At 62.1% G+C, this 45,718-nt stretch carries 50 protein-coding genes and 1 pseudogene (1 of these 51 cut by a window edge); 24 read left to right on the top strand and 27 right to left on the bottom strand.

The annotated features are described in order from the left end of the window. Positions 1–1,862 precede the first annotated feature (1,862 nt). The 8 genes and pseudogenes from BRAGE_RS0133925 to BRAGE_RS57240 all read right to left on the bottom strand — a co-directional run. Positions 1,863–2,330 carry a low affinity iron permease family protein gene (locus BRAGE_RS0133925; RefSeq protein ID WP_347336550.1) on the bottom strand — a complete coding sequence of 156 codons (468 nt, stop codon included), beginning with the start codon at positions 2,328–2,330 and terminating at the stop codon, positions 1,863–1,865. 569 nt (positions 2,331–2,899) lie between these two features. After that, positions 2,900–3,076 (bottom strand): hypothetical protein, encoded by a 177-nt coding sequence (locus BRAGE_RS56160; protein ID WP_167336538.1) that lies wholly within the window; start codon positions 3,074–3,076, stop codon positions 2,900–2,902. A 284-nt stretch (positions 3,077–3,360) separates the two neighbouring features. Continuing rightward, a complete protein-coding gene (locus BRAGE_RS0133910) occupies positions 3,361–3,600 on the bottom strand; it encodes a hypothetical protein (RefSeq protein ID WP_027565142.1) in 240 nt (79 codons plus the stop codon). Between the two features lie 473 nt (positions 3,601–4,073). Then, entirely contained in the window at positions 4,074–4,289 is a 216-nt protein-coding gene (locus BRAGE_RS0133900) for a hypothetical protein (protein WP_027565143.1), read from the bottom strand. 174 nt (positions 4,290–4,463) lie between these two features. Then, positions 4,464–4,688, bottom strand: a complete 225-nt coding sequence (locus BRAGE_RS50545; RefSeq protein WP_035730370.1) for a hypothetical protein — start codon at positions 4,686–4,688, stop codon at positions 4,464–4,466. Positions 4,689–5,081: 393 nt separating this feature from the next. Further along, entirely contained in the window at positions 5,082–5,261 is a 180-nt protein-coding gene (locus BRAGE_RS50540) for a hypothetical protein (protein ID WP_035730367.1), read from the bottom strand. Positions 5,262–5,324: 63 nt separating this feature from the next. Next, positions 5,325–5,540 (bottom strand): hypothetical protein, encoded by a 216-nt coding sequence (locus BRAGE_RS0133885; RefSeq protein ID WP_027565144.1) that lies wholly within the window; start codon positions 5,538–5,540, stop codon positions 5,325–5,327. Positions 5,541–5,931: 391 nt separating this feature from the next. Next, positions 5,932–6,194: pseudogene (locus BRAGE_RS57240) on the bottom strand (hypothetical protein); the annotation flags it as partial. Between the two features lie 171 nt (positions 6,195–6,365). Between BRAGE_RS57240 and BRAGE_RS0133870 the strand changes: the two are divergent. After that, on the top strand, positions 6,366–6,596 hold the full coding sequence (locus BRAGE_RS0133870) for a hypothetical protein (RefSeq protein ID WP_027565146.1): 231 nt from the start codon (positions 6,366–6,368) through the stop codon (positions 6,594–6,596). A gap of 194 nt (positions 6,597–6,790) precedes the next feature. Here the strand turns inward: BRAGE_RS0133870 and BRAGE_RS0133865 are convergent, their stop codons facing one another. Further along, positions 6,791–7,546 (bottom strand): ThuA domain-containing protein, encoded by a 756-nt coding sequence (locus BRAGE_RS0133865; RefSeq protein ID WP_027565147.1) that lies wholly within the window; start codon positions 7,544–7,546, stop codon positions 6,791–6,793. A gap of 322 nt (positions 7,547–7,868) precedes the next feature. Here BRAGE_RS0133865 and BRAGE_RS50535 point away from each other — a divergent pair, with 322 nt between their 5' ends. Continuing rightward, complete coding sequence (locus BRAGE_RS50535) at positions 7,869–9,845, top strand: adenylate/guanylate cyclase domain-containing protein (RefSeq protein ID WP_051378234.1); 1,977 nt, start codon at positions 7,869–7,871, stop codon at positions 9,843–9,845. Positions 9,846–10,246: 401 nt separating this feature from the next. Here the strand turns inward: BRAGE_RS50535 and BRAGE_RS0133855 are convergent, their stop codons facing one another. After that, positions 10,247–11,101, bottom strand: a complete 855-nt coding sequence (locus BRAGE_RS0133855; protein ID WP_035730363.1) for a hypothetical protein — start codon at positions 11,099–11,101, stop codon at positions 10,247–10,249. Positions 11,102–11,234: 133 nt separating this feature from the next. Here BRAGE_RS0133855 and BRAGE_RS50530 point away from each other — a divergent pair, with 133 nt between their 5' ends. After that, positions 11,235–11,852 (top strand): hypothetical protein, encoded by a 618-nt coding sequence (locus tag BRAGE_RS50530; RefSeq protein WP_231164206.1) that lies wholly within the window; start codon positions 11,235–11,237, stop codon positions 11,850–11,852. After that, a complete protein-coding gene (locus tag BRAGE_RS57230; protein ID WP_231164207.1) occupies positions 11,783–12,001 on the top strand; it encodes a hypothetical protein in 219 nt (72 codons plus the stop codon). The genes BRAGE_RS50530 and BRAGE_RS57230 overlap by 70 nt, the downstream gene beginning before the upstream one ends. Positions 12,002–12,238: 237 nt before the next feature. On the opposite strand, the gene BRAGE_RS0133845 is transcribed toward BRAGE_RS57230, so the two are convergent. The 3 genes from BRAGE_RS0133845 to BRAGE_RS0133835 form a co-directional block, all read right to left on the bottom strand. After that, a complete protein-coding gene (locus BRAGE_RS0133845; protein WP_027565149.1) occupies positions 12,239–12,565 on the bottom strand; it encodes a hypothetical protein in 327 nt (108 codons plus the stop codon). 74 nt (positions 12,566–12,639) lie between these two features. Continuing rightward, a complete protein-coding gene (locus BRAGE_RS0133840) occupies positions 12,640–13,131 on the bottom strand; it encodes an Hsp20/alpha crystallin family protein (protein ID WP_027565150.1) in 492 nt (163 codons plus the stop codon). An 82-nt stretch (positions 13,132–13,213) separates the two neighbouring features. Then, complete coding sequence (locus BRAGE_RS0133835; RefSeq protein ID WP_028146465.1) at positions 13,214–13,672, bottom strand: Hsp20 family protein; 459 nt, start codon at positions 13,670–13,672, stop codon at positions 13,214–13,216. 333 nt (positions 13,673–14,005) lie between these two features. Here BRAGE_RS0133835 and BRAGE_RS50525 point away from each other — a divergent pair, with 333 nt between their 5' ends. From BRAGE_RS50525 to BRAGE_RS53610, 4 genes are all read left to right on the top strand, one after another. After that, a complete protein-coding gene (locus BRAGE_RS50525) occupies positions 14,006–14,233 on the top strand; it encodes a hypothetical protein (protein WP_027565152.1) in 228 nt (75 codons plus the stop codon). Continuing rightward, positions 14,230–14,409 carry a hypothetical protein gene (locus BRAGE_RS0133825; RefSeq protein WP_028146464.1) on the top strand — a complete coding sequence of 60 codons (180 nt, stop codon included), beginning with the start codon at positions 14,230–14,232 and terminating at the stop codon, positions 14,407–14,409. The genes BRAGE_RS50525 and BRAGE_RS0133825 overlap by 4 nt, the downstream gene beginning before the upstream one ends. Before the next feature lie 807 nt (positions 14,410–15,216). Further along, positions 15,217–15,399, top strand: a complete 183-nt coding sequence (locus BRAGE_RS50515; RefSeq protein ID WP_035730357.1) for a hypothetical protein — start codon at positions 15,217–15,219, stop codon at positions 15,397–15,399. Positions 15,400–15,491: 92 nt separating this feature from the next. Then, a complete protein-coding gene (locus BRAGE_RS53610; RefSeq protein ID WP_347336549.1) occupies positions 15,492–15,668 on the top strand; it encodes a hypothetical protein in 177 nt (58 codons plus the stop codon). A 620-nt stretch (positions 15,669–16,288) separates the two neighbouring features. On the opposite strand, the gene BRAGE_RS0133815 is transcribed toward BRAGE_RS53610, so the two are convergent. Next, positions 16,289–16,573: a hypothetical protein gene (locus tag BRAGE_RS0133815; RefSeq protein WP_027565081.1), complete on the bottom strand. Its 285-nt coding sequence runs from the start codon at positions 16,571–16,573 to the stop codon at positions 16,289–16,291. Beyond that, on the bottom strand, positions 16,573–16,935 hold the full coding sequence (locus tag BRAGE_RS50510) for a hypothetical protein (RefSeq protein ID WP_231164208.1): 363 nt from the start codon (positions 16,933–16,935) through the stop codon (positions 16,573–16,575). The genes BRAGE_RS0133815 and BRAGE_RS50510 overlap by 1 nt, the downstream gene beginning before the upstream one ends. 304 nt (positions 16,936–17,239) lie before the next feature. Here BRAGE_RS50510 and BRAGE_RS0133805 point away from each other — a divergent pair, with 304 nt between their 5' ends. Beyond that, a complete protein-coding gene (locus BRAGE_RS0133805) occupies positions 17,240–18,010 on the top strand; it encodes a class I SAM-dependent methyltransferase (protein WP_027565080.1) in 771 nt (256 codons plus the stop codon). 1,715 nt (positions 18,011–19,725) lie between these two features. After that, on the top strand, positions 19,726–20,085 hold the full coding sequence (locus BRAGE_RS0133800; RefSeq protein WP_027565079.1) for a nuclear transport factor 2 family protein: 360 nt from the start codon (positions 19,726–19,728) through the stop codon (positions 20,083–20,085). Positions 20,086–21,216: 1,131 nt separating this feature from the next. Here the strand turns inward: BRAGE_RS0133800 and BRAGE_RS0133795 are convergent. Further along, positions 21,217–21,963 carry an SDR family oxidoreductase gene (locus BRAGE_RS0133795; RefSeq protein ID WP_027565078.1) on the bottom strand — a complete coding sequence of 249 codons (747 nt, stop codon included), beginning with the start codon at positions 21,961–21,963 and terminating at the stop codon, positions 21,217–21,219. A 74-nt stretch (positions 21,964–22,037) separates the two neighbouring features. Here BRAGE_RS0133795 and gcvA point away from each other — a divergent pair, with 74 nt between their 5' ends. Together gcvA and BRAGE_RS0133785 are read left to right on the top strand one after the other, a co-directional pair. Next, positions 22,038–23,030, top strand: coding sequence for a transcriptional regulator GcvA (gcvA, locus tag BRAGE_RS0133790; RefSeq protein ID WP_231164209.1), 993 nt, complete (start codon positions 22,038–22,040; stop codon positions 23,028–23,030). Positions 23,031–23,282: 252 nt separating this feature from the next. Further along, positions 23,283–24,164, top strand: coding sequence for a PhzF family phenazine biosynthesis protein (locus BRAGE_RS0133785; protein ID WP_027565076.1), 882 nt, complete (start codon positions 23,283–23,285; stop codon positions 24,162–24,164). Positions 24,165–24,227: 63 nt separating this feature from the next. On the opposite strand, the gene BRAGE_RS0133780 is transcribed toward BRAGE_RS0133785, so the two are convergent. Continuing rightward, the gene (locus BRAGE_RS0133780; RefSeq protein WP_027565075.1) at positions 24,228–25,265 is read right to left on the bottom strand and encodes a thermonuclease family protein; all 1,038 of its coding nucleotides are present in this window, start codon (positions 25,263–25,265) and stop codon (positions 24,228–24,230) included. A 497-nt stretch (positions 25,266–25,762) separates the two neighbouring features. On the opposite strand from BRAGE_RS0133780, the gene BRAGE_RS0133775 reads away from it, so the two are divergent. Together BRAGE_RS0133775 and BRAGE_RS0133770 are read left to right on the top strand one after the other, a co-directional pair. Continuing rightward, positions 25,763–26,968, top strand: a complete 1,206-nt coding sequence (locus tag BRAGE_RS0133775) for an OpgC domain-containing protein (protein ID WP_027565074.1) — start codon at positions 25,763–25,765, stop codon at positions 26,966–26,968. 35 nt (positions 26,969–27,003) lie between these two features. Continuing rightward, positions 27,004–27,492: a DUF2059 domain-containing protein gene (locus tag BRAGE_RS0133770; RefSeq protein ID WP_027565073.1), complete on the top strand. Its 489-nt coding sequence runs from the start codon at positions 27,004–27,006 to the stop codon at positions 27,490–27,492. A 43-nt stretch (positions 27,493–27,535) separates the two neighbouring features. On the opposite strand, the gene BRAGE_RS0133765 is transcribed toward BRAGE_RS0133770, so the two are convergent. After that, the gene (locus BRAGE_RS0133765) at positions 27,536–28,741 is read right to left on the bottom strand and encodes an ABC transporter substrate-binding protein (protein WP_027565072.1); all 1,206 of its coding nucleotides are present in this window, start codon (positions 28,739–28,741) and stop codon (positions 27,536–27,538) included. Positions 28,742–28,907: 166 nt separating this feature from the next. On the opposite strand from BRAGE_RS0133765, the gene BRAGE_RS0133760 reads away from it, so the two are divergent. From BRAGE_RS0133760 to BRAGE_RS0133750, 3 genes are all read left to right on the top strand, one after another. Continuing rightward, a complete protein-coding gene (locus BRAGE_RS0133760; RefSeq protein WP_035731838.1) occupies positions 28,908–29,675 on the top strand; it encodes a FadR/GntR family transcriptional regulator in 768 nt (255 codons plus the stop codon). A 116-nt stretch (positions 29,676–29,791) separates the two neighbouring features. Then, positions 29,792–31,405: an acyl-CoA synthetase gene (locus BRAGE_RS0133755; protein ID WP_027565070.1), complete on the top strand. Its 1,614-nt coding sequence runs from the start codon at positions 29,792–29,794 to the stop codon at positions 31,403–31,405. A 15-nt stretch (positions 31,406–31,420) separates the two neighbouring features. Continuing rightward, complete coding sequence (locus BRAGE_RS0133750; RefSeq protein ID WP_027565069.1) at positions 31,421–32,428, top strand: zinc-dependent alcohol dehydrogenase family protein; 1,008 nt, start codon at positions 31,421–31,423, stop codon at positions 32,426–32,428. Here BRAGE_RS0133750 and BRAGE_RS0133745 read toward each other — a convergent pair. Continuing rightward, positions 32,425–33,375 carry a helix-turn-helix transcriptional regulator gene (locus BRAGE_RS0133745; protein ID WP_027565068.1) on the bottom strand — a complete coding sequence of 317 codons (951 nt, stop codon included), beginning with the start codon at positions 33,373–33,375 and terminating at the stop codon, positions 32,425–32,427. The two genes, BRAGE_RS0133750 and BRAGE_RS0133745, sit on opposite strands and share 4 nt — an antisense overlap. A 195-nt stretch (positions 33,376–33,570) precedes the next feature. Then, positions 33,571–34,770: an MFS transporter gene (locus BRAGE_RS0133740; RefSeq protein WP_027565067.1), complete on the bottom strand. Its 1,200-nt coding sequence runs from the start codon at positions 34,768–34,770 to the stop codon at positions 33,571–33,573. Between BRAGE_RS0133740 and BRAGE_RS56155 the strand changes: the two genes are divergently transcribed. The 4 genes from BRAGE_RS56155 to BRAGE_RS0133725 all read left to right on the top strand — a co-directional run bounded on the left by BRAGE_RS56155 (position 34,712) and on the right by BRAGE_RS0133725 (position 37,866). Further along, entirely contained in the window at positions 34,712–34,864 is a 153-nt protein-coding gene (locus BRAGE_RS56155) for a hypothetical protein (protein WP_167336470.1), read from the top strand. The two genes, BRAGE_RS0133740 and BRAGE_RS56155, sit on opposite strands and share 59 nt — an antisense overlap. Positions 34,865–34,932: 68 nt before the next feature. Then, entirely contained in the window at positions 34,933–35,736 is an 804-nt protein-coding gene (locus BRAGE_RS0133735; RefSeq protein WP_027565066.1) for an MBL fold metallo-hydrolase, read from the top strand. 157 nt (positions 35,737–35,893) lie between these two features. Further along, positions 35,894–36,910 carry an alpha/beta fold hydrolase gene (locus BRAGE_RS0133730; RefSeq protein ID WP_027565065.1) on the top strand — a complete coding sequence of 339 codons (1,017 nt, stop codon included), beginning with the start codon at positions 35,894–35,896 and terminating at the stop codon, positions 36,908–36,910. 8 nt (positions 36,911–36,918) lie between these two features. After that, on the top strand, positions 36,919–37,866 hold the full coding sequence (locus BRAGE_RS0133725) for a fatty acid desaturase (RefSeq protein ID WP_027565064.1): 948 nt from the start codon (positions 36,919–36,921) through the stop codon (positions 37,864–37,866). Between the two features lie 56 nt (positions 37,867–37,922). Here BRAGE_RS0133725 and BRAGE_RS0133720 read toward each other — a convergent pair whose 3' ends face one another. Both BRAGE_RS0133720 and BRAGE_RS0133715 read right to left on the bottom strand, forming a co-directional pair. Continuing rightward, entirely contained in the window at positions 37,923–38,162 is a 240-nt protein-coding gene (locus tag BRAGE_RS0133720) for a hypothetical protein (RefSeq protein WP_027565063.1), read from the bottom strand. Between the two features lie 136 nt (positions 38,163–38,298). Beyond that, positions 38,299–39,279 carry a helix-turn-helix transcriptional regulator gene (locus BRAGE_RS0133715; protein ID WP_027565062.1) on the bottom strand — a complete coding sequence of 327 codons (981 nt, stop codon included), beginning with the start codon at positions 39,277–39,279 and terminating at the stop codon, positions 38,299–38,301. Between the two features lie 87 nt (positions 39,280–39,366). On the opposite strand from BRAGE_RS0133715, the gene BRAGE_RS0133710 reads away from it, so the two are divergent. Then, complete coding sequence (locus tag BRAGE_RS0133710; RefSeq protein WP_027565061.1) at positions 39,367–40,011, top strand: glutathione S-transferase family protein; 645 nt, start codon at positions 39,367–39,369, stop codon at positions 40,009–40,011. 184 nt (positions 40,012–40,195) lie between these two features. Here BRAGE_RS0133710 and BRAGE_RS0133705 read toward each other — a convergent pair whose 3' ends face one another. The 4 genes from BRAGE_RS0133705 to BRAGE_RS0133690 all read right to left on the bottom strand — a co-directional run bounded on the left by BRAGE_RS0133705 (position 40,196) and on the right by BRAGE_RS0133690 (position 44,150). After that, positions 40,196–40,981, bottom strand: coding sequence for an enoyl-CoA hydratase/isomerase family protein (locus BRAGE_RS0133705; protein ID WP_027565060.1), 786 nt, complete (start codon positions 40,979–40,981; stop codon positions 40,196–40,198). 12 nt (positions 40,982–40,993) lie between these two features. Further along, entirely contained in the window at positions 40,994–42,103 is a 1,110-nt protein-coding gene (locus tag BRAGE_RS0133700) for a cyclic nucleotide-gated ion channel (protein WP_027565059.1), read from the bottom strand. A 123-nt stretch (positions 42,104–42,226) separates the two neighbouring features. Next, on the bottom strand, positions 42,227–42,445 hold the full coding sequence (locus tag BRAGE_RS0133695) for a hypothetical protein (protein ID WP_027565058.1): 219 nt from the start codon (positions 42,443–42,445) through the stop codon (positions 42,227–42,229). Positions 42,446–42,704: 259 nt separating this feature from the next. Next, entirely contained in the window at positions 42,705–44,150 is a 1,446-nt protein-coding gene (locus tag BRAGE_RS0133690) for a TAXI family TRAP transporter solute-binding subunit (RefSeq protein ID WP_027565057.1), read from the bottom strand. Positions 44,151–44,567: 417 nt separating this feature from the next. Here BRAGE_RS0133690 and BRAGE_RS0133685 point away from each other — a divergent pair, with 417 nt between their 5' ends. Together BRAGE_RS0133685 and BRAGE_RS0133680 are read left to right on the top strand one after the other, a co-directional pair. Continuing rightward, positions 44,568–44,915, top strand: coding sequence for a DUF3307 domain-containing protein (locus tag BRAGE_RS0133685; protein WP_051378573.1), 348 nt, complete (start codon positions 44,568–44,570; stop codon positions 44,913–44,915). A 220-nt stretch (positions 44,916–45,135) separates the two neighbouring features. Beyond that, the gene (locus BRAGE_RS0133680) at positions 45,136–45,537 is read left to right on the top strand and encodes a hypothetical protein (protein WP_027565055.1); all 402 of its coding nucleotides are present in this window, start codon (positions 45,136–45,138) and stop codon (positions 45,535–45,537) included. Here the strand turns inward: BRAGE_RS0133680 and BRAGE_RS0133675 are convergent. Then, positions 45,534–45,718, bottom strand: partial view of a YkgJ family cysteine cluster protein gene (locus BRAGE_RS0133675; protein WP_027565054.1) — the 3' portion only. 130 nt of this gene lie beyond the right edge of the window; the window shows 185 of its 315 coding nt (coding positions 131–315); the start codon falls outside the window, past its right edge; it ends in the stop codon at positions 45,534–45,536. The genes BRAGE_RS0133680 and BRAGE_RS0133675 overlap by 4 nt on opposite strands.

Here is a 45,718-nt window from a genome sequence, read left to right as displayed (position 1 = left end):
GCCGTCCCACAACTCCACGGCCAGCCCGGAGCTGGCGAAGTGCCTGGCGCGTTCCTTTGCAGCTTCGTCATTTTGCGACGATAGGTGCGCGCGGTTGATGATGTGGCCTTCGTTGTCGAGGATGAATACCCTGTAATTATGGTGCACGGATGCACGCCAATTGCTCATTTGTCACCCAGAAAGTCGGCGTGCATCGCGAGGCAGCCGCTCGCTTATATTGTTGTAAAAATTCCTATGCAGGGTGAAAAATTTAGAGCTACCCAGATCGGGAAAAAGTGGCAATGGGAACTGCGCTTTGCTGCGTGTTTATCGGCGCAAGCCGCTAGTTACCCAGAGCCACATCCAGCCAAGGAAGAAGAGAAACCGGCCGCCGGGTAGGCCGGTTTTGGAATCGCAGAAACAGGTGGCCTTGGCGGGAGGAAAATCGCACAAAGGTGCCTTCGTCTTGAACGGCGCACAGTCACTATCGTACTTGGCCCGGACCGCAGCCGATGCGCGCTCGTAAGCGCGCATGGGCATCGCCCTTCCAAGCGAGGATGGCCATCGAGCCAGCAACACAGCCCCAAAGCAAAGAAAGAACCATTCAAAGCAGCAGCAAACGCCTCGCCGGATTCATGGTCTCCTCGACTAAGAATGGAGGAATGCGGTTCTTAGATGCCAGGCTAAGCTCGGCGCCCAAATTCGGCCCATCGTCGGACCCAAACCTTTCCGCCACATGATTACGCACGCAAGTACTCTTCCGCGCTAAGTGACCAAGTCGGGCAGTTCATCGGGAAGCCTTCGCGCTCCATTAGACGTACCAAAGTTGCGAGCTGTACCGGCACGACATACTCACCAGGCCTCCAAGACCGCACGCTGCGCGGCGCGGCAGCAATGCCACGGACAAAGCTCGATTGATTGTAACCAAGTGCGATTAGAGCGGCGGCGAGCTGCTTTCTGCAGCGCTGCGGCGGCTCATCCTCGTGCGGAGCCGCACCCTGTCAACTCGGAGGCGGACAATCGTGACGCCGGTATGTATCGGAAAGCGGACGACCGCCCCGGCCAGGCAGGGGACATGCTGCTGAAGGATGTAGGCCGCGGCCGCGACTGGAGGTGCTTGGTCGGTTGCACCAAGCAGAGGTGTGGTTTGAATGGAGTAGCCCTTTCCGCCGACGAGAGCACCTGCCGCTTATAGAGAGGGTCGCGAGCGCTCGGATGGGATCAGGTGAATCTGCCGCAGATTGGGAAGGTGCGGCTGACGACGGGCGAGATAGCGGTGCCGAACGAACGCGCCCGCGTGGGCGTCCCCTTCGACGCCATGGCCTTCCACCAGGGGATCTGATCCTGTGACGGCTTGCTGAAGTGGTGACCGCGATGCAATCCTGTTACTTGGATCGTTTACTGCGCCGGTCGCTTTGCTGCTGGCTTGCACGAGATGATCGCCTCCACCTTCCTCAGCGTCTCTGCAAACTCAGATTGGAGAAATTGTTCATGTTCTCGGTCTTTCGGCTCAGAGAGGAACGCGACCTTCACGAGGAAACGGTTTAATAGCGACGCAATGGCAAAGTTGTCCGAGTGTTGCGAACGGAGTGCCGTGAGTTGCCGACGCATCTCAAGGAGATCGAGGGCGCCGCTGTCTGACTGCCTTTTCAAATGAAACTCGCGAGATGCCTGCAATCAAACGAAGCCGCCGCGTTGAGTATGACGGCTTCGCCATCGGGGGACTCGGACCATGGGCGATGTCCGGCCGTGAGAAGCTAACGCTCCGCAGCTTCGCTGCAATCAAAGTCTGGAATTAAGCTTGATGTCGCGGTGTCGGGTTAATTCCGGAACCGCGACGGTGAGCATTCAACGCGACCGAGTTGTTTAAATTAGACCGCGGCTCACGATGCACGCACCTCTGCTCGTTCCCGCTCGACTTCCTCAGCGTCCTTGTCATCGATATTCATAAGCGAGTTTCTGGCGTCCGCATGAACTTTCAGGAGTTCGTCGAGCTTGGCATGAATAGCTCGCGTGTCGCGATGCTCGGCGCGCTGGATCACGAGGGTTCCCCAGGTCACGAGAGTGGCAAGCGAATGCCACTCTAGGCTCTTGCCGAAGGCCATCCAAAGCGCGGCATAAACGAGAAACACGACGAACGCGGCTGGCCGTGCAGCCAGCACGCCGATATTGGTCAACCAGCTTCGGACTTCCTTCAGGGCCATGGCAATCAACGTGGCGCTGCTTTTGTCGGTTCCACGAACCTCTACAGATCGCGATCCATTGCCGTATGCCGGCGGTTCTTCACTTTGGTCCAATGCTTTCGGCGCCCGAACACGCGGTAGGTTCCTGAGCCAGAGCGAAATTTCCATGGCCGCGCCTGGGAATGGAGCGTGACCTTGAGCGGTTCATTGCCTTCCAACCAGCGAGGAAGGTCATGACGACGAAGACGAAAAAGGAGCTGGCGGTTTTGACCCTGAGTACATTGGCAGCTCTGCCGGCATTCGGCGCTGTTGGCCTTTTTATGTTGGGCGTAATTGCTTGGTAATGTCGGTTGGCTGGAGGCCACGCGGGCCCATGCCATCAGAAAAAAACCGGCAACGGGTGCGAGCGGAAGCTGAACCATCATGCCGTCAGCAAACGCCAATGCCGTTGTAGGGGTCGTATTGGTCGCGGCGCTCCTTTATCTGATTTTGCGCACTAATTGCCCGCGGCCGAACGACGCCGGATCGCGCCTCGGCACGTTCAGCCAATGGGCGCGCTGCACGCGTTAGTTAGCGCTTGCTCTTCGGAGACGCTCCGCAGAGCTCTGAGCGCTCCGTTCCATAGAAGGCCCTATCGCAGTGATCGACCGGAAGCGGCCTTGCTAAATAGACTTTGCAGCTGCTGCTGCAACAGCAGACGGCTATCACAATGTTCATGTGACGTTGCGGACGAAAGGTTACGCGGCGAGATCGAAGGACGCGATCAGGGCACGCACATCATCAGCCAGTTCATGATAGTGCCGGCTAGCCCGCCGGTACAGATCGCGATTGCTTCCTTCCGATTTCTTGGCAATTTCCTCGCACTCGGCGGCGAGGCACTCAAATCGATCCAGTTTCGCCTGAAAAGCACTCATGAAAAAGGCCTCTCACATTGGTGATCCGACGTTTAGCCGCAGCGATCGGCGAGAGTAAACACAATTCGATGCTGCGCTGCGGCGGCTGATGGTTCTCAGCCACGGGGATCGGGTCGGCACTTATACCGGCCTGGCGCGGGTCTCCCTCGCGCCAGATAGGCGGCGAGCAGCCGCCGGCTGAAACAACTCTGCTATTGTTGACGGGGTTCCCGCGTGGGCGCGATCGGGCACCGATCCTTTGCCCATCTAGCGACCGCCGACAACAAGGCCCCAGAAAAGTGCCTTCAGTTATGCTCAGCTCTTTCTCCGGCAACTGAGCCCGGCGGCGGCTTCAATTGCTCCATACCTGCTTCAATGATCGCGAGTTCGTCTTGGACATCCTGAATGGCCTTCGCGGCATCGACGCTAGAGATGCCGCGAAGGTCGTCGAACATTTTGCGCCGGTGTGCAAGCAACTCGGAAAGCGCTCGTTCGTCTCTTGCGGTGACGTATCCGGCGACAATCAGCTCCATCGCTTTCGACATTTGGATCGCTCCTTGGCGCCGGTTAATTCCTGGTCTTTGAAAGGTGGACGGCTGAGGTGTGGCTGCGCCGTTCCTTTGCTTCGGTGCTGAGGCGCGGGACCGTTGTGACAATCGCCGCAACGAGCGCGATCCAGAAACAGACACCGAAGATGTACAAAAGCAATTTGCGCATATCGCTTTTCGCGCAGAGGGACGGAGCCGACGCGCCGAATATAATGGCGCGCCGACTTCGCCACGGGGCCGGACGAGCAACATCCGGTGGCGGTAAACCTAGCGGAGCCGGCTGCCGTCGCAACCAAAGTGGCGAATTAAGCTTGATGTCGCAGCTACAGGTTAATTCTGGAACTGCGAACTTGATGCACGACAGTTCTTGGTACGTGCGTGATCTGATGACCGACAAAAGCGCCGCGAGCGAAGGCTTGTTTTGATTGAGACTAACGAGCGCGCACGCAAGCGGCGCGCGCCGCCTACTCCTATTCAGGGCCGCCGATGTCAAACGCGCCGAGGCGAAAATCCTCGTCGGACTGCTCCACCATGGAGCCCGCGATCAAAGTGAACGCAGCTTCCGGGTAGCGAGCCCAGACTTCGATGTCCTCTGACGTGACGGTTAGGTGTCCGAAAAAGCACCTGTATCGGCCCGGCTCAGTCACCCGGCCGATCTTGTCCCACGTGATCTTGTTAACGCGCATCTCTGTCGATCAAAAAAAGAAGCCCGCTCACCAAGCGGCGAGCGGGCTCCTCATGCCCATGTGTATCGCCCTGTCCGGTAAGTGAGGCGCTATCAAGCATCATAGAGACTGGTTTCCAACCGGTTACAAACGCGAAATGAGCCGATCAAACTGAGGCGAACTCACTGGTCCCACTCATTGTGAGGCAGTGCCCCGGGCGGTGGCTTGAGTTTCTTCGAGGCCAGCTTCGATCAGCGTTAGCTCTTCTTGGATCGCTTTGACCGCGTTTTCAGGATTGATGCCTGACAAGCCTTGCAGCTGACCGAGGACCTTGCGGCGATGCGCCAGCAAATTCGTCAGGGGGCGCCGATCGCGCACCTTGACGTAGCCAGCGACGATAAGTGCCATGGCCTTCGACACCTGAGCTTCCTCATGCAGTCGCTTCTATTCAGGGGTCCGTTGCGGGCATTGTACAGTCGGCTTCAATCGCGGCCGGCTGAGTGCCGCCAGTCCGGCTTCGGTAATTCGATACTCGACACCGGCTTTGGACGATCGTGTCTGCATCCATCCGCTGCGGACAAGGGTAAGCTTTGTTCCGGGTCTGTCGTCCAATTTCGAGCTCGCTACCCATTCAAGGTCGCGCAGCCGATCGAGAAATTGTCGGTGGTGCTGGTTAAATGTCGGAGGGCGTTTCGCCTTTCCTTGGAGGCTTCGCACGATGTCTCCTAGAGAGCGTTCTGCTTCTATGGGCGTGCAAGATCGCATAGCAATGTTGGTGATGTGTTTGCCTTCGGGAAAGTTCGGCAATGTCTTCTAAAACCTGTCTGGACTATTCTCGAGGCAATGGACCACGACGATATACCTGCGGGGTTCGCGGTCAGTGTGCTCCTCGGCGGTCTCGGTCCATGCCCGGCCAAGGTGGGCGCCGAAATCATCGAGCACGAGATAGATGTCCCGATCGGAGCCGGGCACAATCGAGGGCGAGATACGCATGACGCTTGCTCCATCAACCCGCTAATCCAATCGGGTCGCACCGAGTGCGCCAAGGTCGCCGTTTCAGGGTTGAAGTCTTGAAAGCAAGCGCTGGCGATCCTGATTGCGGCGCCGCTGCTCTGCGCGCAACCGTTCGAGTTCGGCTTCAGCGTCGGCGGTGTCCCCCTTCTCTCGCTTCAATGCGAAAACGAGCGCCTCTTGCTCCGCGAGCCGACGTTCGCCTTCAACGACTTCGCGCTCGACTTGTCTCAGTTCGTCCCATATCGCAGTCTGGTCCATCGCGAACCTCGGACGGCAAAGGAAGGAAGACGGCCCCGGCGGGGATGCGATGATGGGGATTGAACCGGGGCCGCTCCACCAGCTCTTAAGCCAGCGAAAGAAGAACCGCCGTCGCGTTTGCCAGTTCCTATTGCCCGGAGAGCAGGTCTTCCCTTCGGATCAGGCGCACGTAGGTGCCGCTCTCGTGCAGCTCAAGCCAGCCCTTCTCGATTGCATACTTGATCCCAGCGCCGAACTCTGACCGCTGGCCTTGAGCGTGAAGAGGAACGGCGCGTTGATCTTCTCGATGTGGATGCGGCCGTTTTGGACCGGCGCAATGCTGGCGGCGAGTTCGATCAGCTTGCCGCGGTTTCGGGGTCGGCGAAGGCCCGTTCATCGGTCAGTTTCAACTTCAGCGCTCGCCCGGCCACCAGATCGACGGCGGGTCAGTGGCTGAGATTCTTGTGGTCCGCAAGGCCACCAAATGGCTGCGCTTGAACGGCCGTTCTTGGCGATCAGAGCACTGCCGACAACGCATGTAGCGCTCCAGCTCGTGAATAGGGGCGGTCTTCGCGCGCCTGACTCCAGCGCGACGGTCTGGTGGGCGTCGCAGCCCAGGCACTTCACCTCCAGATAGTGCTAGCCGGCATTGAGAGCGTCACCGAGCATCGCGGACCGTCAGCGCAAGGAAATCCTCCAGCTCCAGCGGGCCGGGATAGGGACGGCATCGGCCGAAGCCCTCCTCGCGCGGATGCAAGCGAAGGTGGATGAACTCTGTGCCCAGCGGGATGAGAAGAAGAAGGCTGAATCGCGCGAGATCAAGCCGCGGGTGCTCGGGGGGCGGAAATGGTGAGAGTTCATCCGCAGTATTTCTCGGACTGGGACAACCCGCCCGAATACATCAAGGCGTTGGAACTGGTGAGAAGGCTCGGCACCCTTGAGGGCTGGTGTCACGACCACGTCCTCGCCATCCAAGTCGCCATCGACCAGTACGCCGAGGCCGCGCTAGGCAACCGTGAGTTCTTCCTCAACAAGCCGTACGGCATCGGGCCTCGGAGCCAGACTGATATCCCGTAGTTATTTCTTCTCGGCCTGACCGTGGTTCGTGCCGCTTTCCGGTCCGATGTAGATGCCGGTACGCATGCACTACTCGCCGTCGCAAAGGCTCTTGTTGATCCGCTTCACCACGCAAACAGGCGAGCGGCATTGTCGATAGCCGCCACAATATTTGCCTGTAGGAAAGGCACAAGCGGCATAGCAATCCGGTTGCACTAGGCCGACCTTCTCGTAGACCAGAGGATAGCGTTAGTGAGGATTTTCTGGCAGCGAGGGTCCTGCCAGACCGACGCCTCGTGGCCAAGCGCCGAATAGAATACTCGCCCCTCGCCGTAAAATCGTTTCCAGGCGAGCGGCCAACCATAGAAGCGTTGATGCACACCGGCCTTATTGAGGTCCACCGAACTTTGGTCGAGCCGCAGGAGCACGCGTGATCCACGATAGTCGAAGTCGCTAATCTGGTAGATTTCATCGGTCAACTGCAACGAATTTCCCAGAAACGCCACCAGTGGATCTGCAACATCAGCCACCTCGATGGTCACACCCTGATGCCAGGGATGACCGTTGAAGTAGCCGCCGATCAGATCGAGATAGTCTGGCCAAGTGTAGAATGTGTCCGTGGCCGAGTGGACGCCGAGAAAGCCACGGCCCGAGCGCACAAAGTTGAGAAGTGCTAGCTTTTGGGCGCCGCTCATCGGAATTTCACCGCTTGTGTAGAACATCACAGCGGCGTACCGCTCGAGGTTTCCGGTCGAAAATTCAGACAAGTCTTCCGTTGCGATGACTTCAAAGGCACCGGAATTCCTTCCAAGCTGCGTCAGGATTGCTTCGGAAAGTGGTATCACGTCGTGCCGATAGCCGGCCGAGTATGTGAAATAGAGGACACGTTCTGGCGGGCGCTCTGCACGCGCGCCGAGCGGTCGGATTGCCGCCGCGCTGCTGACGAGTGCGATGAACTCGCGTCGCGTCACAGTCCTCTCCCGATGCTTAACCGGCCAGAACAGCTTAGCACATATCAGCGCGCCGCGCGCCAAGCGGCGCCACTCTACGCCCGCGGTTCAATTGATAGCCTCGACTTGGCAATGTCGCTTAATGGCCCATCGCTGCCGCATCACACGACCGAGGATATGTCGGCTGTCAGGGGTCGACCGGGCCTAACTTAAGCGGGGCCAGACTGTCGCGATTGACCGGATTCGAACATTAGCGGCGCCAGACTATCAATTCGACCACACTGACCCGCGGCGCATGTGGTAGCTTACCCTTGGCAGAAAGGCTTCGGAATCGGGGACTGCTATGCCTGAAAGCCAGTTGCGCAGGCTCACAGCCATCCTGGCAACCGATATCGCCGGGTACAGTCGCCTCGTCGAAAATGACGACGAAGGTACGCTGGCCCGGTGGAAGGCACATTGTCACGAGCTCATCGAACCTAACATCAAGGAATTTCACGGGCGGATAGTAAGGGTCATCGGGGACGGAGCAATCGTAGAATTCGCAAGCGTGGTGGACGCTGTGCGGTGTGCCGTTGAGATACAGCGCGGAATGGCCGCACGCAACGCTGACGTGCCGCAAGAAAAACGAATCGTGCTCCGTATGGGCATCAACTTCGGAGAACTCATCCTTAATGGCGGCGACGTTTGGGGCGATGCTGTGAACATAGCGGCACGTTTGGAGGCGCTGGCGGAGCCTGGGGGCATTTGCGTTTCCGGCAGGGTACAGGAGGACGCCCGGGGCAAGCTCGACGTCGTCTTTGAGGACGCGGGTGAGCAGCAGCTAAAGAACATTGCACGGCCAGTGCGCATATACCGCATAGGCATAGGTTCGGGGGTGTCTTCTCCTCCGGTCATCCGGCGGAAACCGGGCGCCGCCAGATCCAGGCTGCGGGTGGGCCTAGTCGCGGTCGCACTGCTTTTCCTGCTGGGCGGTGTCTGGCAACTGGTCTTCCACCCGTTCTCTCTATCGCAGGTATTCCCCGAGGTGCAGACCCCAGCTCTGCTCCCTGACAAGCGCTCTGTTGCCGTGCTCCCCTTTCTCAACATGAGCAGCGACCCTGACCAAGAGTATTTCAGCGATGGGATGACCGAGGATCTCATTACGGACCTCTCCAGGCTCGAAGGGTTGGTCGTCATCGCCCGCAACTCCGTTTTCACATTTAAGGGCAGGGCGGTCAAACCAGCCCAAGTGAGCCGAGAGTTAGGGGCACGATACCTCGTCGAGGGAAGCGTGCGCAAAGCCAGCAACCGAGTTCGGATCACGGCACAGTTAATCGACGCCAACACGGGTTATCACATGTGGGCCCAGTATTACGACCGGGACTTACAGGACGTCTTTGCCGTGCAAGAGGAGATCGCCCGGAGGATCACGAGTGCGTTGGCAGTGACGTTAACAAACGAGGAGGATAAGCACATGGGACGACCATACACGAGCAGTGAGGTGGCTTGGGAGTATTTCATGCGCGGGGCAGAGCTCTATCGACGCTTCACACCCACGGACAATGCGCATGCGCGGGACCTTTTCGAGAAAGCTATTGGCCTGGACCCGGAGTTTGCAAGGGCGTACGCGAATCTGGCCTCCACCCATCGGACAGATTCCAATGGGAGTTGGACTCAGGACCCCGAATCTTCAAAGGAGCTGGAATTTCGCATGGCGCAAAAGGCGGTTGAGCTGGCGAGAAGGGAGCTCGAACCTAAACCTTCGTTGCCATTTGCTCTCGAAACAATGGGCCGGTGTCTCTTGTACAGAGAGAGACAACAAGAGGCCCTTCAGGCGGCAGAGGAGGCGGTCCAACGCAATCCCAACTACGCGGATGGCTATTCCTTATGGGCGCAAGTGCTGGTCTATTTGGGTAAACCGGAAGAAGCGCTTCGCAAGTCGCAAGCAGCTATCGACCGCAATCCCATATATCCGTTCTACTACGCCTTCTACCGCGGCCAGGCTTATTACGTCTGGGGCGTCCTGACCTCAGCACAGGACCCCAACGCCAGCAGGCAACGTTTTGAGGAGGCCGAGACACACCTTCGGGAGGCCCTCAGCAAAAACGAAAATTTTAGGCCGGCCCGCTCGTACCTCGTGGCTGTCCTCAGTGAGCTTGGTCGGCAAGACGAGGCGGCGCAGGAGATGAACATATCCTTAGAGAAAGGTGAGCCGTTGGCCAAGATCTTGAAGGGTGGCAACCAGCAGCTCGTTGAGGAGCATATCCGCAAGCTAACCCCATATACAAATCAAGAGATCAGAAACCGCCTTGCGAAGGCCTGGCGGGAGGCGGCGAGTTGAAGAGGGCTCCACAAGCATAGAAAAGGTGCCCCGAGCTGTAAAACGGCGTCAACTGCCCGTTCAGATTCGCCAGGACGTCAAACACGTTGGCGATGGTTTTCGGCATGTCCCGCTGACAGCTCCGGTAAGGGTTACATCAACCCTGCGAGCAGGCTGCACTCGTGGTTTGTTGCAGCGCATGAGTCCGTTCATGGCCCATCAGCGAAGTTGCGCCTCGGCTGACGGAGATCCGCTCGTTGCGGCAGAGCGGAATTTGCTCACTCTGCGTTCTTTGCATTTTGACCCAACTCAGACATAGCTGTACATGTGCATTCGGCAACCTTATGCGAGCGATGGCACGCCGCAAATTCGCGCCGATGAAGGGCCGAAGACATCATCGCAACCAAGCTCGGTCGTTCGTCTCAATATATGACGACACCGCTGGATACGTCGCTACCTGCGCCCCCGGAAACGCATTGAGTAGGTGGATCGTTGAAGCAGCCGACCCTCACGCCCCCGCTGGACGCAAAGCCACAGCTTGGGTACCCGACGCAAACGCTCACGCAGCTTGCGCATGATCCCTCGCCGACGCAGCGGCTGCACCTCGGCGGAGTACCGCGCCCGTCACACCCCCCGCCACCAACGCCGCCATTCGAGCGCTGCATCGTTTGATACTGCTGCTCTGCGTCTTTGGGCATGGGCACCGGCCAAGACCACGAGATGAAGAAATCTTTTGTGTCGGCATCGCCGGAATCGATCGGGAGGGGTGTGTCCTTGACGGCGTCCTGCATGCACTTGAGAGCAGCGTGGTTCTGCTCATGGTCAAGCACCGTCGAATGGGCCAGAATCACCTTTTCAGGCATCCAGTACTTGTCCCGCCTCGCGAAGGTGTATTCCATCCTGATATCGCCCGTTCCTTTGAGAGAGTCCCAGCAACTCTTGAGACGGGTCGTCACCTTGTCATGAAAATAGGTGGCCACGCGCTTTTGGGCCGCGACCTCCTTGGCCAGTTCACCCTTGGAAAGTCTCTCAGGACCAAAGCGTCCGTGAGCAGTGGGTCGGTCCAGCATATCGGACTCGCTCATGGATCGAGCCGGCGTGCCCGACTGGGTTGGCTGGTCGGCTGCACCGGATTGAGCGTTATTGGACAGGCTCTGTTGGGAGAGGCCGGGGGGTGACCCAAACAAGGCAAACACCAGGCCGAAGACTAGCACGAGATCTTTCTTCCGATTTGGCGCTAGCAACAGCAGGCTCAAGATCACGGACAATCGTCTCATGGAATCCTCCCCTAGCTACGCGGGCGGTCCCCTAGTGGACTGTAGCCCCTCGCGACAGGTATTTGCAACCTTTGGTAACCTTGTGGTAGGCTGTCACCCGGACACCGATGGCTGTTCAGTGACTGCCACGTCGATGGCGATGACCGCCGCGCCTACACGCGCAACGGCCACCACTGGGTTCACAAATTCTCCGTCATCCCCCGGCGCCTTCGATATCCAAGGTCAGGCCATCGTTGACGGCGAGGTCGTCGTTATCCACGAGGGGCGACCCAACTTCTCCGAGCTGCAGGCCGACCTCGCCAGAGGCGATCAGGATCGCTTAGTTTACTTCGCCTTCGATCTCCTTTGGCTTGATGGCCACGATCTCCGGAAGCTTTCCCAGCTTGCGCGTAAGGAGCTGCTCAAGGAGCTAATCGAGAGCAACGAGATTAAGGATCCTATTCTCTACAGCGAACACCATGAAGGTGACGGGCAGGCGCTGTTCGAGGCAGCCAGCAGGCTGAAGTACGAGGGCATCATCTCCAAACGAGTGGATGCTCTTTACCGATCGGAGCGGGTTGAAACGTGGCAGAAGATCAAGGCCGTTCAGAAGGGAAAATTCCCCGTCGTCGGCTTTACAAAGATCCCACCGGTGTTGCCGCTCTCTATCTCGGCAAACAGGAAGGGAAGGAGCTGCGCTATATGGGCAAGGTCGGCACGGGATGGAGCCGAACCACCTCGCGCAAGATCAGGGATGCACTCGATACTGTAGTCAGCCCCAAGAGTAGATTGAGTAAGCAACTCAAAAAGCCCAAAGCCACTTGGGTCGAGCCGAAGTTTGTTGCTGAAATCGAGTATCGCGACATAACTTCCGAAGGGCTGCTCCGCGCCAGCTCATTCAAAGGTCTAAGCCGGAAATAAACTTATGTCTCTGCGGCTGTCTGCACGCCGACGTACAATCAATTCGTCAGCAGAAGGAACATGCGATGGGATTGAAGCGCCCAGGATATGCGTGAGCGCGCAGACGGAAACGGTCGGGCTCAGGATAATGCGGAGCCTATCGGTCCCAAGCCCCTGCCCATACTGCGACGAACGGAACGGCCCATGTCGCCGAAGCGTGCCCGATCAGAACCATCGTCATGACGGCCTGCGTGAATATCATGCCGACCTCCGTAGCGCGGCGGCCCAAGGCCGCCGCCGCCGCATCGGCACTCCGCCAGGCGGCGGGTCGTCGTCTTCGCGGTCGAGCCGCCGCAGCGCGGCGAGGATGTCGGCGAGCCGGATGGCGTGGCTCACGCCGGGTACCTCGCGCAAGGCGGGAAAGGACTCGACGGCGAACATATCGGACGCCCAGGACGACAGGATGATCCGCTTCTCCGGCGCGGAGAGCTCCGGATCGTTCAGGATATCTTCCGGAGACGCATAGTGCGCCGCCGGATGGAAGAGGGGATTGAGATTGCCTGCGTTCGTGCCAGCTTTTGTCATCGATGCCTCCCTTTACGCTCCTTCCTCGGAGGGTCTTCGGTGAGTTCGGGCGGCGTCGACCGCCGCCCGGGTCTTTACTGCGATTTGATCGCGATGCGCTTGACGCCCGCGCGCGGATTCTCGGACTTTGGTATCGAGATCGTCAGGACGCCGTCCTTGAACAAGGCCTCGGCCTTGTCTTCCTCGACGTCCTCGAGGACTATCTGCCGCTCGAACGAGCCGTAGTAACGCTCGGTGAAGTATCTGCCTTCCTCCTTGCGCCCGCCCTTCTTCTCGCCGCGGATGGTCAGCATCCCGTTCGCGATTTCGATCTGGACATCCTTCTCCGTCATGCCCGGGAGCTCGGCAGAGATCGTCAGCCCCTTGTCGGTCTCGCTGAGCTCGATCTTGGGCCAACTGAATTGCCCCTCGATGAGCGGAGACAGGCTTGTGCCCCCGAGGCCGCGGAAGACATCGTCGAAGAGCCGGTTCATTTCGCGGTGAAGCGTCATGAACGGATCGCGGGTGCCGCGCGCCGGCGCGACCTCCTGGTTTCTGGGCCAGGGGATGAGATCACGAACTGCCATGGTTTTTCTCCCTCGTTGCATGAGCCAGGGAGCGCGGCCGGGCTTGCGCGCGCCGCGCTCCGCCGTCGAACCTTGGCCGGCCTCAGGCCGCCTTCTGTTCGATGTGCGAGGCGGTAGAGGCGCCACTTCCGATCTGGATCCGGCGCGGCCTCATGGCTTCCGGCACCTCGCGGACCAGATCGATGATCAGTAGTCCGTCGCGGAAGCAGGCATCCTTCACCTGGACGTAATCGGCTAGGTTGAACACGCGCCGGAACGGTCGCGCAGCGATACCCTGGTACAGGTACTCGCCGGCCGCCTTCTCGGGCTTCCTGCCCTCGATGGTCAGCGCGTTCTGTTCGGCAGTCACGGCGATGTCGTCGGCGCCAAACCCGGCGACGGCCAGCGAGATCCGGTAGTGGTCGTCGCTGGTGCGCTCGATGTTGTACGGGGGATAGTGGTCTTCGCTCGGCTGGCGCAGCGTGCTGTCGACGAGGTCGGCCAAGTGGTCGAAGCCGATGGTGGAGCGCCACAGGGGCGCGAAGTCGAAGGTGGTCCTCATGTCCAAGTCCTCCAAAGAGCAAGCCGGATACAAGGAGCGCAAGGCAGGGTCAGAGCGGGTCTGGTACCCAGCCGGCGCCCGCGCCGGACCCGTGACGGCGCCCGGCACACCGCTCTCGCGGCGAAAAACGCCTTAGAAAAACCCAAGGGCGATTCAAGGGGGGCGCCGAAATTTTTTTAGCTTGCGGATTGGTTACACGCCACCGCTCAAGTTTGGCGCACTGCACCACTACAATCTTGACAGAGATTTCGCGCCGAATATTTTTCCGGCGGGAGTTCGATTTCCCGTTTTTCGAACCGCAAAAAAGGACCTTAAAGACCGTCAGGAGTGGCGATGATGATCGATGAAGATTTTGCCGGCATTCGCGCGCACCGCAACAACATCCACCGCTATCGGAGACTTCTGAAGACTCGACTCTCAGATCTCGAGCGCCAGTTCATTGAACGGCGTCTCTCCGAGGAGAGTTCGGCGCTGGAGGCGTTGACGACCGAAACCTTCCCCATCGCATTCACCAAGCTCCAGAGGCAGTGCTCGCCTGCGACCGCGGGGGCGGCGTCATGACCGACGTCAGGGACCTGCTGATCCGCGGCAGCGAGAAGGTCATCGCCCACTACCGGCTGCTGCTCGCCCGCGCCAAGACCGAGAAGAAGCGAGAACTTTACCGGAGCCGGATCGAACGCGAGCAGCGGCTTCTGGACCAGCTCCAGGGCGGCTTGCCGGGACGGATCGCGGCATGAACACTCGAACCGGCGAAGATAACTACGCGGGCTTCGATGTCGTGTTGAAGCGACGCGGGCGCGGCCGATGGAAGTGGGCCGTCTGCGCAGCTGGAGGCGAGGTCGTGATGTCCGGCTCGGAGTGCAGCCGCGACAGCGCCAGGCCGCAGGGAGGGCACCGCCCGGGGCTGGCGGCAATGGGCGGGCTCTACAACCTCAATACGACGCCTACCCGTCCCAGGCTGTCCTTTTCGCCGCTTCAGGTTAAGCGGTGGTGATGACGACCGCAGTTCATCTTACCCAGCCAGGGCACTTTCGGTCTTCCGGTGCATTTTTGGGTCACGGAAGAGGACGCTGTTAGATACCTCCGGCAAGCAAAGGACTGCCTCGATGAAGCTCAAAAAGCGAAGCGTCGAGCGGACAAAGAGGCGTGGCTGAAACTGGCGGAAGAGTGGATGGCCATGGCAGAGAAAGCTCGAAGGCCAAGGTTCGACGAGAACTAACCTTCAGCACGTGGTCACCGCGGATTCCATCGCGGTTCCGTTAGCCTATGTGTTTTGAGGTATGTACACTTTGGTACAGCGTGAGCGGCTTACTAGGAATGGAAGTAAGCCGTGGACGACGCCAACGCAGCCGCCCGATCTTCCCGGCCTTGCTGTCCGACCTGCTCGGCCACGCCACGCCTTGTGGCCTCCATGTTCGATTCCAAGAAGGGAGGGGTTGTCAGGGTCTACGAATGCCCATGCGGGAAGGTCGTCTGGGACCCCTCGGAACCGGCCGATGTAGCCTGAGTTGATCTCTTCGGGTAAGCACCTGGGAGAGGCGCCAATGTTGCCAAGCGACTGGGAATGGCTGCGTCACTGCCTGAAAGCCTGCGATGAAAGACACCAGGCCAAAGACGACACGACGCACGAGATGTTGCGTCGGTCATGGGAGGCGCTGGCGCGCTCCGAGGAATTGTTGAGAGCGCCGGTCCCGGTCGTCTGGCATCCCGAGCCGCTTAAAGAGTAGGAAGGCTCAGTCGGCGGATTCAGTTTGTTCTCGAAAGTGACTGTACGTCTTTCTGTTAGGATGTCATCGACAACGGCTCTAAGAGGCTCGCGATGACCCTGCATCGCCGTCGAGTGAAGCAGACCCGATCCCTTGAAGAGCGGATGGCCGAGCAAACCGCTCGGCTGAAAGAGCAGGCCAGCCAGTTGCCCGCCGGGCCAGAGCGGGAAGCTCTTCTCAAAAGCGAGCCAGCATTGCGGAAACCGGCGCGCACATTAGCGATCGGCTGAAGTCCCCCGGCTTTCAGCCTCCGGAATAAGCTCAGCTCTAGAAACGTACGCCCCGTTTGTTACCTGTACGGGATGCAACGGGTTTATTTGGTTCGGGTCACAACCGATAGCGGCGAACGCCAGCTCTGGCTGGCAGCGACGGAGCGAGGGGCTGCTGTGGATCGAGTGCTCGACGCCATTCCCGAAGGCTGGGCGGCGAGCCTCGTTGAACGGGAGTTGGATGCGGACCTGACCGCTTCATTGAACATGCAGCCGGGCGAAATCCGGCGACATCGGGTGTCCTAATTTCCCTCTGCGGGTACGAACGGCCCCGGGCATCTCCGGGGCTGGACCGAGACGCACCGAGACCGCCCGACGCACCATACTCAACGCGGCACGCCGGTTGACAGCGTCTCGCCCGCGATTCGCTCCCCGAGTCTCAAGTGATAGAGTGTCCGAAATTTAATCTGCGGGTGTCCTAATTAGAGCAGCATCCTTCAGAGAGGCCGCGCTCCGTGTTTGTTGAGCAGACGTAAGTTCCGCTCTCGTGCAGCTCAGCCAGCTGCACTGGACAGCATGGATCGGCAGCTTCAAGTCGATGGCGTGCCAAGCTATAGGACGATTTCGCGCCTTTCCTACGTTTAGTCCGGCTTCTGCTGTCCAGCGAGCAGGTCTTCGCGCTGGAGCAAGCGAACATACGTGCCGCTCTCGTGCAGCTCGAGCCAACCATGCTCGACGGCGTATCGGAGGCCGTTCCCGAACTCCGGATGCCCACGGCTGCCCTTCAAGAAGGCCACGAATTGCGCGTTGATCCGCTCGATGTAGATCCGGCCATCCTGCACGGCCGGCGTGGCGGCGGCAATCTCAACCAGCTTGCGCGCGGCGGCTTCGGGGTCGGAGTAGGGGCGGGCGTCAAGATGTTTCACTAGCGAACCTTTCCCTCGGTCTGCGCGGCATAGATGTGGGCCCGGTGCGGGTAGCTCTCATCGGGCTTCCAGCTGTCGAACGTGGTGCCGCAGGGACAGCGCATCAGGGTTCTCCGGATGATCTCGCTCGCGAGCTTCTCGCCGCGGGCGCGTTTCTGCGCCACCTCGGCGCGCCAGTCGCGATCGCTACGCCATTCGGCAAAGGCGGTGTCAGGGATGATGGGCAGCAGGGCGGACCATGCGGCCTCGAAGTCCTCGCGGGCGGCATCGAAGCTCGAGGCGATACCGCCCCGCTGCGTGCCCGGCTCCATACCCAGACAGAAGCCGAAGGACCATGCCCATTGATCGGCGTGAACGCGCACGCCGGCGCGCTCGCCGACCCGCCGACGCGGACGTCGTCGAAATAGATCAGCCAGGTCTCCCCGTGCGGGTTGTCCCTGTGACGGCGCCTGAGTGCGGTCATGGGGGCGTCTTACGAGGTGCAGAGAGGGCCTTAGCCACGCCAGCCCCAGGTTGACGCAATCCCAAAAACAACAACGCCGCGGGCAAACCTGGTGCCAACGGACTACCTCCAATGATTGGCTTCAAGCTCAACTTACGAGCGCTAGAATGCGTCAAACTGTCGCGATTACCAGTGTTGGCCGCTATTTATGATGCGAGAGAACGATGCAGCGACCCGATCCGAAATCATTCGACCGCTACTTCAATACCGCAGAAAGCGGGATGGTCCGCGGAAATCACCGTTTCTATGTAAACTATCTTTTTGAAGGAATCGATTTCAAAGGCAAGACGATGCTCGATATTGGCGGAGGCGATGGGATGCTGTCGCTTTACGCCGCATGTTCAGGAGCAGAAAAAGTCATCTGCCTTGAACCGGAGATCGCGGGTTCGACCACTGGCACAAGCGCTGCGTTCCAGCGCACTGCCTCCGTCCTTGGCCAAACAAAGGTGCAACTGCTTCCTAGCCGGCTGCAGGACTATGACCCCGGCGATGGCACGTTTGACATTTTACTCCTGCACGCATCGATCAATCACCTGGACGAAGCCGCGTGCATCGAACTGGCTCGCGATCGCGAAGCGCAGCGCTCGTATCAGCAGTTGTTTGGAAAGCTTTCCTCCTTGGCACGTCCCAACGCAAAACTCATCGTTGTTGACTGCGCTCGGCGAAACCTGTTTGGCGACTTGCGCCTAAAGAATCCGTTCATGCCCACGATAGAGTGGCACAAGCACCAGTCGCCACAGTTGTGGGCGCGGCATCTTGCTCAGGCGGGCTTCGACAATCCCATCATTCGATGGCATTCATTCAACACCTTAAGATCCGCCGGACGGCTGCTTCTTGGCAACCGCGTAGCCGCCTACTGTCTCACGAGCTCGTTCTGCCTCACCATGGAGAAACGGCCCGAGGCCTCGGCCGGTTCGCTCGCGCATGCCGAGTGAAACGAGGTTTCTCGGTCACAGGCGGTCTCGACGCGAGACGTCCGGGACTTCATCGGCCTCTCCGCCCTCGAAGTCGGCTCGCAACCGCGTTGAGGGGAAATTGGCACGTGACCCCGCGACAACCACCGGTCACTAGAATTACTTCGTCGCGGAGTGGTGACGAGTACCGCGGTACGCATGGGCATTGAGACCCGTGCAGCCAGGCCGGCGGCTTTTTCCTTTTGAGCTGCGACTGGGGCGCGGCCCACCGCTCGTCGCCTTCTGGGGACTGCATCATCACGTATGATGGTGCTCTATGCAGTGCCTCAGAGCTCGCCGGCCCGCGCGCGCTTTCACTTGTGGACGTCTTCCCTCTCGAGTCGAGGAGTTTCGGTAAGGGCGGCATCTGCGTCTTGGGTGTCTGGACTGGTGTGTCCGGCACCGCATCTGCTTCTTCCTCCTGCTTTCGGCGGACGAGCACACCGATGATGCCGATGATGACGAGCGTAGCACCCGTGACCAAAAGCCAGAAAGCAAGCGCCTGCCGATTGACGTTAGCGGGCCGCTACATCGGCAGTTGGAGAAAGCCATAAGCGCCAAGGCCCAACAGCGCGGCTTATCGCAACTCCTCAGAAAAACGGAACATGACGCTACTCCGAAAGAACTAGGGGTAAGACTATCACCGAGAAGGTGTGACATGGCTAGACCGTCGACCCCGATTCACCCGGCGGGTTCCCGTTGTAGCCAAATCGCGTGCGCCCCTAATCATGTGGAGCATCGCGGCCCGGCTGCAGGCTCGTACCAGCGCGACGCTTGGCGGTCATCTCTTTGTCAGCCGACCTGTGGGATTTTGGGCAACACATGCGGGATAATGGGCAAGGGATGGAACAGCGGCTGGGAGATCAGCTTGTGTCTCCGGCGACGGCCTCAGTCCCACGAGGCAAGAGCCTATTCGGAGGCCCCAGCATCATCATGCCCCCCGGCCCGATGCTGGGGCCTCCACGGGGAGGCTGAATTGGACGAGACTTGGAGAATCGCTGTCGCGATTAGTGCGACCGCTACAGTCGCCGCAGGCTCCTTCTTTGCCATCCGGTTTATTATCGGGTTGCACCTATGACTCGACCCTAGGCATGACTTACAAACGCTACCGCGGATCAGCGCGTCGTTACGCCCTACAGCGACGGAATAGCTGACCATACTGCTGCTTGGGGCCAAGACGGACATAGAGCGGGACGCCGAACGGCTATCAGATAAAGCCTTCGATGTATGCTCGCACGGCCCTTGTATCGCCAGCCGCCGCGGCGGCGATGCCGAATGCGTGGATTTCACGAGGTAGTCCGCCGCTCGGGCTCTCGCGCATGTCCACGATCATCGAAGAAACCGCCTCTCGTATTCGGCCAACGCTCAGAAGCGCGAGCGCGTTTTCCTTGCAACGTTTAAGATATGCTTCTCGCGTCAATGGGGGCGTAGTCGTCATTGATCCTTGGTTGGTTTTGAATCGCAGTCGGTCCAAGCCTATTGCCACCGTTTCCCGGCGTACAGTGTACTTTTAGACCCCGATCTCGAACACGCATTTTCAGATTCGAATGGCCATCACCAGCGGATAAGTATCCGCCCTTAGGCATTCGGCATTTAGGCTTGGCCGAGTGAAGATCAAACACTTCGCGAGTCGATTGGCGAAGAGATTTAGCTGGGTACCTAGCCAAATCTCTGTGTCTGGCGCGGGAGGTGCTTGTATGTCTTTTGACCCGATGGCCGCCGCCGTCGACTGGCTTGATGCCTACCGCGCCGGCGATATCGAAACACTACTCGAAATGTACGCCGAAGATGCCGTGGTCTACTGCGATTGTGACCAGTTGGCGATCTCCGGGAGACAAAACCTGCGTGGCTACTGGGCCATCCATCTGCAAGAACACCAAGCTGCCGAGCTGGACAATCTTCAGCCCTCGGAGGGGGGCGCAACAATTTCGTACGTCAGCCGGGAAAACGTCGTGCAGGCCGTCTTGGACTTTGATGATGCCGGGAAGATCAGGACACTGAGCTGCAGGCCGATACGTCAGGCTTCGTCCATCGCCTGCCAAGGCGTAGTGTGCTAAGGGTCAAGAGCTGCCTTCGGCGTCTCCCTGATGGCTTTCCGCTCAGCCTAGGAAGCGGACCCTGCGCGGCCAAGGGGGAAAATCAGCCACGGGCTATCTCCGGCCTCATGCACGGCAGCAAGGGCGGCACGGTGATGCCGAGAGCGTTCGCCGCCACCAGGCGGCCTTGCCGACCGTTCGACAATGACTAATCCCCCTCACCACGACGTGTATTCCACTGGTCATCCGGCAGTGATCCGGGCGGGGCGCAAGCTCTTCGAGGCCAGCTTCGATCAACGCCACTTCTTCTTGGATTCCTTCCACGAGCGGCATAACTCTAGGGCGGAGGCAGAAGACGCCGCTCGGCGAATGCTCGCGGAGCAGGCAAAGAGAACTTCTATAGCGACATCTCCGTAGAAGCGGAGGTGCTGTGCGAGCTCGAATGGGACGAAGAAGCTGGGATGAGGCTGCTGTAGCGAGGAACGTGAGGCGAACAAATTCCCCGATCTTTCCCCGCCTGTTGCTGCTTAGTTCTGCTTTTTCGTGCCTGTAACTGCCGGATAGGCACGAAGGCGAATTTTCAGAAAGCGCTGCGTTTTCAGAGGTTTTAATGGTGGGCGCACAAGGGATCGAACCTTGGACCTCTCCCGTGTGAAGGGAACGCTCTTCTGATGCGCAGGATCCGGAAACGTCGGGCCTAGATTGCGCCTCTCATCAGATAAGCTGACCACCGATTGACCACCGAAATGCCATCAATGAACGATCGTAAAGGTGGTCAATCGCGAGCAAACTTCATTGTTTTTATTGATCTTTTCGTTCGGGACGCAGTAGGCAGCCTCGATCAGATCGCAACTTCAATTGAATGTTGGTATCGGTGGTTGCGTCTCCCCGCAACCAAATTCGGATTTTACCGGATCCGATACGAAAATGGCCCGCTTGAAGCGGGCCATTTTTGTTTTGGCGTTGTGTGTTGAGCCAGCTGGCACACTGCTGTCGCGTCCGAGCAGGTGTCCGGCTGCAAACTACCGACCAGGCGGTTGAGCGAGCGGTGATCCGGTAGCCAGTTGAGTGCCCTATCACCGCAATTCCTTTGGACTCCAGCCATCCCATCTTCGGCTTGTGATCCCTAGCAGGCGTCGCTTCCTCGTGAAATTAAAGCTGAGACATGCCACCGTCGACGACCAGCTCCGATCCCGTCGTGAATGCGGAATCATCGCTCGCGAGGAACAGTGCCGCCCTGGCTATTTCTACGGGTTCGCCGAAGCGATGAAGAGGGACCTGTTCTTCGATCGCCGAGGCAGTTTCATCGAGTTGCTTGCTGGAAAGTCCAAGCTTGCTGTGAAATGGCGTACTGATCGGTCCGGGGCTAACAGCGTTCACGCGAATGCCCTGTGGCGCAAGCTCAGCACCCAACGATCGAACCAGCGAGCGCAGAGCTGCCTTCGTAGCCGACAGGATCGACAGGCCGGGTGTGCCGACCTCGTTCAGGAACGACGTCGTCACGACAATGCTGCCACCCTTGGCGAGCAGCGGCGCTGCCTTTTGAACGGTGAAGAACACACCCTTGAAGTTCACGTCGAACTGAGTGTCAATCTGCTCTTCAGTGACGGCTTCGAGCGGCGCCGCCAGGCCCATACCGGCATTGGCGAACACGACGTCAATGCGGCCGAACTTTTCGCGGATCTGACTGACAACGCTTTCGACATCCCCAGACTTGGTCACGTCGGCACGTAGTGCTGTGACGCCGTCGCCGATCTGACCTGCTGCCGCTTCGAGCCGGACCTGATTTGTCCCGACGATGATGACGTTGGCGCCTTCCTGGCGAAACAGCTTCGCAGCTTCGAGGCCGATACCCGAGGTGCCGCCCGTGACGAGGGCGATTTTATTTGACAGTTTCATGATCTTCTCCTGGTCCGAAGGTTTTGTTGACGGTCGTAACCGGAGCGCGCGATCCGTGAGCAGCACCATGATTGTTGACCTTCCCTGTCACAACAGAGATGATCTGCGTTGGCGGCATAGAAAACCTTGTCCGGAAACTCATGAGAGCGCCCAATCACTTAAACGCACTTCGTGCTTTTGAAGCGGCAGCACGCCACCTCAGCTATGTCGCCGCCGCCGATGAGCTGAACGTGACGCCGGCCGCGGTTGGCAGCCTTGTCCGCGGTCTGGAAGCCGCCGTCGGAGTTGAGCTTTTTCATCGTTCGCAGGCGGGCCCCGCACGACTGGAGTTGACCGAGGCCGGCCGCGCCGCGCTGCCGGATCTGCAGGCCGGGTTCGATCATCTGACGGTGGCGTATGAGCGCCTGAAAGCATCGCGCGGCCAGATCACCATCAGCCTCACCGTGCCGCCCGCCTTTGCCGACAAGTGGCTGTTGCCGCGCGTCGAGCGTTTTGCGGCCAATCATCCGCTCTACGATTTGCTTATCGATACCAGCGGCCGCCTCGTCGATTTTACCGCCGAGCGGATGGATGTCGGTATCCGTTATGGTGGTGGCAGTTGGCCCGGCCTCAAATCCATATTCTTGTTACGGGACGCTTTCTTTCCCGTATGCAGCCCTGCCTTGGTCAAAGGGCTCCATCCCCTGCAAGGCCCGGAGGATCTCAAGCATCACACCCTGATTCATGATCGCTCGATGGCGTTTGAAAGCGCATTTCCGACTTGGCGCACATGGCTGCAGGCGGCAGGTTGTTCCGACATCAATTGTGAGCGGGGGCTGCAAATCAACGACTCGGCAGCAGCCTATCAGGCAGCAATGAATGGCAGTGGTGTCGCTTTGGGCCGCACTACGTTGGTGGCTCTGGATTTGGCGGCGGGGCGTTTGATACGTCCCTTCGGAGAGGCATTGGACTGCGAGCTTGCCTACTACCTTGTCCATCGGCCAAGAGCCGAGAACCATTCTGGAATCTCGGCGTTCAAGGATTGGATTTGTGCTGAAGTAGAGACGAGCGCGGCGATCGTCGGTTAGTGGCCCCTGGGCTACGTCGTCCCAGCTGGACGCGACTTCGGCTAGCGAGGAAAGAGCAGAGGTCAGCGCCTAAGTCACTATAACGCCCGTGAGATCACAATCGGAGAAGGTCTGCGTGACGTCCGCTGCAGGCCCCCGCAACCAAGGACGCAATAAGTCCTCGAAATCGTTTCGATTTCGAGGACTTTTGCATTTTAATGCCCCGGACCCGCGACCGCCGCCGTCGCGCCATTCCATGACGTGAGTGATCCGATGATCGAGATCGAGCTTGTCAACGTGTTCACCCACTTAGGCGCCGGCGGCAACCCGTGCCCCATCGTGATCGATGCGTCGCATCTTGCAGGTGAGGGCATGCAGGCGGTGGCGCGGCACTTCGGGCACGAGTCGGGCTTCGTCCTGCCGGCATCAGGGCCCGAGTCCGACTATGTCTTCCGGTTCTGGGTTCCGCGGCACGAGATGGAGATGTGCGGCCACGCGACGATCGGCGCGCTGTGGGTGCTTGCGACCAAGGGGCGCTTGCCCGGCGAGCAGGTCCGCATCGAGACGCGCAGTGGGCCGGTGACGGGCTATGTCGATCGCGCTGGCTCGGGCGAGCCTTCTGTCGAGATCAGCCAGCCGGCCGGCAAGGTCGTCGATCTCTCGCGTGCCGACGAGGAGGACGTGCTGTCGGCGCTCAAGCTGTCGCGCAGCGATCTGCTCGACTTGCCCATCCAGAACGCGGTCACGTCGCGCGTGAAGACGTTGATCCCGATGAAAGGCGTCCGCGAGCTCAACGCGCTGGTGCCGGCGCCTGCGCAGATCGAGGCGTGCTGCGGCCGGATTGGGTCCACCGGCCTTTATCCCTATGCCATCGAGCAGCAGGGCGAACGACGTTTCGAGGCGCGGCAATTCCCGAAATCGTCGGGCTACCCGGAAGATGCGGCCACGGGGATCGCCGCGGCCGCGCTCGCGTTCGGACTGCTCAGGAACGGCCTTGTGGAGCGCAACAGCGCGCGGATCACCATCATGCAGGGACGGGCGATGGGTGCCCTGTCCGAGATCGGGGTGCGCCTCGGCTTCGCCGGCGACAGGCCCGTCGGCTGTCTGCTCGGCGGCTCCGTCACGCGTGCGGAGACGCATGTCCTGCAGCCCTGAGAAGTTGGGCTGGCGCAAGGTGCGGGACGCCGGGCAACATGCCGCGCTGGAGGCCCCCACCGCTCAGAACTTCGTAATCGGCTTCCCGTCCGCGCCGACCAGCGTCGACGGCGCCTCGCCGAACACCAGGCTATCAGGCTGAAACTTGATCGTCTTGCCGCCCTCGACGAAGTCCGCGAAATTCTTTGGCGTCGCCGAGTGCACGCCATTGTCCAGGAAGTCGGTGGTCTCGTAGCAGGTGTCGGGCTTGCCGCCGGATCCTTCGCTCAGGAATTTCTGGAAATTCTGGCTCGTCACCTTGGCCTTCTTGCGGGCCGACCAGTTGGTGCAGCGGCGGTAGAGCTTTGGCAGGATCACCGGACCCTTGTCGGTTGCGAGCACATCGGTCTCGCCCTTCTTGGGCTCGCGCAGGTCGAAGTCGAAGGCACCGATCGTCTTGGCGAGATGCTTCCACACGAGCAGCTTCTTTGCTCGCGCGGTCTTGGCCAGCGCCAGGAAGGCCTTGATCTCGTCGTCGTTCATCGACGAGTAAAAAGTCGGATAGGCAAAACCCTGCTCGACCAGCCAGTGGTTGATGTCGACCTTGTTGCCGCCGACCGTCACCTCGATGTCGCCGACCAGCCGGCCATAGGTGTCGAACACCTCGTTCGGCGCATCCACATGGGTGAACACCCGGCAGGCCAGCGCCGATTCGCCGGGACCGCTGAGGAAATCATGCAGCGCCTTGCTCGCGGTGGCGCCGAGGAATTGCCGGTAGGAATGGGTGACCTCGTGATAGGCCTGCTTCTTGGCATCGGTGAGCCTCTTCTTCTCGGCGGTCGAGAGCGGTGACGGCATATAGTGCAGCTCGGGCGCATCGATGCCCTGCAGGCGAATCGTGAGCTTGCCGTTCTTGATCGGGGGTGTCGAGGTGCGGCCCTTGACCTTGGCGTTGTCGAAGACGTGGGTCGGATGGAATGGCGCCGTGTCGCTCTTGCGGAAGCGGATCGCGTCGGGCGCGACGTTCACGATCACCTTTGTGGTGTCGGCGTCCGACCGGCCCTCCGGCCAGAACTGGCTGACATCGATGGTGCCTTCGACTTCCAGCAGTCCAACGGGCATCGGCCGCTCCTCCCAACGAGCGCGTCGGCCGCTTCGACACGGCGACTCGTGCGCAATCAGAGATAGCGGATCATCTTCGTGCGACAGGCCCGTGACGGCGGATAGGACAGGCACGACACGTTGTGGCGCGCAGCGCGTAGTCATTGCCTTTGCCAGAGGCGCAACAAAAACGCGGGCCGGCAAAGTGTCGGCCCGGGTCAGGTCGGAGAATGATGGCCTCGAAGCCTGGCTTATTTCCCGGAGGTCTCCTGCCGGGCCTCGACCGACCCCCGCTCCGGGGCTGGCCGGCATCAGGGCGGCAGCGGCCGCTTGTGCGGCGCAAGGCGGAGGCCGCCGTGACGGCCGCGGCCGCGCCCACAAAATCCCTTGCGCGGGCGTCAAGGTCGGCTACCGTTGGTGCGCTAGCCGCAGGGTTAGGTGACGTATTGATCACGATTTTTTAGCATCCGATTTTTCGGCGCCGCATTGGCGCGACGCCCAGCAAGCGAGGCGGGGCCATGATCGCACGGGACCAGTCAGCTCTGTTGGCGCCGGTCGAGCGCGACCTGCGGCTCGACCTGTTTCGCGGCATCGGGTTGTGGATGATCTTCCTCGACCACATTCCGCACGACGTCGTGGCGTGGCTGACCTTGCGCAATTACGGCTTCAGCGACGCCGCCGAGTTCTTCGTCTTCATCTCGGGTTACCTCGTCGGCTGGATCTACGGGCCGATCGTTGCCGGCGGCTGGTTTCTCGCAGCGGTCAAGCGGCTGTGGCGGCGCGCGGCCGAAATGTATGTCGCGCACATCATGCTGTTCCTCCTGTTCACGGCGCAGATCGCCCGCACCGCGCGCCGCTTCGACAATCCGATGTACGAGCACGAGTTCAACGTGTTCAATTTCCTCGCGCATCCGGACGAGCTGATCGGGCAGGCGATCCTGCTCAAATACAAGCCGGTCAATCTCGACGTGCTGCCGCTCTACATCACGCTGGTGTTCGCCTCGCCCTTCATCGTCTGGTGCCTGGTGCGCCGGCCGAACCTGACGCTCGCCGCCTCCGTCGTGCTCTACGTGCTCTCGCGCTGGTTCGACTGGAACGTCGCCTCCTATCCGCCCGGCACGACCTGGTACTTCAACCCGTTCTGCTGGCAGCTGATGTTCGTGTTCGCGGCCTGGTGCGGCACCGGCCAGATCGAGAAGATCGCGACCCTGGTGTGGTCGAAGGCGGCGATGGCGCTGGCCGCGGCCTGGCTGCTGTTCGCGCTGATGATCGTGATGACCTGGCACATCCCCGCGCTCGAGGCCTTGATCCCGAAATGGATGATCAAGCTGATCTACCCGATCGACAAGACCGACCTCGACATGCTGCGCTTCACCCATTTCCTGGCGCTGGCGATCTGGGTGACGCATTTCATTTCGCGCAAATGGCGGGCGCTGCGTACGCCGTGGCTGCGTCCGGTGATCCTCTGCGGCCAGCATTCGCTGCCGATCTTCTGCCTGGGCGTATTCCTGTCGTTCTCCGCGCACTGGATCCTGACCCAGTACACCAAGGGCGTCTGGGAGCAGCTCGCCGTCTCCGTCCTCGGCATCGTCATCATGGTCGGCGTGGCCTGGCTGCTCGACCGCGCCGAGCGGGTGCCCAACCTGTTCGTGAAGGTGACGGAGGTCGAGGAGGCCGACACCGCCCTGGACAGCGCGTCGGCCGCGACGCCCGCAGCCCGTTGATGCAATCGCCAGCCCGTATTCTCGTGGAGAGGGCCATGTTCAAACCTGTGTTGACGATCGCCGGCGCCCTCCTGCTGCTGGCCTGCGGGGCCTTCGCGCAAGCGCCCTCGCCAGAGGCGATGAGCGCGGCGCGCAAGCTCGTGGTCACCTTGAGGATCGCGGATCAGTATCGCGCGCAGCTGCCGCAGCTGCTGCTCAAGCTCCGCCCCGTGGTCGCCCAGGACAGGCCAGAGATCGAGCGCGACTACGACGCGCTGACGGCGCCGGGCTCGGAGATCTATGCTCCGTTCGTTGCGTCGATGATCGACCAGATCGCAGCGCTCTACGCGCAAAGTTTCACGGTGGACGAACTGCGCCAGATCGAAGCCTTCTACGCCCAGCCTGCGGGCCAAAAATTTCTGGAGAAGTCGGATGCACTGGCGCAGGCGAGCGCCCAAGTCAGCCAGGACGTCAGCCAGAAGGCCGCCGATGAGCTGAAGCAGCGCCTGATCGAGGCGCTGCGCCAGAAGGGCCACAAGCTCTGAATGCGGGAGGGGCGCGCGCGAGGATGCTACGCGCCCGCCTGTCTCACTTCACCAGCGGGCAGCCGCCGTCCTTCAGCGGCCGGAAGGCCTGGTCGGCCGGCACCTCGGCGAGCAGCTTGTAATAGTCCCACGGGCCCTTCGACTCCTCGGGCTTCTTCACCTGGAACAGGAACATGCTGTGCACCATGCGGCCGTCCTCGCGCAGGATGCCGTTGTCGGTGAAAGCATCCTTCACCGGCAGCTCGCGCATCTTGGCCATCACCGTCTTGGTGTCCTTGGTGCCGGCGGCCTGCACGGCCTTGAGGTAATGCAGCGTCGCGCTGTAGGTCGAGGCCTGGTTCATGGTCGGCATCCGCTTGACGCGCTCGAGAAAGCGCTTGCCGAAGGCGCGGGTCTTGTCGTTGAGATCCCAGTAATAGGCCTCGGTGATGATCAGGCCCTGCGCGAGCTTGAGCCCCAGGCTGTGGACGTCGGAGATGAACATCACGATTGCAGCGAGGTTCTGGCCGCCGGCGACGATGCCGAACTCGCCGGCCTGCTTGATCGCGTTGATGGTATCGCCGCCGCCGTTGGCAAGCCCGATGATCTTGGCCTTGGAAGCCTGGGCCTGGAGCAGGAAGGAGGAGAAGTCCGCTGTGTTGAGCGGGTGCTTGACGCTGCCGAGCACCTTGCCGCCGGCCGCCTTCACGACGTCGCCGGTATCGCGCTCGATCGAATGGCCGAACACGTAGTCCGCGGTGAGGAAGAACCAGGTGTCGCCGCCGTTCTTGACGATGGCGCTGCCGACGGTGTGGGCGTTGGAGTAGGTGTCATAGGTCCAGTGCGCGGTGTAGGGCGAGCAGGACTTTCCGGTGATGTCGGAGCTCGCCGCGTCGGTGACGATCAGAACCTTCTCGTATTGCTTCGACAGCTCCATCACCGCGAGCGCGGTGGCGGATGTGGGCATGTCGATGATCATGTCGACGCCCTCGGTCTCCCACCATTTGCGCGCGATGGTGGAGGCGACGTCGGGCTTGTTGAGCACGTCGGCCGAGATCATGTCGATCGGCTTGCCGAACATCTGCCCACCGAAATCCTCGATCGCCATCTTGGTGGCTTCGACGTTCCCCTGGCCACCGATGTCGGAATAGACCGAGGAGAAGTCGGAGAGTACGCCGATCTTGAGCGGCGTCTGCTGGGCGGAGGCGGGAGCGATCAGGGCAGCCGACAGCAAGCCGGCCGCAGACACGAGGGCTGCGATGGGTCTCATGGGTCCGTTTCCTCTTGTGCGGGACTATTCTGTCCCTTTGTCCGACAAAGTTAGAGCGGGGTTCTCGAGGAGTCAATTTGCGGCACATGCGGCAGCAATGCCGCAGTTTGACGCGCTTCGGAGTTCAGTCCTATAGTTTGTCGGACAATCGCCATTGGAGCCCAAATTGCCTCTCGCGCCGCTCTTCCGTCCGATCGATGTCGCGCCGGCCTACCAGAAGGTCGCCGACGCCATCGAGCGCGAGATCGTCAATGGCCGCATCAAGCCGGGCGATCCCATCGGCACCGAGCACGACCTCGTGCGGCAGTTCGGCGTCAACCGCTCGACCATCCGCGAGGGCATCCGCGTGCTGGAGGAGGGCGGGCTGATCCGGCGCGATTCTTCGCGCCGCCTGCATGCCTGCCTGCCGCGTTACAGCAAGCTCGCAAGCCGCCTCAGCCGCGCGCTGGTTTTGCACGAGGTCACCTTTCGCGAGCTCTACGAGGCCTCGATGACGCTGGAGGTGGCGAGCATTGAAGGCGCGGTGGAGCGTGCGACGGAAGAGAACCTCGCCGAGCTTGACGACAACCTCGCGCGCAGCGAGGCGGTGGTCGGCAATCCCGCGACGCTGGCCGAATGCGATGCGGAATTCCACGTGCTAGTCGCAAAGGCCTCGCAGAACCGCGTGCTCCAGCTCGCGCGCGAGCCGGCGGCGCAATTGTTCTATCCGACCACCGAGATGATCGTGACGGGTGTGGCCGAAGGCGGCCCGCGCCTCGTCGCCGCGCACCGCCATCTCATCGACGCCATCCGCCGCCGCGACCGCGAGGCCGGCGTGCTGTGGACGCGCCGGCATTTGCAGGACTGGCGCCGAGGCTTCGAGAAGATCGCCTCGCTCGATCGGTCCGTCGAGCACATGTATATGGAGCACGCGCAGGCGGCCCGGCGCAGGTAGCGCCGCATGATCCGGAAAAGTGTGAAGCGGTTTTCCGACAAGATCATGCGCAAAAAAGAAGACGCAAGATTTCAGACAAGAAATCCAAAAGATAAAGTCATCATACGGAGGGACACATGACCGGCGACACCGCAGCCACCATCGTGAAAGCGCGCGAGCATTCCATCGGCGATCTCTTGCGCCGCTCGGCGGGCCGCGAGCCGGACAAGCTCGCGGTGAGCTGCGGCAACGTGAGCTGGACCTTCGCCGAGATGGAGGCGATCTGCAACCGGCTCGGTCGCGGCCTGCTCGGGCTCGGCGTCAAGAAGGGCGATCGTCTCGCGGTGCTCTCGCGCAACTCGCATGCCTTCGCCGCGCTGCGCTTCGCCGTGGCGCGGATCGGTGCCGTCCTGGTGCCGATCAACTTCATGCTCAATCCGGACGAGATCAACTTCATCCTCAAGAGCTCCGGCGCCAAGCTGCTCGCCACCGGCCCTGACTTCGTCGAGCCCGCGAAGGCCGCAAGCGCGAAGGATTGCGCGGTCGAGAAGATGATCTGGCTGCCGGGCGAGGATCCCGCCACGGCGCCCGCCGGCCTCACCACCTTCGACGATCTTCTCGATGCCGACGGCTCGTTCCTGGAGGCGTCAGTCGACAGCCGCGATCTCGCGCAGATCGTCTACACCAGCGGCACGGAGTCGCTGCCCAAGGGCGCGATGCTGACCCATGAAGCGGTCATGTGGCAGTATGTCAGCTGCATCATCGATGGCGGCATGAGCGTGGACGACAAGTTCCTGCACGCGCTGCCGCTCTATCATTGCGCCCAGCTCGACGTGTTCCTCGGGCCGCAAATCTATCTCGGCGCTTCCGGCGTCATCACGGGCAAGCCGACCGCCGACAACATCCTGGCGCTGATCGAGGCCCACAAGATCACCTCCTTCTTCGCGCCGCCGACGATCTGGATCGCGATGCTGCGCTCGTCGAATTTCGACAAGACCGATCTGTCGACGCTGCAGAAGGGATACTACGGCGCCTCGATCATGCCGGTGGAAGTGCTGCTCGAGCTCCAGCGCCGCCTGCCCAACGTCAAGTTCTGGAATTTCTACGGCCAGACCGAGATCGCGCCGCTGGCGACCGTGCTGCGGCCGGAGGACCAGCTCCGCAAGGCGGGCTCGGCCGGCAAGCCCGTGCTCAACGTCGAGACGCGCGTCGTCAACACGGCGATGGAGGACGTCAAGGTCGGCGAAGTCGGCGAGATCGTGCACCGCTCGCCGCATCTGCTCTCCGGCTATTACAACGATCCCGTCAAGACCGCGGCGGCGTTCAGCGGCGGCTGGTTTCACTCCGGCGATCTCGCCACCGTCGATGACGAGGGCCACATCACCGTGGTCGATCGCGTCAAGGACATGATCAAGACCGGTGGTGAGAATGTCGCGAGCCGCGAGGTCGAGGAGATGGTCTATCGCATCCCTGAGGTCTCCGAGGTCGCCGTCGTCGGCCTGCCCGATCCGCGCTGGATCGAGGCCGTCACCGCCATCGTCGTGGTCAAGGCCGGCGAGACGCTGGATGAAGAGTCCGTCATCAAGCACTGTGCCGGCCAGATGGCGCATTTCAAGGTGCCCAAGCGCGTGATCTTCGTGGATGCCTTGCCGAAAAATCCGAGCGGCAAGCTGCTCAAGCGCGAGCTGCGCCAGCGCTTCGTCGGCGGCGAGACCCTCGACAAGGCCGTCCAGAAGAGTTTTGGCGCCTGAGGCGGAGCGCGTCCCATGAAAGCCTGGCAGGTCGCGCGCGACTGGTCGATCGAGGGGATGGAACTGGTTGATCTGCCCGAGCCGACGCCAGGCCCGGGCCAGGTCGCGGTGCGGATAAAGGCGGCGTCGCTGAACTATCGCGATTTGCTCACGATCCAGGGCAAGGGCGGCGTCAGCAGATTGCCGCTGATCCCGTTCTCGGATGGTGCCGGTGAAGTCCTTGCCGCCGGCGAGGGCGTTACACGCGTCGCAGTCGGCGATCGGGTCTGCCCGATGTTCTTCCAGTCCTGGATCGACGGGAAGGTCTCGGCGACCAGCCGCCGTTATGCGCTCGGCGGCACGCGGCCAGGCGTGTTGCAGGAGGTGATGGTGCTCGACGCCGAAGGCGTGAGCCGGATCCCTTCGCACCTCTCATTCCAGGAGGCGGCGACGCTGCCCTGCGCCGGGCTCACCGCCTGGCGCGCGCTTTTCGAGGAAGCAAAGGTGCAGCCCGGCGACACCGTGCTGGTGCAAGGCACCGGTGGTGTGTCGATCTTCGCGCTGCAATTCGCAAAGCTCGCCGGTGCCAGCGTGATCGTGACGTCGTCGAGCGACGAGAAGCTCGAACGCGCCAGGGCGCTCGGCGCCGACTACACCATCAACTATCGGTCGGTGCCTGAGTGGGGCAAGGCGGCTTCGGAGTGGACCGGCGGCGGCGTCGACCATGTCGTCGAGGTCGGCGGCAAGGATACGTTTGCGCAGTCGCTGGAGGCGGCGCGTGTCGGCGGCACCATTCTGGTGATCGGGGTGCTCTCCGGGTTCTCGCAGCAGATCGCGATCCCGAGCCTATTCTCCAAGAACCTGCACGTCATCGGCCTGTCCGTCGGCAGCCGCCGCATGTTCGAGGGGATGACCGCCGCGATCGAGCGCAACGGCATGAAGCCGGTGATTGATCGCGTGTTCGGTTTTGATGCCGTGCCGGATGCGCTGCGTTTGATGCAGCAGGGCGGACATTTCGGCAAGATCGTGATCGAGTTCGCCTAATTGGCCTCTCCGGCCAGCTTCCTGACGTCGTCCGGCGTCCGTCCGAAGCGGCGGCGGAATGCGCGATGGAAGTAGGAAACGTCGTGAAAGCCGGCGAGATGCGCGATCTCGATGATCTTGCGGGTGCGCAGGTTGGGATTGCGGAGCAGCCGCTCGGCGCGCAGCAACCGCTGCTCCAGCACGAAGCCGCTATAGGTGATGCCGGCCTGCTCGAACAGCAGCTGGATCGTGCGCGGGCTGACCCGGTGCGCAGCTGAAAGCACGGTGAGCGACAGCGCGGGATTGTCCAGCTGCGCGAGGATGTCGGATTTGAGGGTTTCGAGGCGCGCCGCCGCAAGGCCGCGCATGCGCGCTTCCTCGGCGACATCGCCGCGCGCGCCGATCATCAGCACGGCGAGGTCGAACAGATGCTGCGAGACCGCGTCGAGCTCCGCGGGCGCGAGCTTGTCGGCATACGCATGCGCGAGGTCGTAATAGCGCAGGAACATCGACGTGATCGGATTGGCTCCGGGGATCGACTGCGCAATCAGGTCCTCGGCATTCGGGCACGCGCGCAGCAGCGCCTTGCGCGGCAGCAGCGCGGTCTGGAAATTGCCGTGCGCCGTCTGGGTGATGTAGGCGCCCTTGATCGAGGGATCGCCGATGGTGATGTCGCCGGCGGCTACCTCCAGCGGGCGCCGTCCCATGGTGCCGCTCAGCGCCGAATTGGGCGACATCGTGATCACCAATTCGTCGTTTGTCCCCAGCGACACGAACGACATCGGCGTGCCGAACGAGGCGGACAGCCTGAGACGAGGAAGCAACGCCGGCGCAATGGTCCGATGAACGCGTCCTTCCCCGATCGGAACGAAATCGACGTCCGCGACCTGACGGCAAAACTGCTCGCGCCATCTTTCATAGGCCGGGCCATTCGGGTCGCCGTCGAATGAGAGTTGAGGCTGGATCATCGATCGGGATGGGCATGTTGATTGGCCAGTTGCGGCAGGTTGTATCGTCAGACGGATGCGCCGCAACGGCAAAAGCGCGGAGTTGCGTGATAAGCCACTCGCGATGACGTGCTGAGACCGCGACCTGGTGCCGCAGTCTGCTGTTCGCACGCATTGCCGCGCAGATTGTGCCGGGATTTCCCGCGACGATCGGTCTCAATATTTCTTCACGTGCGTCCCGAACGCCAGCCACAGCGCCGTCGATGCGAGGCCGAAGCTACCGAGCAGCAGGAAGGTCGGGCCGTAGCCGATCCATTGCGCGATCCAGCCGCCGAGTGCGGGGCTCAGGCTTGCACCGACGCCTTGCACGGTGATCACGGCGCCCTGGCCGAGATTGATGCGACCGGTGCCGTCGAGCGAGCGGGCCACCATGCCAGGGACGGCGACAGTCTGAAGCCCGGTGCCGATGCCGTCGAGCACCTGCATCGGCACGACGCCCCACCACCCCGTGACGAAGAAGGCGAGCACGCCGCGGATAGGCAGAAACATGAACGACACCAGGATCACCGGCCAATAGTTGCGCTTGCCCGCGACCTGCATGCCGACCAGCGACGTGACGACCATGACGCCCTGCGCAATGACGACGGTGGTCGCCACGAAGCTCGGGCCATTGGCCTGTCCCTCGGCCACGGCCGCAAGGCCATAGAGCGGGACGATCGCCGCATTGCCGAGATGGAAGATGGCAAGCGCGAGCGCCAGCACCAGGAGCGGCTTGTGCTTGAGGAGAACGGACATGGCATCCGGTGGATTCTTGCTCTCGTCCTCCTTGCTGCCACGGGCCTGGCGATCGTCGATGGCCTTGGCGGGAATCATCAGCACGCAGGCGATCGCGATCGCGCCGAACACCGCCGCCAGCACGAACACGGCGACATAGCCGTACCTGTAGCCGAGATAGCCCGACAACGCGGCGCCGACCATGTTGCCGGCGTGGTTGAAAGCCTGGTTGCGGCCGTTCAGCGCGTTGAAGCCTTTTTGCTTGGCGATGCCGAGCGTGATGCCGGTCACCGCCGGCACGATCGCGGCACTCGCCAGCGATTGCGCCACTTGCGAGAACGTCACCGCCCAGAAGTTCTGCGAGAGCAGGATGATGGCGGAGGCGAGCACCACGCAGATGCCGGGAATGACGACCCATAGCCGCTTGTTGCGGCTGGAATCGATGAAGCCGCCGATCGGCGTCGTGACCAGCATGCCCGCGACATTGCCGATCGTCAGCGCGGTGCCGATCAGTCCGGTTGCCCAGCCGCGCTCCTGAAGGAACACGCCGACGAATGGCCCGATGCCCGACTGCATGTCGGCCATGAAGAAATTGACTGCAAACAGCGGCCAGATGCGGGGTGGTGAGGAGCGCGATGTCATCGAGACGCTGAAAATGTTCCTGCCGGCGAGTGAGGTCTCGTTCAAAGCTGATCGTGATGACCGGCCGATTGCGCCGGCATGGATGAGAACGTAACCTGCGTTGACAGCGTTGGTTCCTCGCGCTTGCGAATGCGGGACGATGTCCCTTTCTGGATCCTGGCCATGCCTCTCTGGACCTGCGAAACCTGCGGCGCGCAATTTCCGGCCAGCGAAAAGCCGCCTGCGTCCTGTCCGATTTGCGAGGACGAGCGGCAGTTCGTGAACTGGAAAGGGCAGACTTTTCTCACGCGCGAAGCGCTGGCTGACGGCCATCGCCTGGTCTGGCGCGACGATCTCGGCCTCACCGGCCTCGCGCTCGAGCCGAGCTTTGCCATCGCCCAGCGCGCGCTGCTTGTGCCGCTGGGCGATGGCTGCGTGATGTGGGACTGCATCCCGCTGGCAACGCCGGAGGCGGTCGAGCAGGTGCGTTCGCTCGGCGGCTTGAAGGCGATCGCGATCTCGCATCCGCATTACTATGGCGCGGTTGCCGACTGGAGCGAGGCCTTCGGCGGCGTGCCGGCCTATCTGCACGCGGATGATCGGCAATGGGTGACACGCCCGCATCCCTCCATCGTGCACTGGACCGGCGATCAGCATCACATTTCGGACGATGTGCTGCTGCTGCGCACCGGCGGTCATTTCGCCGGCGCCACCATGCTGCACTACGGACGCGGTGCAGACGGCAAGGGCGCGCTGCTGACCGGCGATATCGCGCAGGTGACGATGGACCGCCGCTTCGTCAGCTTCATGTATTCCTATCCCAACTACATGCCGCTCGGTGCCGCCGCGGCGCGGCGCATTGCGGCCGCCGTCGCGCCGCTTACCTTCGACCGCATCTATGGCGCCTGGTGGTGCCGCAACATCGCGGTGGGCGCCAAGGCCGCCTTTGAAGCCTCGGTGCAGCGGTACATCGCCGCTATCGCCTGAGCTGCGCGACGGCCGAAATCCGCGTTGCCTCCCTCAAATAAATGTACTACAAGTACAGTTATTGAGCGAGGCGCAACGATGCGTTTGCCGGTCCGGCACGATCGATGCATCGTTGTCCCGGCGGGCGGGTTCTGCGGCCGCGCGAGGGAGTTGGTCCATGACCGGGCAGCGCGACTACGAGATCTTTGAGGCTGGCGACGTCACGCTTCAATCCGGCGCGGTCTTCCCCGCGATGAAGCTCGCCTACAAGACCTACGGCACGCTCAACGCGGCCAAGGATAACGTCATCTTCTATCCGACCTCGTTCAGTGCGCAGCACTTCGACACCGAATGGCTGATCGGGCCCGACGGTGTGCTCGATCCCACGCGCTACTTCATCATCATTCCGAACCTGTTCGGCAACGGCCTGTCGTCCTCGCCGTCGAACACCGCAGGGCCCTATCCTGAGATCACCTATCACGATGCGATCGCGGTTCAGCATCGCCTCCTCACCGAGCGCTTCGGCATCGCAAAGCTTGCACTGGTCTATGGCTGGTCGATGGGCGGCATGCAGACCTACCACTGGGCGGCACTGCATCCTGACATGGTCGCGCGCGCCGCTGTGGTCTGCGGCAGCGCGCGCTGCGCGCCTTACAATTATGTCTTCCTCGAAGGCGTCAAGGCGGCGCTGACTGGCGATCCGGCCTTCCGCGGCGGCCGCTTCGTCGAGAGGCCGGTTGCCGGCTATCGCGCCATGGGGCGCGTCTATGCCGGCTGGGCGATGTCGCACGGCTTCTATCGCGACGAGCTCTGGCGCGAGGCCGGCTTCATCTCGCTCGAGGATTATCTCGCCCGCAACTGGGACACGACCTTCGCTCGCCGCGACGCCAACGACCTGCTGGCGCAGGCCGGCATCTGGCAGCGCGGCAATATCGGCGCATGTGCGGCGTTCGGCGGCGATCTCGATCGTGCGCTGGCGGCAATCAAGGCGCATGTGCTGCTGATGCCGGGCGCGACAGATCGCTACTTCGACTTCCGCGACAACGAGGACGAGCTTCCCAAGCTCGTCAACGCGAAATCCGCCGTGCTGCATCCGATCCCCTCGCAGCACGGCCATCGCGCCGGCAATCCCGTCAACAATCCGCGCGACACGGCCTTTCTCAAGGCCGAGGTCGCGGCGCTGCTCAGCAAGTAGGGTCCACCATGACTGACGCGACCGTTTCCGAGCCCGGCCATCGCCTGAAGCCGCTCAGCCCGGCGATGCTGCGCGAATTGTCGGTGCGCTCGAACCTCAGGGGCGCGGCGCAGACTCTTGGTCATTACAGTATGATCGTGCTGGTCGGCGCGCTGATCTGGACGGTCACCTCGCGCTACGGCGTGCTCTGGGCGCTGCCGCTGATGGCGGCGCAGGGCTATCTCGTCGCCTTCCTGTTCATGGCGGTGCACGAGACCGCGCACAAGACCGCGTTCAGGAGCCGCGGCCTCAACCTCGCGGTCGGCTATCTCTCCGCTTTCATCATCGGATTGCCGTACGAATATTACTGCCTGTTCCACTGGGACCATCACCGCTACACCCAGGACCCCGAGAAGGACCCTGAGCTGATCGTCGGCGTGAAGCCGAGATCCGACACGCAGCTCGCGATCGCCTATAGCGGCCTGCTCCAGGTCGCCGGCCGCCTGCGGCTGATGCTCGGCCACGCCGTCACCGGCAACGTCGTCGTGCCCTGGATTCCCGAGAACAAGCGCGCCGTCATAGTCACCGAAGCGCGCGCCTATGTCGCGCTCTATGCACTGCTGCTCGTGGCCTCGCTGTGGGTCTCCTCAGCGCTGCTGCTCTGGGTCTGGCTCGTGCCGCTCGTCATCGGGCAGTTCTTCCTGCGGCCCTATCTCTACGCCGAGCACACCGGCTGCGAGCGGACGCGCAGCGCCTTCCAGAACACCCGCACCACCTATACCGGCGCGGTCGTCAAATGGATCGCGTGGAACATGCCCTACCATGTCGAGCACCACGCCTATCCCTCAATTCCCTTTCACGCGCTGCCGAAGCTGAACGCGATCGTCGACGGCGAAATCGTCCATCGCGGCCGCGGCTACATCCAGACGACGCGCGAGACCTGGGCCTGGTTTCGCCGGCATCGGCAGGGCATCTAGCTCAAAGCAAAACTCCGGCCGCAGCGCGACCGGAGCTTTGTCGAAGAGACGAGATATCAGTAGATCCCGTAGGCGCAGACATTCACGACGCGAACGCGCAGGCCGTGGCGGGTCTGGACGACGCGCTCCTGGTAGCAGTTGTTGATGCCGGTGTTGACATAGAGGCCGCCATAGCCAAAGCCCCAGCCGGGACCCCAGTGGTGATGGAAGCCGTGAGCCGAAGCGGCGGTGGGCGCGAGAGCGGCAGCACCGAGCGAGCCGGCAGCGATCAGACCAAGAGCAAGCTTACGAAACATTTTCATTCTCCAGTGGCGCTAAGGCCGTTGTTGTGTCCCTGCATCTCCGTCGGGTCGAAATGGGAATGCGTTCACAGGGGATGAGGAGAATCGTGTTTCAGGAATGTTTCGTGGGCTGCGGCGAGGTGCCCCGATGTCAGGCTTTGCGCGCCGCGCGATAGCGCGCGGCCATCGCCTGCGTCATCTCGGCCATCTTCTCGCGGAGATCGGCGGGCTCCAGCACCTCGGCCTCGGACCCGAGCCGCAGCAATTCGGACGCGGCGTGCCATGAGGTCTTGCCGGTCGGCACGCGCGCGATGCGCCAGCCATCGGCATCGGTGGTGTCCTCGAGCTGCGTGCGCGCCTTGACGTAAGGCTGGCTCAGCGCGTCGAGCAGTTTCACGCCGAACGGCGACAGCCGCACGACCGCGACATTGGGATGCATCTCGGCTTCGAGGCGCAGCGTCGCGTCTCGCCAATAGGCGGAGAGATCGAAATCGGCGGGACGATCGAAGCGGTCGTCGAGTTCAGTGCAGTCGAGCACGCGCGCGACGCGATAGGTGCGCACGCTGCGGTCGACTTGCCCCGCGAGATACCAGCTGCCGCCCTTCAACACGAGGCCGAGCGGCGCAACGCAGCGTTGCTTCTCCGCGCGCCAGCTCTGGTAGCGGATCTTGATCAAGGTGCCACGCAGGGCCGCACCGGCAATCGCGCGCAGATGCTTCGGCTCTTCTGCCTCGCCGAACCAGCCGGGTGCGTCCAGGTGAAAGCGCTCCTGCATCCGGCCGGCGTCCTCGCGCAGATTGGCAGGCAGCGCGGCCATCAGCTTGTTCTGCGCGGCGATCATTGCCGCATCGAGCCCGAGCGCCGCGGCAGGGCCGGGGAGCCCCGCGAGGAACAGCGCGCCCGCTTCGCTCTGCGACAACCCGTTCAGCCGCACCCGATAGCCGTCGAGGAGGCGATAGCCGCCCTCAGCGCCGCGGTCGGCATAGACAGGCACGCCGGAGGCCGCGAGCGCGTCGATGTCGCGATAGATCGTGCGCACCGAGACCTCGCAGGCCTCGGCAAGCTCGGGCGCAGTGACCTGCCCCCTGGCCTGGAGGGTGGTGAGGATCGACAGCATCCGGCTCGCGCGCATGACCCCTTAAACCATACCTGACACAGGATGTCAGGTATCCTCCCTTACAAGATGCGCCATCGCCAGCCGGCCAGATGGAGACCTGCCATGACCGATTCCAATCGCATCACGCTGTATTATTCGCCGCAGAGCCGCGCCACCGGCACGCGGGTTCTGCTGGAGGAGCTCGGCGCGCCCTACGATCTTCACGTCTTCAACATGAAGGCCGGCGAGCAGCGGCAGCCGGCCTATCTCGCTATCAATCCGCTCGGCAAGGTACCGGCGATCCATCACCGCGGGGAGCTCGTGACCGAGCAGGTCGCGATCACCATCTATCTCGCCGATCTGTTTCCGCAGGCGGGCCTCACGCCCGCGCTGAACGATCCGCTACGCGGTCCGTATTTGCGCTGGATCGCCTATTACGGCGCCTCGTTCGAGCCGGCCCTGATCGACAAGTTCATGCAGCGCGAGCCCGCGCCGATCACGCAATCGCCCTATGCCGATTACGACACCATGCTGGGCGCGCTCGAGGCGCAGCTTGCGAAGGGGCCGTATCTGCTCGGCGAGCGCATGACCGCCGCCGATGTGCTGTGGGGCGTCGCGTTCAGCTGGACCATGATGTTTGGTATCGTGCCGAAGAAGGACGTGTTCGTGCGCTACGCCGAGCGCATGACCTCGCGGCCGGCGTTCCAGCGCATCACTGCGGCCGATGACGAGATGGCGGCGGAGCATGCTAAGGCTGTAGGGGGCTGAGGCGGCGCCTCAACCTCCGCCGTCGTCCCGGGGCGCGCAAAGCGCGAACCCGGGACCCATAACCACAGGGAGGAGTTTTGCGAAGATTCGGAGTTACCAGCTTTGCCTCATAACCACTGCCTGTGGTTATGGGTCCCGGGCTCATCGCTTCGCGATGCCCCGGGACGACAGCGGAGTATTCCCCTCAAAACCTCGGCGCCCGCTTCTCCGCAAAGGCCTTGATCCCTTCCTTGATCTCGTCGCCGCGCATGCTGTCGCGGTGGCGCTGGTCGGCGGCCGCCTCATCCAGCTCGCCGCGGGCGAATTCGTTGATGGCGCGCTTCATGCCAGCCATCGCCTGCGGCGCGTTGCCGGCGAGGATAGTGGCGAGCTTGTCGACCTCCTCATCGAGCGTCTCCTCCGGCACCATCGCGGTGAGATAGCCGATCCGCAACATCTCCGGCGCGCTGATCTTCTGCGCGGTCAAAAACAGCTTCTTGGCATTGTCGACGCCGAGCCGCGTCACATAGCGTTTGATGCCGCTCCGGTAGTAATGCAGCCCGAGCCGCGCCGCCGGCATGAACATCTCGGCCGTGTCGACGCCGATGCGGAAATCGCAGGCCAGCGCAAGGTCGGTCGAGCCGCCATAGACGCCGCCGTTGAGCCGGCAGATCGTCGGCACGCCGAGATCCTCCAGCCGGTTGACGACCACCTCGAACGCCGAGCCCGCGCTCTGCTGCTCGGTCGCGCTGACCGCGCGCTCCGCGACCGAGTTGAGGTCATAACCGGCCGAGAAGGCGCGCCCGGTGCCGGTCAGCACCAGCACGCGGATCGCAGGATCGGCCTCGACGGCGTCGAACAGCTTGAGCAACTCGCCGAGGTCTTCCGCCTGGAGCCGGTTGAGATGTTTTGGACGATTGAGGCGGATGGTGGCGCGTGCGCCATCGATTTCGAGCACGGGGCTGGAAGCCGCGTCGGCGTGGTCCGACATTCTTGTCTCCTCTTATTTATTTTCCAGCGCGCGGCGCTTTGCTTCGGCGTCGATGGTCTCGGCGAGATCGGGATGTCGTGCCATCAGCACGCGGAAGTCGACGAGGTCGAGCACCAAGAGCCGCGACACCTTCGTGGTCGAGACATTGGCGCCGCGCATGTTGTTGCCGAGCAGCGCCATCTCGCCGAAGAAGGCGCCCTCGCCGAGCTGCACCTTCTTGCCGGGCAGGTCGACCTCGACCTCGCCGGCGGCGATGAAATACATGCAGTCGCCCTGCGCGCCCTTGCGGATGATCATGGTGCGCGCCGGCAGCTCCATGGTGCGCAGCATGTGGGTGACGTCGGCGATCGCTGCAGGTCCCAGGGCGGCAAAGAACGGCACCTTGCTGACGGATTCCCAGGTCTTGAGGAAATTGTCGCGCCTCGTCTCGGCGGCAAAGCCGGTCGCCAGAATACCGGTCCAGAGGCCGAACACGCCGAGGCCGGAGATCATCACCAGCGCCGCCACCATGCGCCCGAGCGGCGTCACCGGCACGACGTCGCCATAACCTGTCGTGGTCAGCGTGACGACCGCCCACCACAGCGCGGCCGGCACGCTGCCGAAGGTCTGCGGCTGCACGTCCCGCTCCAGGAAGTATTCGGCGACCGAGGCGAGGAACACCACCATCAGGAAGATCACGAGCACGCTGAGCAGCGGCCCGGATTCCAGCACCAGCACGCGGCGAAGCTGGCGCAGGCCGGGAATGCCCGGCACCACCTTCAGCACCCAGAGCACGCTGAGCAGCCAGGCCGTCTTCGGCTCGACGCCGAGCGTCAGCGCGAGGGGAACGGCCAGCGCGCCGACCGCGTCGACGATCCCGGCGGAGGAGGACAAATACAGCGACAGGCGCCCAGTCCGCGCCATGTGGCGCAGGCGGACCACCCATTCGAACACGAAATAGGCGAGGCAGGCCCATAGCAGGGCGTCGACCCAGTGATGCGATGCCTCATAGGCCGGGCCAATCGTCAGCAGCACCATGCTGAGCACGCCGACGCCCACGGCCACATAGGCCGCCTTGGTCATGTTGCGGCCGGCCGTGGCGGCCGCGAACTGGGCCAGAGCGGAGATCAGCGGCTTGGACATGCGGGAGGGCGGCTCGGTTTGGCGTTTGCGGTCCCGGCTGGGATCACAGCGCCAAAGTGCCCGCCTGGGCCGGGGCCGTCAACGACGGGCTCGGCGTCGCCAATGAGGGAACGGAGGCGGGGGTTACCTGAAGTGCGGCGGCTCGTCGTAGCCGCGGCGGCTGCTGAAAAACAGCAGGATCATCAGGCCGATGCCGACGATGACGGAAAATCCGGCCCCCAGCGCCAGGGCGACATAGCCTTCGGTCGGGATCGGGCCCCCTTCGACCGCCATCGCGGAATAAGCGAAATAACCAACCGCCGCCAGCATTCCCAGAAGGAAGATGATGAGGAGTGTACGCATGGTGCGTTCTCCGGTTGTAACCGGGAGCCAACGGTTGCGGAGGGAGACGGTTCCCGGAGTTCCGGCCATCCTGTCTCGTGCCCCGGACGCAGCGCAGCACTCCCGGCGATGCTCAGCATCGTCCGGTGTGATGCGCTGCAGAGCCGGGGCCCATGCGGCAGCGGACGGCGCGGCTTGCTGGGTCCCGGCTCGGCGCCGCAATGCCTTTGGCATTGCAGCTTGTCCGGGACACGAGAGTGGGAGTGCCGCGGCCCTCGAATCAGGCGCTCTGCGCGGTCTTCACCACCACGACATTGGTATCTTCAGGTGGCGGGAGGGCGGCAGGGCCCGCGACCGTGTCGGTCTCGCCGCAATGGCGCTTGAGATAGTCGCGGCGCATGCCGATCTCGTCGCGGACGAATTCGTAGCCGAGCTTGAAGGTGTCGAGCCCGTCGGTGCTGATGGTGCCGTCTCTGAGGCCGACCACCGCGCCGCGCAGGATGCCTTCCAGCTCGTCCTGGAGACATTCGAGCTGATCCAGCGAATGGGCATGCTCGATACGCTCGCCGATGTCGAGAATGGCAGTGGAGAGCTCGCTGGCCTTCTCCGGCGCGATGCGGGTGATCTTGGCGTAGATCGCGGCGAAGATCGAGCCGATGACGCTGAGCGCGGCGGCGCCCAGATACATCATGTCGCTGTACTTATCCATGAACGACTTGGTGTCGTCGTTGATGTAATCGGCCGCGCCCTGATGCGCCATCACGTAGGCGTCCTTCTCGACCGAGGCCGGCTCGATCTTGCTGGCGAAGCCGTTGTCGAGCCCGAGCGCCGACTTGTTCTCGTAGACGATGCGCGCGAGTTCGCCAGCCGTGGTCGCCGACATCCTGGATTGCGCGACCAGCAGCCATTCCAGCCCGATCGTCTCGAGGTCGTCGTCGGGAATCTCGGGCGAGGCCGACAGCGTGCCTGCGGTCAGCGTCTCGTCGGAAATGCCGGGGAATTTGCGGGCGAGCGCCTTGGTCTCGTCGATCGCATTCAGCGTGAAGCCGCCGCGCTTGGCGACCTGCTCATAGGCTTTGTCACGCACCGCCTTCGAGGCGTGGACGACGGCGATCACCGCGCCGTATCCGTTCGCCGGCGCAAACAGCTTGTCGAGCGTTGCGCCCTGCGGCGCCATCTGGATCTTCGCGGCGTCCGGCCCGTCGGGAATATCGAGGATGCTGCGCACGAAGGCGAGCGAGGAATCGTTCTCGGCGAGGATGGCGACCTTCTTCTTCTTCAGCTCGGCGAGCGACTTGATCTTCTTGTTGCCGGGCCCGAGCAGAAGCACGAGATCGTGTTCGAGGACCGCGAGTGTGCGCGCCCGCAGCGGCACCTTGGCATCGGTGCGCAGCACGGCGAGGTCGGCCTGCTTGCGGTCGAACTGCGCGAGCGCCTTGGTATTGTCAGGGTTGTTGACGATCTTGATCCGGAAACGCGAGGCGTTGTTCTTCAGTACCGCGGCGAGCTTGGCCGCGAACAGGGCCTCGTCGCTGTTGGGGGCACCGACGGCAAAGGTCAGCGTCTCCGAATTGTGCAGCATGGCGCGGCCGCCCCAGACGGTGGCGAGCGACAGCAGCAAGGTCAGCACGACGTAGAGAAAAACCTGCTGCTGATTGGTCTTGATCACCTTGGGACGCCGCGGCTGCGGCTCCGATGGTGACGAGGCGGGGCCTTCAGTACTCATGCTCAGCACTCATGGCAGCACGCTGGCCTTATTCCTGGGCGGCAGGCGACTCGCGGATGTGATCTGCGGCGCGCGCCGTGCAATTCTAAGCAACTGAAAAAAGAACGAAATTCTCTGACTTCGAGGATAGCGCGCCGCTACCGGAAAGCAAATTTCGAGCCGAAGGTAACCTTACTCCTCCCGGCCGCGGCGATTGGTCATCCTATCACCAGTTAGCCACAGTTGGCGATTTTCCGGTTCCCCCCGGCTGCATTCTGCCGCGGGAGATGTCATAAATTGGAGGTCCCGGCGCTTTGACCGGTCCAAGAAGAAGTTGCGCTGAACGCTCCAATCTTTCTTGTCACGTCAATGAGGGCGTCAGCTTTGTCGTTTCCACCCATGTCATCGGCGGTTCCGGTCGAAGCGCTCATTGGCTGGATGTTGCTGCTCACCTTCAAGCACATCATCGCCGATTTCGTGCTCCAGACCGCCTGGATGGCGCAGGGCAAGGACCAGAAACACGGCTGGGCCCTGCCGCTTCTGGTGCACTGCCTGATTCACCTTGCGGTTGCGCTGCCGCTGATCCTGATCGTGGCGCCGCGATTCTGGTTCGTCGCCTTCATCGACTTCGTGATCCACATCACCATCGATCGCGCCAAGGGATTCGTCTCGGCCAATCTGGGTGTCGACCTGCATCATCCCTGGTTCTGGACCCTGATCGGTGTCGACCAGGCGCTGCACCATCTCACCGGCTTCGGCCTCTCCATCTTCATGGCGGCGAACTGACTGCTCACACCGTCATTCCGGGCGGTCCGCAGGACCGAACCCGGAATCTCGAGATTCCGGGTTCTCGCTTCGCGAGCCCCGGAATGACGGCAAGCTGCCAAGTCCCGCGCCCTCTGATTCGCGGCCCACGCGCAAGGACCCCGGGTGACTACCGGGCAGCGTGGTTAACCTTTCATTAGAGAATTGCGCTGCATCTTCCGCATCACGAGGGAGAACTGCAATGTTTTCAAGCCGTGACGCTTTTGAAAGCGATTTCTGCCCGGTTCGCGACGAGCTCCTTGGCGAGATGTATCGCGCCAGCGAGAGTGGCCTGCCGAGGCTGGTTGAGAGTGTTTCCCCTGAGGCACGCGCCCGCCTGGCGCTGTTCTGCTATCGCCGCAGCCATCTGCACTCGCTGGCGGTCGCCATCGCTGCAAGCTGCAGCGAGCGCGATCTGATCGACAACGGCGGTCGCGTCGGCTCGACGCTCTACGCGCTGTCACGTGCGAGCTCGGCCAAATCGTCGCCGTCGCTGTCGGGCGGCCGCAAGCCGATTACGCTGTCGACCAAGCCGCTCTCGGTGCTCGCACCGCTGGACGACGAGCTCGACGACGACGAGATCGACGAGGCCGTTCCGGCTTAAGTTGGTTCGATCGCCGGAAGCCCGAACTTCCGCCGCGCCATCGCGCATTCGGCATCGCCCGGCATGCAGGTGCGGCACACCTCAGGCCGCACCGTATAGATGCCGCACGCCGTCGCCTTGCCGATCTCTCCCTGCAAGGCCGAGCAGCGATCACCCTCGCAACGCATGCCGGATTGACGCG

It is taken from the genome of Bradyrhizobium genosp. SA-4 str. CB756 (genome assembly GCF_000473125.1).
Taxonomy (GTDB): domain Bacteria; phylum Pseudomonadota; class Alphaproteobacteria; order Rhizobiales; family Xanthobacteraceae; genus Bradyrhizobium; species Bradyrhizobium arachidis.
Note: the sequence above shows the minus strand (reverse complement) of the source record. Positions and strands in the feature narration are given on the sequence as shown.

Coding starts and splice junctions, on each gene's coding strand:
- BRAGE_RS0133710 (WP_027565061.1), top strand. CDS start 39,367: ATGACCGATTCCAATCGCATCACGCTGTATTATTCGCCGCAGAGCCGC.
- BRAGE_RS56160 (WP_167336538.1), bottom strand. CDS start 3,076: ATGAGTGCTTTTCAGGCGAAACTGGATCGATTTGAGTGCCTCGCCGCC.
- BRAGE_RS0133870 (WP_027565146.1), top strand. CDS start 6,366: ATGGTGAGAGTTCATCCGCAGTATTTCTCGGACTGGGACAACCCGCCC.
- BRAGE_RS0133845 (WP_027565149.1), bottom strand. CDS start 12,565: ATGACAAAAGCTGGCACGAACGCAGGCAATCTCAATCCCCTCTTCCAT.
- BRAGE_RS0133765 (WP_027565072.1), bottom strand. CDS start 28,741: ATGAGACCCATCGCAGCCCTCGTGTCTGCGGCCGGCTTGCTGTCGGCT.
- BRAGE_RS0133770 (WP_027565073.1), top strand. CDS start 27,004: ATGTTCAAACCTGTGTTGACGATCGCCGGCGCCCTCCTGCTGCTGGCC.
- BRAGE_RS0133725 (WP_027565064.1), top strand. CDS start 36,919: ATGACTGACGCGACCGTTTCCGAGCCCGGCCATCGCCTGAAGCCGCTC.
- BRAGE_RS0133835 (WP_028146465.1), bottom strand. CDS start 13,672: ATGAGGACCACCTTCGACTTCGCGCCCCTGTGGCGCTCCACCATCGGC.
- BRAGE_RS0133795 (WP_027565078.1), bottom strand. CDS start 21,963: ATGAAACTGTCAAATAAAATCGCCCTCGTCACGGGCGGCACCTCGGGT.
- BRAGE_RS50535 (WP_051378234.1), top strand. CDS start 7,869: ATGCCTGAAAGCCAGTTGCGCAGGCTCACAGCCATCCTGGCAACCGAT.
- BRAGE_RS57230 (WP_231164207.1), top strand. CDS start 11,783: ATGGGCAAGGTCGGCACGGGATGGAGCCGAACCACCTCGCGCAAGATC.
- BRAGE_RS0133800 (WP_027565079.1), top strand. CDS start 19,726: ATGTCTTTTGACCCGATGGCCGCCGCCGTCGACTGGCTTGATGCCTAC.
- BRAGE_RS0133745 (WP_027565068.1), bottom strand. CDS start 33,375: ATGATCCAGCCTCAACTCTCATTCGACGGCGACCCGAATGGCCCGGCC.
- BRAGE_RS0133925 (WP_347336550.1), bottom strand. CDS start 2,330: ATGGAAATTTCGCTCTGGCTCAGGAACCTACCGCGTGTTCGGGCGCCG.
- BRAGE_RS0133730 (WP_027565065.1), top strand. CDS start 35,894: ATGACCGGGCAGCGCGACTACGAGATCTTTGAGGCTGGCGACGTCACG.
- BRAGE_RS53610 (WP_347336549.1), top strand. CDS start 15,492: ATGACCCTGCATCGCCGTCGAGTGAAGCAGACCCGATCCCTTGAAGAG.
- BRAGE_RS0133900 (WP_027565143.1), bottom strand. CDS start 4,289: ATGCGCGTTAACAAGATCACGTGGGACAAGATCGGCCGGGTGACTGAG.
- BRAGE_RS0133750 (WP_027565069.1), top strand. CDS start 31,421: ATGAAAGCCTGGCAGGTCGCGCGCGACTGGTCGATCGAGGGGATGGAA.
- BRAGE_RS0133855 (WP_035730363.1), bottom strand. CDS start 11,101: ATGAGACGATTGTCCGTGATCTTGAGCCTGCTGTTGCTAGCGCCAAAT.
- BRAGE_RS0133695 (WP_027565058.1), bottom strand. CDS start 42,445: ATGCGTACACTCCTCATCATCTTCCTTCTGGGAATGCTGGCGGCGGTT.
- BRAGE_RS0133740 (WP_027565067.1), bottom strand. CDS start 34,770: ATGACATCGCGCTCCTCACCACCCCGCATCTGGCCGCTGTTTGCAGTC.
- BRAGE_RS0133680 (WP_027565055.1), top strand. CDS start 45,136: ATGTTTTCAAGCCGTGACGCTTTTGAAAGCGATTTCTGCCCGGTTCGC.
- BRAGE_RS0133720 (WP_027565063.1), bottom strand. CDS start 38,162: ATGTTTCGTAAGCTTGCTCTTGGTCTGATCGCTGCCGGCTCGCTCGGT.
- BRAGE_RS0133755 (WP_027565070.1), top strand. CDS start 29,792: ATGACCGGCGACACCGCAGCCACCATCGTGAAAGCGCGCGAGCATTCC.
- BRAGE_RS0133840 (WP_027565150.1), bottom strand. CDS start 13,131: ATGGCAGTTCGTGATCTCATCCCCTGGCCCAGAAACCAGGAGGTCGCG.
- BRAGE_RS0133780 (WP_027565075.1), bottom strand. CDS start 25,265: ATGCCCGTTGGACTGCTGGAAGTCGAAGGCACCATCGATGTCAGCCAG.
- BRAGE_RS0133735 (WP_027565066.1), top strand. CDS start 34,933: ATGCCTCTCTGGACCTGCGAAACCTGCGGCGCGCAATTTCCGGCCAGC.
- BRAGE_RS0133885 (WP_027565144.1), bottom strand. CDS start 5,540: ATGGACCAGACTGCGATATGGGACGAACTGAGACAAGTCGAGCGCGAA.
- BRAGE_RS56155 (WP_167336470.1), top strand. CDS start 34,712: ATGAAGAAATTGACTGCAAACAGCGGCCAGATGCGGGGTGGTGAGGAG.
- BRAGE_RS0133715 (WP_027565062.1), bottom strand. CDS start 39,279: ATGCGCGCGAGCCGGATGCTGTCGATCCTCACCACCCTCCAGGCCAGG.
- BRAGE_RS0133690 (WP_027565057.1), bottom strand. CDS start 44,150: ATGAGTACTGAAGGCCCCGCCTCGTCACCATCGGAGCCGCAGCCGCGG.
- BRAGE_RS50515 (WP_035730357.1), top strand. CDS start 15,217: ATGTTGCCAAGCGACTGGGAATGGCTGCGTCACTGCCTGAAAGCCTGC.
- BRAGE_RS0133775 (WP_027565074.1), top strand. CDS start 25,763: ATGATCGCACGGGACCAGTCAGCTCTGTTGGCGCCGGTCGAGCGCGAC.
- BRAGE_RS50540 (WP_035730367.1), bottom strand. CDS start 5,261: ATGCGTATCTCGCCCTCGATTGTGCCCGGCTCCGATCGGGACATCTAT.
- BRAGE_RS50530 (WP_231164206.1), top strand. CDS start 11,235: ATGGCGATGACCGCCGCGCCTACACGCGCAACGGCCACCACTGGGTTC.
- BRAGE_RS0133825 (WP_028146464.1), top strand. CDS start 14,230: ATGACCGACGTCAGGGACCTGCTGATCCGCGGCAGCGAGAAGGTCATC.
- BRAGE_RS0133785 (WP_027565076.1), top strand. CDS start 23,283: ATGATCGAGATCGAGCTTGTCAACGTGTTCACCCACTTAGGCGCCGGC.
- BRAGE_RS0133705 (WP_027565060.1), bottom strand. CDS start 40,981: ATGTCGGACCACGCCGACGCGGCTTCCAGCCCCGTGCTCGAAATCGAT.
- BRAGE_RS0133700 (WP_027565059.1), bottom strand. CDS start 42,103: ATGTCCAAGCCGCTGATCTCCGCTCTGGCCCAGTTCGCGGCCGCCACG.
- BRAGE_RS0133685 (WP_051378573.1), top strand. CDS start 44,568: ATGTTGCTGCTCACCTTCAAGCACATCATCGCCGATTTCGTGCTCCAG.
- BRAGE_RS50525 (WP_027565152.1), top strand. CDS start 14,006: ATGATGATCGATGAAGATTTTGCCGGCATTCGCGCGCACCGCAACAAC.
- BRAGE_RS0133805 (WP_027565080.1), top strand. CDS start 17,240: ATGCAGCGACCCGATCCGAAATCATTCGACCGCTACTTCAATACCGCA.
- BRAGE_RS0133910 (WP_027565142.1), bottom strand. CDS start 3,600: ATGTCGAAAGCGATGGAGCTGATTGTCGCCGGATACGTCACCGCAAGA.